This window comes from Burkholderia sp. BE17 (assembly GCF_009362305.1).
Taxonomy (GTDB): domain Bacteria; phylum Pseudomonadota; class Gammaproteobacteria; order Burkholderiales; family Burkholderiaceae; genus Burkholderia; species Burkholderia pyrrocinia_C.
The window spans coordinates 1-55253 of record NZ_WHNU01000039.1; the positions used below are offsets into that span (position 1 = coordinate 1).

At 66.2% G+C, this 55253-nt stretch carries 54 protein-coding genes and 5 pseudogenes (1 of these 59 running past the window's edge); 31 read left to right on the forward strand and 28 right to left on the reverse strand.

Annotation, left to right across the window (positions count from 1 at the left end):
• The 3 genes from GD429_RS29025 to GD429_RS29035 all read left to right on the forward strand — a co-directional run.
• On the forward strand, positions 1–170 hold a 170-nt coding region (locus GD429_RS29025), incomplete at its 5' end, for a 4Fe-4S dicluster domain-containing protein (protein ID WP_176730071.1).
• A 42-nt stretch (positions 171–212) separates the two neighbouring features.
• A complete protein-coding gene (bktB, locus tag GD429_RS29030; RefSeq protein ID WP_152862174.1) occupies positions 213–1406 on the forward strand; it encodes a beta-ketothiolase BktB in 1194 nt (397 codons plus the stop codon).
• 38 nt (positions 1407–1444) lie between these two features.
• Entirely contained in the window at positions 1445–2299 is an 855-nt protein-coding gene (locus GD429_RS29035) for a 3-hydroxybutyryl-CoA dehydrogenase (RefSeq protein ID WP_152862176.1), read from the forward strand.
• A 62-nt stretch (positions 2300–2361) separates the two neighbouring features.
• On the opposite strand, the gene GD429_RS29040 is transcribed toward GD429_RS29035, so the two are convergent.
• The gene (locus GD429_RS29040) at positions 2362–3027 is read right to left on the reverse strand and encodes a TetR/AcrR family transcriptional regulator (protein ID WP_152862178.1); all 666 of its coding nucleotides are present in this window, start codon (positions 3025–3027) and stop codon (positions 2362–2364) included.
• A 96-nt stretch (positions 3028–3123) separates the two neighbouring features.
• Between GD429_RS29040 and GD429_RS29045 the strand changes: the two genes are divergently transcribed.
• A complete protein-coding gene (locus tag GD429_RS29045; protein ID WP_152862180.1) occupies positions 3124–3948 on the forward strand; it encodes an NmrA family transcriptional regulator in 825 nt (274 codons plus the stop codon).
• Positions 3949–3950: 2 nt separating this feature from the next.
• Positions 3951–4436, forward strand: coding sequence for a DUF1772 domain-containing protein (locus GD429_RS29050; RefSeq protein WP_152862182.1), 486 nt, complete (start codon positions 3951–3953; stop codon positions 4434–4436).
• 24 nt (positions 4437–4460) lie between these two features.
• On the opposite strand, the gene GD429_RS29055 is transcribed toward GD429_RS29050, so the two are convergent.
• From GD429_RS29055 to deoC, 3 genes are all read right to left on the reverse strand, one after another.
• Positions 4461–4673 carry a helix-turn-helix domain-containing protein gene (locus GD429_RS29055; RefSeq protein WP_415748960.1) on the reverse strand — a complete coding sequence of 71 codons (213 nt, stop codon included), beginning with the start codon at positions 4671–4673 and terminating at the stop codon, positions 4461–4463.
• Positions 4674–4769: 96 nt separating this feature from the next.
• The gene (locus GD429_RS29060; protein WP_152862328.1) at positions 4770–5633 is read right to left on the reverse strand and encodes a DUF2071 domain-containing protein; all 864 of its coding nucleotides are present in this window, start codon (positions 5631–5633) and stop codon (positions 4770–4772) included.
• 233 nt (positions 5634–5866) lie between these two features.
• A complete protein-coding gene (gene deoC / locus GD429_RS29065; protein ID WP_152862186.1) occupies positions 5867–6547 on the reverse strand; it encodes a deoxyribose-phosphate aldolase in 681 nt (226 codons plus the stop codon).
• Positions 6548–6693: 146 nt separating this feature from the next.
• On the opposite strand from deoC, the gene deoR reads away from it, so the two are divergent.
• Positions 6694–7464: a DNA-binding transcriptional repressor DeoR gene (deoR, locus tag GD429_RS29070; RefSeq protein WP_152862188.1), complete on the forward strand. Its 771-nt coding sequence runs from the start codon at positions 6694–6696 to the stop codon at positions 7462–7464.
• Positions 7465–7486: 22 nt separating this feature from the next.
• Here deoR and GD429_RS29075 read toward each other — a convergent pair whose 3' ends face one another.
• From GD429_RS29075 to rbsK, 3 genes are read right to left on the reverse strand one after another with little or no spacing between them, the layout of a single operon-like run.
• Positions 7487–8539 carry an aldose 1-epimerase family protein gene (locus tag GD429_RS29075; protein WP_152862190.1) on the reverse strand — a complete coding sequence of 351 codons (1053 nt, stop codon included), beginning with the start codon at positions 8537–8539 and terminating at the stop codon, positions 7487–7489.
• A 2-nt stretch (positions 8540–8541) separates the two neighbouring features.
• On the reverse strand, positions 8542–9915 hold the full coding sequence (gene fucP / locus GD429_RS29080) for an L-fucose:H+ symporter permease (RefSeq protein ID WP_152862192.1): 1374 nt from the start codon (positions 9913–9915) through the stop codon (positions 8542–8544).
• 41 nt (positions 9916–9956) lie between these two features.
• The gene (gene rbsK, locus GD429_RS29085; RefSeq protein WP_152862193.1) at positions 9957–10883 is read right to left on the reverse strand and encodes a ribokinase; all 927 of its coding nucleotides are present in this window, start codon (positions 10881–10883) and stop codon (positions 9957–9959) included.
• A 341-nt stretch (positions 10884–11224) separates the two neighbouring features.
• Between rbsK and GD429_RS29095 the strand changes: the two genes are divergently transcribed.
• The 4 genes from GD429_RS29095 to GD429_RS29110 are packed head-to-tail and all read left to right on the forward strand — an operon-like array spanning position 11225 to position 14926.
• Positions 11225–12028 carry a transporter substrate-binding domain-containing protein gene (locus GD429_RS29095; RefSeq protein ID WP_152862195.1) on the forward strand — a complete coding sequence of 268 codons (804 nt, stop codon included), beginning with the start codon at positions 11225–11227 and terminating at the stop codon, positions 12026–12028.
• 4 nt (positions 12029–12032) lie between these two features.
• The gene (locus GD429_RS29100; RefSeq protein ID WP_152862197.1) at positions 12033–12767 is read left to right on the forward strand and encodes an ABC transporter permease subunit; all 735 of its coding nucleotides are present in this window, start codon (positions 12033–12035) and stop codon (positions 12765–12767) included.
• Positions 12764–13531, forward strand: coding sequence for an ABC transporter permease (locus GD429_RS29105; protein ID WP_152862199.1), 768 nt, complete (start codon positions 12764–12766; stop codon positions 13529–13531). Before GD429_RS29100 ends, GD429_RS29105 begins: the two co-directional genes overlap by 4 nt.
• A gap of 27 nt (positions 13532–13558) precedes the next feature.
• The gene (locus tag GD429_RS29110) at positions 13559–14926 is read left to right on the forward strand and encodes an LLM class flavin-dependent oxidoreductase (protein ID WP_152862201.1); all 1368 of its coding nucleotides are present in this window, start codon (positions 13559–13561) and stop codon (positions 14924–14926) included.
• A gap of 571 nt (positions 14927–15497) precedes the next feature.
• Here GD429_RS29110 and GD429_RS29115 read toward each other — a convergent pair.
• Together GD429_RS29115 and GD429_RS29120 are read right to left on the reverse strand one after the other, a co-directional pair.
• A complete protein-coding gene (locus tag GD429_RS29115) occupies positions 15498–17912 on the reverse strand; it encodes a hypothetical protein (protein WP_152862203.1) in 2415 nt (804 codons plus the stop codon).
• Between the two features lie 38 nt (positions 17913–17950).
• Positions 17951–19513: a DASS family sodium-coupled anion symporter gene (locus tag GD429_RS29120; protein WP_321574951.1), complete on the reverse strand. Its 1563-nt coding sequence runs from the start codon at positions 19511–19513 to the stop codon at positions 17951–17953.
• A gap of 157 nt (positions 19514–19670) precedes the next feature.
• Between GD429_RS29120 and GD429_RS29125 the strand changes: the two genes are divergently transcribed.
• The 7 genes from GD429_RS29125 (at position 19671) to GD429_RS29155 (ending at position 26726) form a co-directional block, all read left to right on the forward strand.
• On the forward strand, positions 19671–20411 hold the full coding sequence (locus GD429_RS29125; RefSeq protein ID WP_152862205.1) for a GntR family transcriptional regulator: 741 nt from the start codon (positions 19671–19673) through the stop codon (positions 20409–20411).
• 169 nt (positions 20412–20580) lie between these two features.
• Positions 20581–20721: a pyruvate kinase gene (locus tag GD429_RS29130; protein ID WP_227791782.1), complete on the forward strand. Its 141-nt coding sequence runs from the start codon at positions 20581–20583 to the stop codon at positions 20719–20721.
• A gap of 73 nt (positions 20722–20794) precedes the next feature.
• Complete coding sequence (locus tag GD429_RS29135) at positions 20795–21712, forward strand: AEC family transporter (RefSeq protein WP_152862207.1); 918 nt, start codon at positions 20795–20797, stop codon at positions 21710–21712.
• Between the two features lie 487 nt (positions 21713–22199).
• Complete coding sequence (locus GD429_RS29140; protein ID WP_321574952.1) at positions 22200–23708, forward strand: sugar ABC transporter ATP-binding protein; 1509 nt, start codon at positions 22200–22202, stop codon at positions 23706–23708.
• 15 nt (positions 23709–23723) lie between these two features.
• On the forward strand, positions 23724–24782 hold the full coding sequence (locus tag GD429_RS29145; RefSeq protein WP_152862211.1) for an ABC transporter permease: 1059 nt from the start codon (positions 23724–23726) through the stop codon (positions 24780–24782).
• Between the two features lie 264 nt (positions 24783–25046).
• The gene (locus GD429_RS29150) at positions 25047–26123 is read left to right on the forward strand and encodes a substrate-binding domain-containing protein (RefSeq protein WP_152862213.1); all 1077 of its coding nucleotides are present in this window, start codon (positions 25047–25049) and stop codon (positions 26121–26123) included.
• A gap of 72 nt (positions 26124–26195) precedes the next feature.
• Positions 26196–26726 (forward strand): OsmC family protein, encoded by a 531-nt coding sequence (locus GD429_RS29155; protein WP_152862215.1) that lies wholly within the window; start codon positions 26196–26198, stop codon positions 26724–26726.
• A gap of 49 nt (positions 26727–26775) precedes the next feature.
• Here the strand turns inward: GD429_RS29155 and GD429_RS29160 are convergent, their stop codons facing one another.
• The 3 genes from GD429_RS29160 to GD429_RS29170 are packed head-to-tail and all read right to left on the reverse strand — an operon-like array spanning position 26776 to position 29466.
• Positions 26776–27612 carry an ABC transporter ATP-binding protein gene (locus tag GD429_RS29160; RefSeq protein ID WP_152862217.1) on the reverse strand — a complete coding sequence of 279 codons (837 nt, stop codon included), beginning with the start codon at positions 27610–27612 and terminating at the stop codon, positions 26776–26778.
• Positions 27609–28463, reverse strand: coding sequence for an ABC transporter permease (locus tag GD429_RS29165; protein ID WP_193727229.1), 855 nt, complete (start codon positions 28461–28463; stop codon positions 27609–27611). The genes GD429_RS29160 and GD429_RS29165 overlap by 4 nt, the downstream gene beginning before the upstream one ends.
• Before the next feature lie 10 nt (positions 28464–28473).
• Entirely contained in the window at positions 28474–29466 is a 993-nt protein-coding gene (locus GD429_RS29170; protein WP_152862221.1) for an aliphatic sulfonate ABC transporter substrate-binding protein, read from the reverse strand.
• 343 nt (positions 29467–29809) lie between these two features.
• On the opposite strand from GD429_RS29170, the gene GD429_RS29175 reads away from it, so the two are divergent.
• The gene (locus GD429_RS29175) at positions 29810–31237 is read left to right on the forward strand and encodes an MFS transporter (protein WP_152862223.1); all 1428 of its coding nucleotides are present in this window, start codon (positions 29810–29812) and stop codon (positions 31235–31237) included.
• 123 nt (positions 31238–31360) lie between these two features.
• Here GD429_RS29175 and GD429_RS29180 read toward each other — a convergent pair whose 3' ends face one another.
• Together GD429_RS29180 and GD429_RS29185 are read right to left on the reverse strand one after the other, a co-directional pair.
• The gene (locus tag GD429_RS29180) at positions 31361–32761 is read right to left on the reverse strand and encodes an LLM class flavin-dependent oxidoreductase (RefSeq protein ID WP_152862225.1); all 1401 of its coding nucleotides are present in this window, start codon (positions 32759–32761) and stop codon (positions 31361–31363) included.
• Complete coding sequence (locus GD429_RS29185) at positions 32758–34017, reverse strand: acyl-CoA dehydrogenase family protein (RefSeq protein WP_152862227.1); 1260 nt, start codon at positions 34015–34017, stop codon at positions 32758–32760. Before GD429_RS29185 ends, GD429_RS29180 begins: the two co-directional genes overlap by 4 nt.
• 292 nt (positions 34018–34309) lie before the next feature.
• On the opposite strand from GD429_RS29185, the gene GD429_RS29190 reads away from it, so the two are divergent.
• From GD429_RS29190 to GD429_RS29195, 3 genes and pseudogenes are all read left to right on the forward strand, one after another.
• Complete coding sequence (locus tag GD429_RS29190; protein WP_152862228.1) at positions 34310–35548, forward strand: SfnB family sulfur acquisition oxidoreductase; 1239 nt, start codon at positions 34310–34312, stop codon at positions 35546–35548.
• A 4-nt stretch (positions 35549–35552) separates the two neighbouring features.
• Positions 35553–35687, forward strand: a pseudogene (locus tag GD429_RS40715) (MFS transporter); the annotation flags it as partial.
• 15 nt (positions 35688–35702) lie between these two features.
• A pseudogene (locus GD429_RS29195) lies at positions 35703–35861 on the forward strand (curli production assembly protein CsgG); the annotation flags it as partial.
• On the opposite strand, the pseudogene GD429_RS29200 reads toward GD429_RS29195, so the two are convergent.
• Positions 35833–36120: pseudogene (locus GD429_RS29200) on the reverse strand (2-deoxyribose-5-phosphate aldolase); the annotation flags it as partial. The pseudogenes GD429_RS29195 and GD429_RS29200 overlap by 29 nt on opposite strands.
• Positions 36121–36384: 264 nt before the next feature.
• On the opposite strand from GD429_RS29200, the gene GD429_RS29205 reads away from it, so the two are divergent.
• The 4 genes from GD429_RS29205 to GD429_RS29220 all read left to right on the forward strand — a co-directional run bounded on the left by GD429_RS29205 (position 36385) and on the right by GD429_RS29220 (position 39326).
• Positions 36385–37191: a transporter substrate-binding domain-containing protein gene (locus GD429_RS29205; RefSeq protein WP_321574956.1), complete on the forward strand. Its 807-nt coding sequence runs from the start codon at positions 36385–36387 to the stop codon at positions 37189–37191.
• Between the two features lie 65 nt (positions 37192–37256).
• Complete coding sequence (locus GD429_RS29210; RefSeq protein WP_152862230.1) at positions 37257–37943, forward strand: amino acid ABC transporter permease; 687 nt, start codon at positions 37257–37259, stop codon at positions 37941–37943.
• Positions 37940–38590: an amino acid ABC transporter permease gene (locus tag GD429_RS29215; protein ID WP_152862232.1), complete on the forward strand. Its 651-nt coding sequence runs from the start codon at positions 37940–37942 to the stop codon at positions 38588–38590. The genes GD429_RS29210 and GD429_RS29215 overlap by 4 nt, the downstream gene beginning before the upstream one ends.
• Complete coding sequence (locus tag GD429_RS29220) at positions 38577–39326, forward strand: amino acid ABC transporter ATP-binding protein (protein ID WP_152862234.1); 750 nt, start codon at positions 38577–38579, stop codon at positions 39324–39326. Before GD429_RS29215 ends, GD429_RS29220 begins: the two co-directional genes overlap by 14 nt.
• A gap of 313 nt (positions 39327–39639) precedes the next feature.
• On the opposite strand, the gene GD429_RS29230 is transcribed toward GD429_RS29220, so the two are convergent.
• The 3 genes from GD429_RS29230 to GD429_RS29240 form a co-directional block, all read right to left on the reverse strand.
• A complete protein-coding gene (locus GD429_RS29230) occupies positions 39640–40317 on the reverse strand; it encodes a hypothetical protein (RefSeq protein ID WP_152862235.1) in 678 nt (225 codons plus the stop codon).
• A gap of 63 nt (positions 40318–40380) precedes the next feature.
• Positions 40381–41241 carry a PhzF family phenazine biosynthesis protein gene (locus GD429_RS29235; RefSeq protein ID WP_152862237.1) on the reverse strand — a complete coding sequence of 287 codons (861 nt, stop codon included), beginning with the start codon at positions 41239–41241 and terminating at the stop codon, positions 40381–40383.
• A gap of 124 nt (positions 41242–41365) precedes the next feature.
• Positions 41366–42184 carry a TrmB family transcriptional regulator gene (locus GD429_RS29240; protein ID WP_152862239.1) on the reverse strand — a complete coding sequence of 273 codons (819 nt, stop codon included), beginning with the start codon at positions 42182–42184 and terminating at the stop codon, positions 41366–41368.
• Positions 42185–42323: 139 nt separating this feature from the next.
• Here GD429_RS29240 and GD429_RS29245 point away from each other — a divergent pair, with 139 nt between their 5' ends.
• Entirely contained in the window at positions 42324–42689 is a 366-nt protein-coding gene (locus tag GD429_RS29245) for a RidA family protein (protein WP_152862241.1), read from the forward strand.
• The gene (locus GD429_RS29250) at positions 42686–43891 is read left to right on the forward strand and encodes an MFS transporter (RefSeq protein ID WP_152862243.1); all 1206 of its coding nucleotides are present in this window, start codon (positions 42686–42688) and stop codon (positions 43889–43891) included. Before GD429_RS29245 ends, GD429_RS29250 begins: the two co-directional genes overlap by 4 nt.
• 44 nt (positions 43892–43935) lie before the next feature.
• On the opposite strand, the gene GD429_RS40720 is transcribed toward GD429_RS29250, so the two are convergent.
• The gene (locus tag GD429_RS40720) at positions 43936–44094 is read right to left on the reverse strand and encodes a hypothetical protein (protein ID WP_161785078.1); all 159 of its coding nucleotides are present in this window, start codon (positions 44092–44094) and stop codon (positions 43936–43938) included.
• A gap of 82 nt (positions 44095–44176) precedes the next feature.
• Here GD429_RS40720 and GD429_RS29255 point away from each other — a divergent pair, with 82 nt between their 5' ends.
• Positions 44177–44866 (forward strand): NUDIX hydrolase, encoded by a 690-nt coding sequence (locus tag GD429_RS29255; protein WP_152862245.1) that lies wholly within the window; start codon positions 44177–44179, stop codon positions 44864–44866.
• Between the two features lie 36 nt (positions 44867–44902).
• Here the strand turns inward: GD429_RS29255 and GD429_RS29260 are convergent, their stop codons facing one another.
• The gene (locus tag GD429_RS29260; RefSeq protein WP_152862247.1) at positions 44903–45880 is read right to left on the reverse strand and encodes an AraC family transcriptional regulator; all 978 of its coding nucleotides are present in this window, start codon (positions 45878–45880) and stop codon (positions 44903–44905) included.
• A 94-nt stretch (positions 45881–45974) separates the two neighbouring features.
• On the opposite strand from GD429_RS29260, the gene GD429_RS29265 reads away from it, so the two are divergent.
• Together GD429_RS29265 and GD429_RS29270 are read left to right on the forward strand one after the other, a co-directional pair.
• A complete protein-coding gene (locus GD429_RS29265) occupies positions 45975–46808 on the forward strand; it encodes an oxidoreductase (RefSeq protein ID WP_152862249.1) in 834 nt (277 codons plus the stop codon).
• A gap of 289 nt (positions 46809–47097) precedes the next feature.
• Positions 47098–47934, forward strand: coding sequence for an alpha/beta fold hydrolase (locus GD429_RS29270; RefSeq protein WP_152862251.1), 837 nt, complete (start codon positions 47098–47100; stop codon positions 47932–47934).
• 127 nt (positions 47935–48061) lie between these two features.
• On the opposite strand, the pseudogene GD429_RS29275 reads toward GD429_RS29270, so the two are convergent.
• From GD429_RS29275 to GD429_RS29290, 4 genes and pseudogenes are all read right to left on the reverse strand, one after another.
• Positions 48062–48370, reverse strand: a pseudogene (locus GD429_RS29275) (integrase core domain-containing protein); the annotation flags it as partial.
• A gap of 269 nt (positions 48371–48639) precedes the next feature.
• Positions 48640–48912, reverse strand: coding sequence for a hypothetical protein (locus tag GD429_RS29280; RefSeq protein ID WP_152862253.1), 273 nt, complete (start codon positions 48910–48912; stop codon positions 48640–48642).
• Positions 48913–49631: 719 nt separating this feature from the next.
• Positions 49632–50300, reverse strand: coding sequence for a YitT family protein (locus tag GD429_RS29285; RefSeq protein ID WP_321574958.1), 669 nt, complete (start codon positions 50298–50300; stop codon positions 49632–49634).
• Positions 50301–50423: 123 nt separating this feature from the next.
• A pseudogene (locus GD429_RS29290) lies at positions 50424–50612 on the reverse strand (aminotransferase class IV); the annotation flags it as partial.
• Positions 50613–50803: 191 nt separating this feature from the next.
• On the opposite strand from GD429_RS29290, the gene GD429_RS29295 reads away from it, so the two are divergent.
• Complete coding sequence (locus tag GD429_RS29295; RefSeq protein ID WP_152862255.1) at positions 50804–51952, forward strand: porin; 1149 nt, start codon at positions 50804–50806, stop codon at positions 51950–51952.
• Positions 51953–52044: 92 nt separating this feature from the next.
• Here the strand turns inward: GD429_RS29295 and rfbB are convergent, their stop codons facing one another.
• The 4 genes in view from rfbB to rfbA are tightly spaced (each overlapping or abutting the next) and all read right to left on the reverse strand, a layout consistent with a single transcriptional unit that may run on beyond the window.
• A complete protein-coding gene (gene rfbB, locus GD429_RS29300) occupies positions 52045–53049 on the reverse strand; it encodes a dTDP-glucose 4,6-dehydratase (protein ID WP_152862257.1) in 1005 nt (334 codons plus the stop codon).
• On the reverse strand, positions 53046–53930 hold the full coding sequence (rfbD, locus tag GD429_RS29305) for a dTDP-4-dehydrorhamnose reductase (RefSeq protein ID WP_152862259.1): 885 nt from the start codon (positions 53928–53930) through the stop codon (positions 53046–53048). The genes rfbB and rfbD overlap by 4 nt, the downstream gene beginning before the upstream one ends.
• Positions 53927–54499: a dTDP-4-dehydrorhamnose 3,5-epimerase gene (gene rfbC, locus GD429_RS29310; protein ID WP_152862261.1), complete on the reverse strand. Its 573-nt coding sequence runs from the start codon at positions 54497–54499 to the stop codon at positions 53927–53929. Before rfbC ends, rfbD begins: the two co-directional genes overlap by 4 nt.
• Positions 54496–55253, reverse strand: the 3' portion of a protein-coding gene (gene rfbA, locus GD429_RS29315; RefSeq protein WP_152862263.1) for a glucose-1-phosphate thymidylyltransferase RfbA. 139 nt of this gene lie beyond the right edge of the window; the window shows 758 of its 897 coding nt (coding positions 140–897); the start codon falls outside the window, past its right edge; the stop codon is at positions 54496–54498. The genes rfbC and rfbA overlap by 4 nt, the downstream gene beginning before the upstream one ends.

A 55253-nucleotide genomic window follows, 5' to 3' on the forward strand; every position in this document is an offset into this window, starting at 1 on the left:
GCCCGGCGGCCGTGTACGAGTTCGTGAAGAACGACGACGGCAGCGATCGCCTCGTGATCAACGCGCAGAACTGCGTGCACTGCAAGACCTGCGACATCAAGGACCCGACGCAGAACATCGTGTGGGTCACGCCCGAAGGCGGCGGCGGGCCGAATTACCCGAACATGTAACGCATCAACGCGCATGCGTGCGCGAACGAACCGGAGCAGACGATGAGCAATGCAGCGAAAGAAGTCGTGGTGGTGAGCGGTGTCCGTACCGCGATCGGTGATTTCGGCGGCAGCCTGAAGGATTTCTCGCCGACCGAGCTCGGTGCGAAGGTCGTGCGCGAAGTGCTGGCGCGCGCGAACGTGCCGGGCGATGCGGTCGGGCATGTCGTGTTCGGCCACGTCGTGAACACGGAGCCGAAGGACATGTATCTGTCGCGCGTCGCGGCGATCGACGGCGGCGTCGCACAGCACACGCCCGCGATGAACGTGAACCGGCTGTGCGGCTCGGGCCTGCAGGCGATCGTGTCGGCCGCGCAGACCATCATGCTCGGCGATGCCGACGTCGCGATCGGCGGCGGGGCCGAGAACATGAGCCGCGCGCCGTACACGGTGCCGGCCGCGCGCTTCGGCCAGCGCATGGGCGACGGCAAGCTCGTCGACATGATGCTCGGCGCGCTGCACGACCCGTTCCAGACGATCCACATGGGCGTGACGGCCGAGAACGTCGCACGCAAGTACGGCATCTCGCGCGACGCGCAGGATGCGCTCGCGCTCGAATCGCATCGTCGCGCGGCGCGCGCGATCGCGGAAGGTCGCTTCAAGGACCAGATCCTGCCGATCGCGATCCGCACGAAGAAGGGCGAGGTCGCGTTCGACACCGACGAGCACGTGCGTCACGACGCGAGCGCGGACGATTTCACGAAGCTGCGCCCGGTGTTCGCGAAGGAGAACGGCACCGTGACGGCCGGCAACGCATCGGGCATCAACGATGCGGCCGCGGCCGTGCTGATGATGAGCGCGGACGCCGCGCGCGCGCAGGGCGTGAAGCCGCTCGCACGCCTCGTCGCGTATGCGCACGCGGGCGTCGATCCGGCCTACATGGGCATCGGCCCCGTGCCGGCCACGCAGAAGGCGCTCGAACGCGCGGGCCTGAAGATCACCGATCTCGACGTGATCGAGGCGAACGAGGCGTTCGCCGCGCAGGCCTGCGCGGTCACGCAGGAGCTCGGCCTCGATCCCGCGAAGGTCAACCCGAACGGGTCGGGCATCTCGCTCGGTCACCCGATCGGCGCGACCGGTGCGCTGATCACGGTCAAGGCGCTGTACGAGCTGAAGCGCATCGGCGGGCGTTACGCGCTCGTGACGATGTGTATCGGCGGCGGCCAGGGGATTGCTGCGATCTTCGAGAACATCTGATAATCGACCGCTCAACACCCGAACACACAGGAAATTTCATGGCCATCGAAATCGTCGGCGTCGTGGGCGCCGGAACCATGGGCAACGGCATTGCGCAGACCGCCGCCGTTGCGGGATTCAACGTCGTGATGATCGACGTCAGCGATGCCGCGCTCGACAAGGGCATCGCGACGCTGAAGGGCAGCCTCGAGCGGCTCGTGTCGAAGGACAAGCTCGACGCGGCCGCGCGCGACGCGGCGCTGGCGCGCATCGCGACGTCGACCGACTACGCGAAGCTCGCGTCGGCCGACATCGTGATCGAAGCCGCGACCGAGAACGTCGAGCTGAAGGGCCGCATCCTGAAGCAGATCGAGGCCGTCGCGCGGCCCGACGCGATCGTCGCGACCAACACGTCGTCGATCTCGATCACCGCGCTCGCGGCGCCGCTAGCGGATCCGTCCCGCTTCGTCGGCATGCACTTCTTCAACCCGGTGCCGCTGATGCCGCTCGTCGAGATCATCCGCGGGCTGCAGACGAGCGACGCGACCGCGTCGGCCGTGCGCGCACTGACCGAGCGTTTCGACAAGTCGCCGATCGGCGTGCGCAATTCGCCGGGCTTCGTCGTGAACCGTATCCTCGTGCCGATGATCAACGAAGCATTCTTCGTGCTGGCCGAAGGCATCGCGTCGGCCGAGGAGATCGACGCGGGGATGAAGCTCGGCGCGAACCACCCGATCGGGCCGCTCGCGCTGGCCGACCTCGTCGGCCTCGACGTGTGCCTCGCGGTGATGGACGTGTTCGTGAAGGACTTCGGCGATCCCAAGTATCGTGCGTGCCCGCTGCTGCGCGAGATGGTGTCGGCAGGGCGGCTCGGGCGGAAGGCGGGGCGCGGGGTGTACGACTACAGCAAATAAGCGGCAAACCATGCCACTTCGCGCGGCCGCCTCCGGGCGGCCGCGTGCATTGAGCGGCGAGGTTACGCGTCCAGCACCGCCAGATCCCGCGGCAACGTCCGCTTGAACATCGCGAGGATCTGCCGCGCCGCCTTCGGCGGCAGCGTGATCGCGTGGCGCACGGCCGCCGCGATCTGGATCATCATCAGTCCGGCGAACGCGCTTCGTTGCGCGCATGTCGTGTCGGGCGCCACTTCCGCCAACGCATCCGCGAACAGCGCGGCCAGAAACTCGCCGTCCGCCCGGTCGAGTTCCTGCAGCCCGCGGTCGGCCTGCGTCGCGCGCCAGATGTCGCGCATCAGCGGCTCGTCGACGAACATCCGGTAATAGCTGTCCGTGATGCGGGCAAGCGTGCCGTGCAGGTCGTCGAGCGTCTTCATCGCGGCGAGATCGCGCCGTACGCAGTCGTGCCCGATTGCGTTGTAGCGCTCCGCGAGCGTGCCGATCACGGCCGCCTTGTCCGGAAAGTACTGGTACAGCGAACCGAACGAGATGCCCGTGCGTTCGACGATGTCGCTCATCCGGAACGCGTCGCAGCCTTTCTCGATCATCACTTCCGACGCGCACGCGAGGATGCGCTCGAACCGCTCGCGGCTGCGCTGCTGCGTCGGCACGAGCCGCGCGCGCGCCGGTGCATCCGCTGCCGCCGCTTCTGGCTCGTCGTTCTGCCCCGATTTTTGTCGGCCCATGCCGCCTCCGAAAAACTTGACGTTGCTAATGCGAGAGTCTATCGTGTTTTTAAAACGCGAGATATTCTCGCATTTCAGAGAGAAAAGGAGACGCACATGTCGGCACTTCCCATCCTCATCGTCGGCGGTTCGGGCAAGACGGGCGCCCGCGTCGATGCACGGCTGCGCGCACGCGGCATCGCGACGCGGCCCGTATCGCGCACGTCGGCCGTCCGCTTCGACTGGACGGCGCCCGCGACGTGGCCCGCCGCGCTCGACGGCGTGTCGGCCGCGTACGTGACCTACCAGCCGGATCTGTCAGTCGAAGGCGCGGTGGAATCGATCGCCGCATTCTCGCGGCTCGCACGTGAAAGCGGCGTCGAGCGCGTGGTGCTGCTGTCCGGGCGCGGCGAGCCCGGCGCGCAGGCCGCCGAGGCCGCGCTGCAGGCGTCGGGCCTGGGCTGGGGTGTGGTGCGCGCGAGCTGGTTCAACCAGAACTTCTCCGAGGGCTATCTGCTCGACAGCGTGTTGGCCGGCGAGGTCGCGCTGCCGGCCGGCGCGGTGCGCGAACCGTTCGTCGATGCGGACGACATCGCTGACGTGGCCGTGGCCGCGCTCACCGATGCGCGGTTCGCGAACCGCGTGATCGAGGTCACGGGCCCGCGCGCGCTGACGTTCGCCGAAGCCGTCGGCGAAATCGCGCGGGCCGCCGGCCGCCCGATCGTCTATCGCGAGATTCCGCCCGATGCGTTCGTCGCGGGGCTGCGCGAGGTCGGCGTGCCGGAGCCGGTGGTCGAGTTGCTCGACGAATTGTTCGGCACGGTGCTCGACGGGCGCAACAGCGAGGTGGCGCACGGCATCGCGCACACGCTCGGGCGTCCGGCGCGCGATTTCACCGACTATGCGCGTGCGACGGCCGCCACCGGCGTGTGGAGCGCCTGACCATGATCGCGTTCGTGACTTCCGCGTTGCTGTGGGGTTCGGCGGTCGGCTGCGGGCTGATGGCCGGCGTGTACTTCGCGTTCTCGACGTTCGTGATGACGTCGCTCGGCCGGCTCGCGCCGCCGGCCGGCGCGGCCGCGATGAACGCGATCAACGTCGACATCGTGCGTTCGCCGTTCATGCCGCTGTTCCTCGGCACGACGCTGATGGCGCTCGCGCTCGTCGTGATCGCATTGTTCAATCGCGACCAGCCGGGCGCGATGGCGGCGCTCGCGGGCGGCGCGCTCTACCTGTTCGGCATGTTCGCGGTAACGATGGCCGTCAACGTGCCGCTCAACGACGCGCTTGCCGCGGCCGACCCGGCGGCCGCGCACGGCGCGGCGCTGTGGATGCGTTACGTGCACGACTGGACGATGTGGAATCACGTGCGCACGGTGGCGTCGGCGGCCGCGTGCGTGTTTTTTATCGCGGGGATTGCGGCGCGGTAGCGCTGCCGTCGAGCGGGACACGCGCTACGCATAAAACACCGACGGCGACACGCGGAGATGCCGCTTGAACATCGCGTAGAACGCGCTCTGGCTGCTGTAGCCATGATCCATCGTGATGGTCGGCACCTTCTCGCTATGCGCGAGCCGCCGCCGCGCCTGTTCGCGGCAGCGGCGGAAGCTGAGCGCCGTTTCACGCCGGAATGCGCGATGGCGTGCCCGGGCCGGCAGGCCAAGCACGTCGGCCCATTCGGCAGTCGTGCGCAGGGCGGCTGGCGGAAGACGACGATGCGGATGAATACTCTCGCCCGCACGGCGGACGGGCCGAGCGCCGCGCTACAGCAGCCGCTCGGACAGCACGCGGAACGCGACGTCGGGCACGACGAAGCACATTGGCTCACCGGTGGCGCCGATGCGCGCGAGGAAGTCGCCGCCTGCGGGCCCGACCGTCTTCAGCGGCCGGACCGCGTCGATGTCGATCGGCAGGTCGATCGACGCGTACGCAAGACGGTCGCAGTCCGCGACGTGCGCGATCGCCGCGTGCTGCAGCGACAGCGTCGCGACGGCATCGCGCCAGTCCTTGAAGAACGGCGCGAACGCGTCGGGCAGCGTTCGATCGTCCGATGCTTCAGCCGCGCAGTGGAAGTCGGGCGCGCTGCCGCCTCCGCTCGCGAGCAGCGTGTCGCAGCGTCCGTCGCGCACCGCATGCGTGAAGCGCCGCGCGAGATGCGACGGCAGCGCGTCGCTGAAGAGCCGGCTGCCGAGCGCGTAGAGCGGGTGGTCGAACACGTTCTTCACGAACAGCACCGTGCGCTCGGCCGGCGCTCCGCCCGGCAGCGCATCGACGTAGAGCCGCCAGTTGCTCTGCAGCGGCGACGGAAACACACGTCGCAGCGGGCCGGCGAGCCGCGGGCCGAAGTGCCGGTGCGCATAGGTGAGCGTCGTGAACAGCGTGCGGCCGTCGCGGCTCGCGAGCGTGACGCCGCGCGGCACCAGGTGCGCGACGGCCGCGACGTCGACAACCCACGTGCAATACACGACGTTCTCGACGTCGCTCGCGAGTTGCAGGAACGGCAGCCGCGACAGCAGCGCGCGGCGCGCGCGCAGCAGCGGGCCGCTCGCGACGATCCGGTTGGCGAGCCGGCCGATCAGGCCGGAAGACGGGTAAACGAAGGCGTTGTCGTAGCGCATGAGCGGCATTGTGCCGGGGTTGTCGCGCGGGCGGAAGATGCGCGGCGGCGTCGAACCGCCGAACGCGGCGCGGACGCGCATGGTTGCGGCCGCACCGATCGCGGGTAGAGTTTCCGTCGCCGTGCTTCGGACTTCGTGCTTCGACCATCGGAATCGCAAGGCCGTGCGTCGTCGTCCGAGCGCGTATCCGGGCAACCGGCCTTCGCTTGCAGGTCTCGCATGCGAAAGCCGGCTTGCGCGCGTCAGTACGCCGAATCGCTGCCGCCCTGATCGGTGACGATCGCCACCCCCGAGCTCGTGCCGAGCCGCGTCGCGCCGGCGTCCAGCATCGCGAGCGCGGCCGCGCGGTCGCGCACGCCGCCCGATGCCTTCACGCCGAGGTCCGGCCCGACCGTACGCCGCATCAGCGCGACATCGGCGAGCGTCGCGCCGCCGTGGCCGAACCCGGTCGACGTCTTCACGAACGCGACGCCGAGGTCGCGGCACATCTCGCACACGCGCACCTTCTCGTCGTCGCTCAGCAGCCCCGTCTCGAGGATCACCTTCAGCGGCACCGCGCCGCACGCGTGCTGCACGGCCGCGATGTCGGCCTTCACGTCGTCGGCGCGGCCGCTCTTCAGCGCGCCGAGGTTGATCACCATGTCGATCTCACGGGCGCCCGCCGCGATCGCGGCCGACGCCTCGAATGCCTTCGCGGCCGACAGCCCCGCGCCGAGCGGAAAGCCGACCACCGCGCAGACGAGCACGCCGGTATCGGCCAGCTCGCGGGCGGCCAACGGCACGTTCGCCGAATTCACGCAGACCGAGTAAAAGCGATGCGCGGCCGCCTGGCGGCAGAGTTCGCGGATCTGCGCGTCGCTCGCGTCGGGCGCGAGCAGCGTGTGATCGATGGTTTGGGCGAGTTGGGCGTTGGAAAGCGGCATGTTTCAGGACTCCACGGATCGTGTGCCGGAAAGGCACACGGAAAGTTGATGTTTTCACATCGGTTTGTTACAAATACGACATTCCGGCCGGGCCCGCGCGCCCGGCACGACGAGCGACGAGTGCGACAGGCACGCAGGATACAGGCATGGAAACGAAGAAGGGCGAACGGATCAAGACGCTGATGAACGTGCTGCAAGGGCAGAACGCGATTCATCTGAGGGAAGTCGCCGAGCTGTTCGGCGTGTCCGAGATGACGATCCGCCGCGATCTCGCGGACAATCCGCACGGCCTGAGCCTGATCGGCGGCTACGTGACGCGCCATTTCGCCGCGCAGCGCAGCGACATCGGCGAGTACCTGATCAGCGCGGAGAATAACCGGCAGACCGAGGAAAAGCGCCGCATCGGCAAGCTGGCCGCGCAGTTCGTGACGACCGGCGACACGATCTTCGTCGACTGCGGCTCGACCACGCCGTTCATCGTCGACTTCATTCCGGACGACCTCGAATTCACGGCCGTCTGCAATTCGCTGAACGTATTCGCGAAGCTGCAGCAAAAGCCGCATTGCAGCGTGATCCTGTGCGGCGGCGCGTACCATCGCAAGAACATGGTGTTCGAGTCGGTCGCCGAAACCGGCATCCTCGACACGGTGCGCGTGTCGAAGGCGTTCATCTCCGCGGCCGGCGTGAGCGACCGCTGCGGCGTCACGTGCTTCAACTTCCACGAAGTCGACGCGAAGAAGAAGGTGATGGCGCGCGCGCAGAACCGCTTCCTGATCGTCGACCACACGAAGTTCGACGAAGTGCGCGCGGCTTATTTCGCCGAACTGACCGACTTCAACTACGTGATCTCCGACGGGCAACTGAGCAGTCGCTACGAAACGGCGATTCGCGAACACGGGATCGCGCTCGTGACCTGACGCTACGCGGCCGCGCATCGCTTCACGCATCGCGTGCTTCCGCCGCGCTCAGGTAGCCGGTGACCACATCGAAGCGGCGCGTCGCGCCCGGCGCGAGCACCGCGACATGGCCCTTGCGGCGTTCGGCTTCATACCCCTCCGGCTCGCAGGTCGACGGCAGCGCGAATGCGGCGACCTGCTGGTCCGCGTTGTGCAGGATCCAGCGCGTCGCATGCGGGAACTGCTCGGGGCGGTACGCGGTGTGGAATGCGCCGCCGTCCGGATGCGCGAGCAGGAAATGCGCGACGCCGTCTGCATCCGTTTCCGCACCGTTCATGAAAAACACGATCTCGGGGTCGTACAGCGCGGGCGCATCGAGCGTCGCGAGCCGTTCCGGTTCGCGTGCGAGCGTGGCCGTGTAATCGCGCCACGCGGCGGTCGGCTTCACGTGCGCGGGCACGCTTTCACGCAATCGCAACCCGCCGCGCGGCAGCGACTGCATGAAGCGGCCGCCCGGCACGTACGCATAGTTCAGGTGTGCCATGTACATCAGGTCCATCGGCGCGCCGCCGAGATTCGTAACGTCCATCGCGATCGTCATCTGTGCGTCGTGCTCCGCGAGGCGCACCGACGGACGCGCGACGTAGTGGCTGCCGAAGCCCTGCACGTATTCGTATTCGCCGGTCACTTCGATCGTTGCGCCGCGCGCATCCGTGCCGACGATCAGGCTCGCGCGATCCATCGGCGCGCACGGCATCTCGCCGTGCAGCGCGTGCGTATCTTCCGGGCCCGGGCAGCCGTTGCGCAGCAGCCCGCCGTGGAACATGAAGCAGCCGTAGGTATCGATGATCGACGCCGCGCGCTTCGGCTGCCGGAACATGTGCTTCATCGTCAGGTCGCGGCCGTCGAACGCGGCGGCCCAGATCATCTGGCCGAGATACGGCAGCACGACGAGGTGGCCGCGGCGGTTCTCGAGCTTCAGCGCCTCGACGCCGGACGGATACGCGAACGCGGTGACGGTGATGCCGTCGGTGCGGTACAGCGTGCGCGGCGTGTCGCGGAAGTCGTCGCGCCGCAGTTCGATCTTGCCTCGCATGGTCACGCTCCCGACGTATTGCGCGTCGCGGCGTAGCGCGCGGGCGCGTTGCCGTCGGCTGCCGCGTCGGGTGTGGCTGCCGGCAGGTGGCGCAGGCAGTAGAAGCCGTAGTAGACGATCACGACGAAGCACGCGAGCGGCACGACGAACGCGAGCTGCATGTTGCCGCCGGTGTGATCGGAGATCAGCCCCTGGATCAGCGGCACGACCGCGCCGCCGACGATGCTCATCACGAGGATCGAGCCGCCGTATTCGGTGTCCTTGCCGAGGCCGTCGATCGTGAGGCCGTAGATCGTCGGCCAGCACGGGCCGAGGAACACGCTTACGCACACGGCCGCATAAACGGCGGTGATGTCGTGCACGCTGATCGTGTACGCGAGCAGCGCGATGCACAGCACACCATAGACGATCAGCACCTTGGCCGGGCCGACGCGCTTCATCACGAGCGTCGCAACCAGCTTGCCGACGAAGAACGCGAAGAACGTCGCGAGCAGGTAGCGCGAGGCGCCGCGCTCGGTGAGACCGCCGATCTGCATCGCGAGCCGGATCGTGAAGCTCCACACGCCGACCTGCGCGCCGACATACAGGAACTGCGCGACGATGCCCGCGACGAAGCGCCGGTTGCCGAACAGGCGCGCGAGCGTGCCGCGCGCGTCGATCCGGTGCGTGGTCGCGCTCGGCCCGTTGCCCTTGCATGCCGGGTAGGGCGTGAGCGCAAACACGATGAACACGGCGACGAGCACGACGATCAGCCACTTGTACGGCTCGAGCGTGGCCTGGATCATCGCGAGCTGGTGCACGTGCGCGTCGGCCGCCGACATCGCCGCGAGCTGCGCATGCGACGCATCGCTTTCCTTGAAGATCAGGAAGCTGCCCATGACCACGCCGGCCATCGCGCCGAACGGGTAGAACGTCTGCGAGATGTTCAGCCGCCGCGTGCTGGTATCGCGCGGGCCCATCAGCGTCGAATACGAGTTCGACGCCGTTTCGAGGAACGACAGGCCCGCGGCGATCACGAACAGCGCGACGAGGAACATCCCGTACTTCGCCATCGACGCGGCCGGGAAGAACAGCAGGCAGCCGGTCGTGTAGAGCAGCAGGCCGACGAGGATCGTCGTCTTGTAGCTGAACTTCTTCACGACGGTCGCGGCGGGAATCGCGAGGAAGAAGTAGCCGAGATAGAACGCGGACTGCACGAACGCCGATTCGAAGTCGGACAGGAAGAACGATTTCTTGAACTGCGCGATCAGCACGTCGTTCAGGTTCGCGGCGGTGCCCCACAGCGCGAACAGGCAGCACAGCAGCGTGAATGCGAACAGCGGTGTGCGGGTCAGGTAATAGCCGTCGGGTGTGTGTTCGATTCTGGCTCGGCTCATGGGTGTCTCCTTCCCAATTGTCTCGTCGATGATGGCGCCGTTCAGAAGCCGGCGTCGCGGAGGAAGCGTTCGAACGTCGCGGCGTCGGCGTACGATTTCTGCGTGCCGAGGCCCGTGACCGAATGCGCGGCGTACGCGGATGCGTAGCGCATCGCGTCGAGCGCGTCGCGCGACGAGGCATAGCAGCGCGCGAAGCAGCCGATATACGCGTCGCCGGCGCCCGTCGTATCGCGCGCGTCGACCGGCACGCCCGGCACGTGCTGCACGCCGTCGCGCGACACGAGCAGCGAGCCCTTGTCGCCGAGCGTGACGAGCACGTGTTTCAGGCCGCGCGCGACCAGCGCTTCGGCGGCGCGCGCAGCGGTGGCGCGCGAATCGACCGGCATGCCGGACACGATCGCGAGCTCGGTTTCGTTCGGCACGAAGAATTCGACGGAGCGGATCCGCTCGAAATCGAGGTCGGCCACCGCGGGCGCGGGGTTCAGCAAAACGGGGATGCCGTGGCGCGCGCCGAATGCGATCGCGTGATAGACGGTGTCGAGTTCGATCTCGAGCTGCAGCACGATCAGCGCGCATTCGGCGAGCGTCGGCGCGGCCGCGTCGATGTCGGCCGGCTTCAGATGGCGGTTCGCGCCCTTGACGATCAGGATGCTGTTGCTCGAATCGGGTTCGACGAAGATCGGCGCGACGCCGCTCGGCACGCCGGCGACCTTGCGCACGTGCGTGGTGTCGATTCCTTCGCGCTCGAAGTTGCGGATCGTGTTGTCGGCGAACACGTCGTCGCCGACTTTCGTCACCATCACGACGCGCGCGCCGAGGCGTGCGGCCGCGACCGCCTGGTTCGCGCCCTTGCCGCCGCAGCCGAGCTCGAAGTTCAGTGCTTCGAGCGTTTCGCCCCGGGCGGGCATGCGCGTGACATAGGTCACGAGGTCGACCATGTTGCTGCCGATGACGGCGATTGTCTCCATCTGGGTCTCTTCCTTGGTATGGGGGGCGCCGCATGCGCGGTCGGCGGCGGCCTGCAATGGATGACAATAAAATCACATTAAATGTGAGAATGCGATCTCATTATGTTAGAAGGGTCACTATTTGGGATGCGGAAGGTGCGGTGGTTTCGACGTCTCGTTGCGGCTTCTGATGAATTTTTCTGACTCGGCGTGACGCAATCGATCGACTCGCACCACATATCGCCGGATCAGATATCCATCGCAAAAATAACCATTTGGTACACGCATCGGCAGGCATTACAGTCTCGCCTCCTGCCGGTTGCGACGCCGGTGATTCCGACGTTATTTCAGAAATCAGCCAAATGAATCGTTTGACGCATTCCCGGGCACGCACCGCTGCGGCCGCGCTGTTCATGCTTGGCGCGGCGTCCGCCGCGCTTGCGGCTCAACCGACGCTGCATGTCGGCATCGACGCCGAATCGTATCCGCCGTTCTTCTCGAAGGACGCCACGGGCAAGTGGAAGGGCTGGGAAATCGATGTGCTCGATGCCGCGTGCAGCAAGCTGAACGTGCGCTGCGAACTCACCGACATCGCATGGGACGGCCTGATACCGGCGTTGCAAAACCGCAAGATCGACGTGATCTGGTCGTCGATGACGATTACCGGCGAACGGCAGAAGGCCATCGACTTCAGTCGTGCCTACTACGAATCGCCGACGGTATTCGTCGGCGCAAAGAGCGATCGGCGCCGCGTCGATTGCGCGGTGCCCGCGAGCTTCAAGGGCCGCGTGATCGGTGTCGAGGCCGGCACGAACTTCTCGGCATTCCTCGACGGCCGATTCAAGCAGGACGCACAGATCAAGGCCTTCGACAAGTTCGACAATGCGCTCGCGGATCTGGTCTCCGGCCGGGTCGATTATGTGCAGGAAGCGAAGGGGCTGTTCACGGCGTTCCTGTCGTCGCGCGACGGGAAGGATTACGAGGTCAAGACCGCGTGCGCGGACGATCCGGTGCTGGGTCTCGGCATTGGCGCGGGTGTGCGGCGCGGCGACGCGCTACGCGGCAGGTTGTCGACCGCGATTGCGCAGCTGCAGCAGGACGGCACGTGGGATGCGATCACCGCGCGCTATCCGAACCTGAAGGGCACGATCGAGAAGGGCCGCTGAAGCGATGGCAGCGGACGACTCGCTGCTGGCGCTGCTCGCATTCGGCGGCGGCGGTTACGGGCGCATCTTCGCGGGTGCGTTCGCGTTGACGCTTGGCGTCGCGGCTGCGTCGTTCTGCACCGGCACGCTGCTCGGCATCGCAGGCGCGCTCGGGAAGCTGTCGCGGTATGCGCCGCTCGCCTGGCTCATCCGCCTTTACACGATGCTCGTGCGCGCGCTGCCCGAGCTGTTGTGCCTGCTGCTCGCGTTCTACGCGGTCGCACCGGCTGCCGAGGCGGCCCTGCGCCGAAGCGGCCTGGTGTCCGACGGCTTCGCATTCGATCCGTTCCTCGTCGCTGCGTTGTCGCTCGGTTTTATCCAGGGTGCGTATCTCACCGACATCTTCCGCGCGGCGCTCGTCAATGTTCCGGTCGGTCAGATCGAAGCCGCGCACGCGTACGGGATGACGCCGTGGCAGACGCTGATGCGCATCCGGCTCCCGGCCGCGGCGCGGCTCGCGCTGCCCGGTGTCGGCAACGTGTGGCTGAACGCGACCAAGGATGCGTCGTTCATCAGCGTGCTCGGATCGTTTACGGATCTGCTGAAGGCGAGCCAGCTCGCCGCCGGTGCGACCCGGCACTACGTGTTCTTCTATGCGGTCACGGCGGCATTGTTCCTGCTGCTGAGCATCACGTCGACGGGGCTCTTCGCCGCGCTCGAGCGGTACGCGAACCGCGGCATGCCGAGCGCGAGCACATGATCTTCTCGATGCCGTTCCTGCTCGATACGGTCATGCCGAAGCTGCTCGCCGCGGTGCCGACGACGGTCGCGCTGATGCTGTTGTCCGGCACGGCCAGTGTGCTGCTCGGCGTGCCGCTCGCGCTTGCCGCCGGCGCGAGCGATGCGCCGCTTCGCTGGTTCGCGCGCGGCTGGATCATGCTGATTCGCGGCACGCCGCTGCTGGTGCAGCTTTATCTGCTGTACTACGGATTCGGCCAGATCGTGCCGCGCGAATGGATGCGCGACAGCTGGGCATCGCCTCTGTTGCGCGACGCGTTCTGGTATGCCGTCGTCGCCTTGAGCGTGAACGAGAGTGCGTATGTCGCGACGATCCTGCGCGGCGCGATCGCCGGTGTGCCGGCCGGCGAGATCGAGGCAGGTTACGCGTACGGGATGACGCGCATCGGCGTACTGCGCCGGATCGTCGGCCCGCGCGCGTGGCGGCTCGCGCTGCCCGCGCTCACCGGCGAAGCGATCCTGCTGCTGAAATCGACCGTCCTCGCGTCGACCATCACGGTGTTCGACGTGATGGGGACGGCCAACACGCTGCGCTTCGAGACGTTGCGCGTGTACGAACCGCTGGCCGGCGCGGCGATCATCTATGTCGTGCTGGTCGCGCTGCTGACGATTCCTGCCGCCCGTCTCGAGAGACGCCTCAATCGCTACCTGACGCGCGAGTCGGACGACCGCGCACCCGCGCGCGCACGTCACGCGTCGTCGGGCGTGTGGGCGGCCCCCAACTGATTCTCCTGTCCCGCATTGAGCATGACGATGTCCGATCCTCGCCCCCTGCTGTTTTCCCTCTATGAACAAGCCAGCGTCGGCTGCGGCGGTGCGCCGAGCCTCTGGACCCATCCCGCCGACGAACGGCTGCGCGCCAATACGCTCGCGTACTGGTCGGACCTCGCGCGCAAGGCCGAGCAGGTCGATCTCGACATGCTGTTCTTCGCGGATGTGCTCGGCCTGTACGACGTGTACGGCGGGTCGGCCGACGCCGCACTGCGGTGGGCGGTGGAGTCGCCGGCCAACGATCCGATGATGCTGATCCCGGCGCTCGTCGCGCAGACCGAACGCCTGGCGTTCGGCGTGACCGCGAGCACGACCTACGAACATCCGTTCGCGCTCGCGCGCCGCTTCAGCACGCTCGATCACCTGAGCAACGGCCGGATCGGCTGGAACATCGTGACGTCCTACCTGACGAGCGCGGCGCGCAATTTCGGGCTCGACCGGATGATCGGCCACGACGAACGCTACGCGCGCGCGGAGGAGTTTCTCGATGTCGTCTACAAGCTGTGGGAAGGGAGCTGGGCGGACGACGCAGTCGTCGCCGACAAGCACGCGCCACGCTATGCGCGCGGCGACCGCGTGCGGCCGATCGCGCACGAAGGCACGCACTATCGCGTGCACGGCCCGCACGTGTGCGCGCCGTCGCCGCAGCGCTCGCCCGTACTGATTCAGGCCGGCTGGTCCGGGCGCGGACGCGAATTCGCGGCGAAGCACGCCGAAGTGGTGTTCGTCGCGAAGTCGAATCCGCACGAGATCCGTACCGGTCTCGACGAGATTCGCCGGCTTGCGGTCGAAAACGGCCGTGCGGCGGACGACGTGAAGGCGCTCACGGTGCTGCGGATCGTGACGGCGCGCTCGTCAAGCGACGCGAAGGAGAAATACCATGCGCTGCAGCAGCACTATCACCTGCAGGCACAGCTCGTCAGCTACGCGGGCGACACCGGCATCGACATCGATCGCTATGCGGACGACGAGCCGCTGACCACGCAGACCGAAGGGCTGACGTCCTACGTGATGCGGCCGGACGGCAGCGGCAAGCCGCTGACGGCCGGCGATGTGCGCCGCAAGTTCGCGAGCGTTACGCGCGGCACCGACCTGATTCTCGTCGGTTCGCCGGACGAAGTCGCCGACCAGATCGCCGAGCATGCGCGGCAGTCGACGACGAGCGGCTACATGCTCAATCCGCTGATCAGCCCCGGCACGTTCGACGATTTCGCCGAATTGATCGTGCCGGAATTGAAGAAGCGCGGCCTGTACCGGACGCTGCCGCCGGGCGGGACGTTCCGTTCGCGCCTGGGGGGGGGCGATCGCCTGCCGGACAGTGCTTATGGTGCGTCGTTCCGGCAATCGTGATGTCCGCCGGGACCCAAAGGACGGACGCTTGCCGCTCATCGTAGAGCGTTCTCGACACCGAGCAGCGACCGGCGCACGCGTACGTTATCGTCGGACCTGAACCGATGCATTGGAGTGAGCGGCTCGCGCGCGCCGCTCGCCGTTCTGTTTGCACACGACGCGTCGGTCGTGTCGGATCATGTCGGACGGGCAATGGTCGACCGCTCCGGGAGCGACGCGCGTGTGTAACATGCCGTAATCGCGCGTTGTCGAGCCCGTTTCCACGATCGGTAGCCGGACGGGGCAGACGGCCCGATGCATGCATGAGTCAACGGTCCCTCGGTGCGCTCCTCCACTCCTGCGGTATGCACCGGCACTGTTTCGATCATGCGATCACGAAGCTGCTTTGATTTGCGTAGAGCCATTACGGAACAGCACGGGTGTCGCGACGTCGCCGTGTCTGCCGCGCAATCTGCCGTTACTGTCGAAACCCACCTGGACGCCGGTCCGCGTTGCGTCCCCTGTCGACTGCGACATCAATGTGTCGAATACATCGTTGGCTCGACATTGGTGCACCCATCCTCGCATTCGTTCATGGATAGTCAAACGTGATGAACTGCGCCGACGACCAGACCTTGCTGTCGTTGCGCTGCCGTCCGAAGAAATACACGGGACGACATCCGAACGGCGCATTGCCGGGGGCCACGTCGATGCTGCCTGCGAGATCGACGGGTAGCGGCTGGTCGGTCAGCCGCTCGACCGCGACGAACAGCTCGGTGCCGCCGAGCGCATGCGTTGCCGCGCCGCGCGCGAGCAGTTCCGCGCCGCTGATTTCAAAACGGAACGCAGGCGCATGCACGAACGGATTGCGCTGCAGTGGATCGCCGACCTTCGCGAAGCTGTCGATCGTGCCTTCGATGACGATCGTCGCGCCGGCGAGATTGCCGATGTCGAGCTCGATGCTGTCGGCGTCGCCATAGGTATCGCTGCGGAACTCGACGTCGGTCGCGCCGGTGCGCCATGCCGACTCCTCGACATGCTCGAAGCCGTGCGATCCAAAACGGTGAATCGTGCCGTTGCCGATGCGGATCCGGCCGCGCCACGCGGCCCAGCGGTAACGGTCGCGGATGCGCGCGCCGCCCCAGCGGATACGAATCAGGCGATCGGCGTAGCCGAGTTCCGCATGCAGGTTGCGTTCCCACAGCAACCCTTCGTGATCGTACGCAGCCACGTATTCCCAGCCTGACTGGCCAAGCAGCCGGTAGTCGAGCCGCGCCGGCCCGCGGTGCGTAAACGCGTCGCCTTGCCAGTAATCGCCGCAACGCACGAGCAGCGCGCTGTGCTCGCCGGTGGTCGCCCACGTGCGGCGCGCGCGCAGCGCTTCGCCAACGCTCTTCCGGTCGAGCGCGGGCGCGAGCACGCCGGTCAGCCCGCCGTGCACGCCGAACACCTGCACACCGGGCGCGCCGCCGCCCGGCCGGCCGCGATGTTCGTCGCCGCTGGCCGCTACGCCAAGCCGGTAGCCGCGCGTGATCACGTCCTGGTATAGCCAGCCGAAATGCCCCCATGACGACGCGATCTCGACGAGTCGCTCGAGCTCCGGATGGTGCCAGTCGGGGATGTAGCGGCGGCCACCGACATGCGGCATCACCAGATGCTGAGCGGCATCGTCCGCATACGCGTCCCACAGTTCCTCGACGGGCCAGCGGCCGAGTTCGACCGTATGGCCCTTCATGTCCTCGTTCCAGACCAGCGTACGGTTGTGTTCGCCGCGCGCGTTGTACGGGAAGTCCGGCCGAGCGTCGCCGAGAAACACGACGTTGTGGTCGCCGCCTGCGGTCGAACTTCCGCACCATTCCTGCACGGGATAGACAACGAAGCGGCCCGGCTCGTTGAAGCGCTCGACCGCCTCGACACCAAGCTGCCAGTTTTCGTCGGTGATCTGGAAATCGTTCGCGGTATAACCAAGCACGTCGATGCCGCCGATGTCGCGTGCGTAGCGCGCGTTGTACTCGGGACTGTTGGTGCCGACCGTGTCATGCGCGTGCACATGGAGATCCGCATACAGCGCGCGCGGCGCGGGCAGCGACGCGTCGACCGTGAGCCACGCTTCGGCCGCGCGCACGTCTGGCCGCGCGGGCATGTCGGCCACGATGCGCAGCGTGCCCGCATCGGTCGGCAGGTCGTCGACCGCGCCGCTCGCGAACCCCGCGTCGGGCAGTACGTGCTCGCGCCGGTAGACGGTTTCGCCGCGTGCGTCGTACGCGGTAACGCGTGCCGCGCCGCCGACGTCGCGGCACGCGTTACCCCAGCAGTCCTGCAGCGACAGCCGGAACGGCGCGCGCGTGCCCGGCCGTACGAAGCGCGGGCCGTTCAGCAGCATGTCGGACGGCGCGCCGGCGCGGATGTCGATCGATACGTCGCCGGGCACCGCGACGAAGCGTGACGTGCCGAGCGGATCGACGTAGAGCCGGAACCGGAAGCTGTCCTCGGCGAAGGTCTGCACGCGCGTGCCGGGGCTGCGCCGACGGTCGCCGAGGCGAATCACGATCCGGTCGCCGGCATTCACGTAGCCGTCGACGATGTCGACGATCACGGCCTTCTGGAACGGCCGTTCATGCCCCTTCTGGTCGAAGCGCACGTTCAGCGCCTGCACCGTGGCCGGGCTCTGACCCGGCACGAGCGGTGCCGCATGGTATTCGGCGCTGATGTAGTTCGCGGCGCTCGGGTCGCTCGTCTGGAACAGCGCCCAGTCGGAATAGAACTTGAAGGTGGCCTTCAGCCAGCCGCCGTCGGCGATGCCCGATGAGCCGACTTCATAGTCGAGCACGATTTCGTTCCACTCACCGGCTTCGAGACGCGTGACGTTGCAACGTACGCGTCCTGCAAAGGGCAGACGCTTGTGGCGTTCGTACAGTCCTTCGGGCGCAACATGCGGGCCCAGGCGGTCGCGCAGCGCGGCGGCGCGGGCATCAACGGTATCGAGGATGTCGTGGGATTCGTTCATGGGGAACTCAAAAAGGATGGCGATGGAATGCGGGCGCTTCAATGCGCGAACGGCCAGGGCGCGCTCGCGTCCCAGACGGGGATGCCCATGTACGCGTACCACGGCGCGATCACGCAGAGGCCATAGCCGATCGCGATCAGCACCGACACCACGCCAACCTTCGCGTAGTCGGCCGTCGAGAACGCGCCGCTGCTATACGCGATGACGCCGGCGGTGATCTGCGTGGGCAGCAGGTACGCGAAGCTGTCGGTGTCGCTGACCAGCATCGTGAACGCGACCGGATGCAGACCGAGTCGCGGCGCGAGGGCAAGCGCGATCGGGGCGATCATCGTGACGGCCGCGACGTTGGACAGCATGCCGATGCGGATCACGTGCGTGCCGAGCATCACGATCGCGATGGCCAGCCACCAGCCGTGCCCACGCGCGGCGACGTAGATATGATCGGCGGCCCAGTTCGCGAGCCCGGACGCACTGATCGCCGACGACAGCGACAGCGCGCCGGCCAGCAGGAACAACGTGCCCCAGATCGTGCGCTGCTCGACCTCGGCCCAGCCGAAACGCAGCACGCCGGGTGCGAACAACAGTGCGAGCGCGATCAGCGCGACGATTTCCGATGGCAGATGATGGAACGGTTCGGTTGCCCACAGCACGGCGACGCCCGCGAACAGCGCAAGCACGATCGCGTCGTTGCGCGTGGCTGGCGGTTGCGCGTGACGCATTGCCGCGATCGCGTCGAGACCGCCGGGAATCGCAACCGCGCGCGAGCGGAAATAAAACTGCACCCAGCCCTGTGTGATCGCGAACATCCCGAGGTATGGCCACTGCAGCTTCAGCCACGTCAGATACGAGATCCGGATGCCGAGCTGCTTTTCGAGCAGCCCTGACACGACCATGTTGGGCAGGTGGGCCGTCAGGATACACATGCCGCTGATCATCGCGCCGTATACGAGCGTCTGGATCACGATCGCCTTTCTGGCAGCGCGCTCGCGCGGCGATTCGCCGAACAGCCGGACGATGCCGTTCGTGACCGGCAGCAACGTGGCGGCACGTGCGTTCGCGGCCGGCACGACGAGCGCCATCACGCAGTTCACCGCGAACATCGCCCAGATCACGCCGTTAGCCGTGCGGACCTTCAGGCGATCGAGCAGCAGCAATGCAATGCGTCGGTCGAGCCCGCACGCCTGCATGATCGCGGAGAACAGGAAGGCGGCGAGACACAGAAACACGACGGGCGCGGCGAAGCCGCTTGCCGCTTTCGGAAACGACGGGCTCGCGTGTGACAGCACGAGCAGCATCGGCAGCAGGATGCCGCTTACGCCGACAGGAACCGCGTCGGTGATCCACACGATCGCGACCCATGCGACGACCGCGAGTGTCGCCTTGCCTTCTGCGGAAAGATGCGCGGGCGCGGGCAACCACCATGCGATCGCGAAGAACGCGAGCCACGCGGCGGCAAAGCCGATCGCGCCACGCCACTGCGCGCCACGCGATCGTCCCGTCGCGTGCGGATCGGAGCGCCGCTCCGCTGCCGGTTCGGCCCGCGACGGCCGGCTTGCCTGCGCACCGTCCAGCGACGGCGTGCCGATTGCGTTTTCGGTCACTGGTATGCTCCCCGTGCGTCGGGCGCTGAAATAGCAGACCCGACCGTCTGTCGAGATGTAATAATACGTATTAATACAAGTTGAGCGATCCAATTGCTTTTCATATCGATATCGAAGATCGCGCATAGCGCGAGCCGAGCACGGAGAGGAACGACCGATGACGCTGGTGCGTGACGACACGACGTCGCTCTACGAGCAGATCGCGACGACGCTGCGCGACGAGATCGAACGCGGCGTGTACGAGCCGACCGGCAAGCTGCCGTCAGAGGCCCGGTTGAGCGAGCGTTTTCAAGTGAGCCGCGTGACCGTCAGGCTCGCGCTCGATCGCCTCACCGACGCGCGCATCGTCGAGCGCAAGCAGGGCAAAGGGACCTTCGCCGCGAAGCAGCGGCTGCGGCATCGGCTCGACGTGCTGCGTGGGCTTCACGATTCGATCGCCGGGCAGGGCGCACGGGCACGGATGGAATTGCTGCGCATGGAAGCGTGCGACGTACCGCCGGGCTTGCGGCAGGCATTCGCCGCCGACGTCACGCGCTGTATCTATCTCGAGCGCCGGCACTGGGTCGACGACGAACCTGTCGCGCTCGCGCAGACCTGCCTGCTGCCCGATGCGCGTACCTTCACCTTCGAGCAGGCCGAGAGCATGTCGACCTACGAGGTGTTGGAGACCTTGGTTGGCTGGCGCATCACGGATGCCGAGATGTCGGTGACGGCCGTGGCCGCGCCGGACGATATCGCTGCCCGGCTAAAGACGGGAAAACAAGCGCCGCTGCTCGTGTTGCGGCGGACGTCGCATCTGGCCGACGGCCGTACGTGTGAATCCACGGTGTTTCATATACGGCCCGAGCGCTTTGATCTGGTGGTCCGAAGCGGTGTCGAGGCACGGTTTGTCGGTTGAAGCGTGCTTTCAGTCACGCGACGATGGCCTGAGCGCAGTCAATCGATCGGGCAAGGCGCCCGCGCGTTTTCCAAATCACCTTTCGATCTAGATTTCGCACTTTTTATTCTTTCTCGGAATTTCGCGGTTCTGTCATATTTCTGTGCTCCGAATTCATCGGACCAGAAAAATGTCAAAGACCACCATCATCGCGACGATCGGACCGGCGTCGAATACCGCTGAAACGCTTCTTGCGTTGTACCGTTCGGGCATGACCGTCGCGCGCCTCAACGCACGCGAGCCCGTGCGCCGCTGTACGAACGCGCAATGACCGCATTCATCGGCGTCTATGGCGCGGTCGTGCTCGCGAAGACGCTGGTCTTCGCGTGACGGGAGCGCAACCGATGCAGAATGTCCTGACCGCGCTGGTTCCGATCTTCGTGCTGATCCTGGCGGGATTCGTGCTGCGGCAGCGCCGCCTACTGCCGGACGAATTCTGGCTGCCATGCGAAACGCTGAACTACTACTACATGTTTCCCGCGCTGATGTTCAGCCAGGTCGCGAAAGCCAATTTGACGCAGTTTCCGGTGCGGCCGATCGCGGTCGCGATCCTCGGCGCGGTGGCCGCGAGCGCGGCGCTGCTCTATGCGTGGCGAGCGTGGAGCCGGCAGCCGGGGGCCGTGTTTTCGTCGGTGATCCAGGGGGCGTTACGGCCCAATACGTATGTGGGTGTTGCCGCAGCGGCGGCGCTGTACGGGAGCGTCGGTCTCACGCTCACGTCGATCAGCATCGCGGTCGCGATTCCGCTTCTGAACGTCGCATCGATCATTATCCTGATGCGTCACGGCCGTGGTGGCGCACCGTCGGCATGGCAGATCGGCGGCGCGCTGCTGAGGAACCCGGTCATCATGTCGGTCGTACTCGGCGCCGCGTTCAATCTCGGCGGGCTGGGTTTGCCGGGTGTGGTGTCGAGCGTGCTGTCGATTCTCGGCGCTGCGTCGCTCCCGCTCGGACTGCTCGCGGTGGGAGCGGGCCTTGACGTGAAGGCCGCGAAGGCGGCGCGCGGCCCCGTGTTCCAGTCGTCGGTGATCAAGTTGCTGCTCGTGCCGCTGCTGACCTTCTGGATCGGTTTCAGCCTCGGCATCCGGGGCCCGGCACTCACGACGATCGTGTTGTTCAATTCACTGCCGTGTACACCGTCCGCGTACATCATGGCGAAGCTGCTCGGCGGTGATCACCGATTGTCCGCTGGCATCATTACCGTACAGACGGCGCTTGCGGCCGTCACGATGCCGTTGGTGCTGCTTGTGTTCCACGGCTGAACCGGATTCGCGAGAGGTGGTGTGGCGAAATGCACAAGGCCGGCCAGGTTGCACTGACCGGCCTTTTGCATTTCCGATGGGCGAATCCTGCGATCGGGACCTTCCGGCGCGCATTCCGGCAATCCGCAGCAGCCGGGGGCTGACGGACGGATATCGATTCCCCAAAACATTGGTAGGGCCACGCGATGCCGGGCGGTAGAGTCGACTATCCGGTCGCCGACCGGCCGCATCGGGAGCGGCAGGCGCAGCATGCGTTTGTCCCGGCGGAGCGACGAATCTGGGAGGTGCCCGACATGAGCCGCGATGTGCTGTTTTCGCCGGAGGCAGGATGTGCCGGCTCGAAGCATGACGGCGAACGTTTCGTATCCGCATCCGGGTGCGCGATCGAAGGGTTGTTTGCGAGCGATAACGAGCGCGGCTTCGAATGCGACCGGTCGGTCGGGCGGCACGGTTCGCCTGACCGGCATGGATGCCGATGGATGCGATCGTGAGCGCAGTACTCGCCAATCGACCGCGCCGCTCGCCGGCGCCGCCCGTCCTGAGCGCCGCCGGCATCGCGAAACGGTTCGACGCGACCGTCGCGCTGGCGGCGCTCGACCTGTCGATCGGCGCCGGTGAAGTCGTCGCGCTGATGGGTGCGAACGGCGCCGGCAAATCGACTTTCGTGAAGATCCTGAGCGGCGTGATCCGGCCCGACGGCGGCACGCTGACGCTGCGCGGCGCACCCTATCGGCCGGCGTCGCCGCACGCGGCGAAGCGGCTCGGCGTCGCCACCGTGCACCAGTCGGTCGCCGACGCCGTCGTGCCGACACTGTCGATCGCCGACAACCTGTTGCTCGACCGGCTGTGCGATCCGGCCTCGCCGTGGCGCGTGCCGCCGGCCGCGCGGCGCGCTGCGGCGCGACCGCTCGCCGAGCGCGTCGGGCTCGACGCCGACCTGTCGGCGCCGCTCGCGTCGCTGTCGCTGGCCGATCAGCAGCGTGTGACCCTGGCGCGTGCGCTCGCCGGGCAGCCCGGCCTGCTGATCCTCGACGAGCCGACCGCGAGCCTGTCCGCGCCGGAAGCGGAGCGGCTCTTCGGGCTGCTGGATGCGTTGCGCGACGACGGCGTCGCAATCCTGCTGGTATCGCACCGGCTCGGCGACTTGCGCCGCATTGCCGATCGCGTGGCGATCGTCCGCGACGGCCGGATCGTCGCCGATCTGGCCGCGCCGGTCGATTTCGATGCCGCGGTGGAAACGATGATCGGACGGCCTTTGCCGCAAGCGCGCGCGGCGGACGCGGGCCGCGCCGCGTCGTCGCCCGAAGCGGGCCTCAGCCTGCGAAACCTGCGGCTGTTACCGGCCAGCGCGCCGTTCGATCTCGACGTCCGGCGCGGCGAGATCGTCGCGATCGCGGGCCCGGTCGGCGGCGGCAAGTCGCGCCTCGCCAATGCGATCTTCGGCGCCGTGCGCGCGGCCGCCGGCGAGATGACGCTCGACGGTCGGCCGTGGCGGCCACGCTCGCCGGCCGACGCCATTCGAGCCGGCGTGTTCCTGGCCGGCGAGGACCGCTGGCGCACGTCGCTGTTTCCCGACAGCGTGCCGTTCGCGTCGATCGCCGGCACGATCAGCTTTCCGTTCCTGCCGCGCTGGTTCACGGGCGGCGCGGTGCGGCCGGCTCGCGAACGCGCTGCCGCCGCGGCCGCGATCGCCGCTTTCGGCATCCGCTGCACGGGCCCGGACGACCGGCTCGTGCGCCTGTCCGGCGGCAACCAGCAGAAAGTCGTGCTCGCGCGCTGGCATGCGGAACGCGCGCGGCTGTTGCTGCTCGACGAACCGTTTCAAGGCATCGATGCCGGCGCGCGCGCCGATATCGTCGATACGTTGAGGCGCCACGCGCACGAGCGCGCGACGCTCGTGTTCGTCAGCGATCTCGAAGAAGCGGCCGAAATCGCCGATCGCATCGTGCGGTTCGATCGCGCCACGCTCGACCATCCGCTTCCGTCTTCCTCCTGAGTGACCGCGCCTCCCATGAAACCCGTTTCCTCTTCCCTGGCCCACGACGCATTGCCCGGCGAACGGGCGCGCCACCCCGCGCCGGCCCGCATTCGCGCGGCGCTCGAACGCACGGGCATCCTGCTCGTGCTGGTCGCTCTCGTCGTCGTGTTCACGGTCAGGGAGCCCGCGTTCCTGAACCTCGACAACCTGTTCAGCATTCTTCAGGCGGTGTCGATCGTCGCGCTGCTCGGCATCGGCGTGACGATCACGCTCGCGGCGGGCGGCTTCGACCTGTCGGTGGGCAGCGTGGCCGCGTCCGCGCAGATGGCCGCCAGCTACGTGCTGGTCGTCTGGCACGGCGGCACGCTCGCGGCGGTGGCCGCCTGCATCGCGCTCGGTGTGGCCGCCGGGTTGTTCAACGGCCTGCTGATTACGCGGCTACGCGTGCCCGACCAGCTCGCGACGCTCGGCACGCTGTTCCTGCTGGCGGGCCTGCAACTGATCCCGACCGGCGGCCGGTCGCTCGCGACCGGGTCGGTGCTGCCCGACGGCACGGACGCGACAGGCGTGTTCCCCGCCGCATTTCTCGCGCTCGGGCGCTTGCGCCTGTTCGACGTCGTGCCGTTGCCGGTGCTGCTGCTCGCGGTGGTGACGGTGCTGGCCTGCGTCGCGATGGAGGCGACGCGCTGGGGCCGCGTGATTTACGCGATCGGCGGCAACGAAACGGCCGCGCGGCTCGCCGGCGCGCCGGCCGCGCGCTACCGGGTTGCCGCGTATGTCGTGTCGGGTGCGATCGCGTCGCTGGGCGGCGTGCTGATCGCCGCTCGGGTCGGACGCGGCGACGTGAGCGCCGGGCACTCGCTACTGCTCGACGCGGTGGCCGCCGCGCTGGTGGGTTACGCCGTGTGGGGCGCCAGGCGGCCGAACGTGTTCGGTACGGTCGTGGGCGCGGTATTCGTCGGCGTGCTGCTCAACGGGCTGACGATGCTGAACGCGCCGTACTACATGCAGGACTTCATCAAGGGCGTGTTGCTGGTGCTCGCGCTGGCGTTCACGTTCGGCATCGGTCGCCGTGCGGACACGCGCGCGTGACGGGGTGGGGCGCGCGCCGCCGCATCAGGCGGCGCGGCTGCGCCGTGTCGCGGCGATCGTAGTCAACCGCGGGCGCGGTTCCCAACCATCGATTCCCGAGACGGTTATCACGCGCGCGCTCGATTGCTTATTCCCGAATCGACACGCCGCCGCCGCAATCGGTTTGAAATCCGAAGGAATATCGATTGCCGAATCGCTCGGTTTGAACGCGCGTGTCGCGCTGATAGATTGTGCGGATATCGTCCCCACGGAGACACGAAGACCATGCACTCGCCGCTTCGCCGCAAGTCACGCATCGACCGGAAGGCCGGCGTGCTCACGCTGTTTTTCGCGGCTGCATTGGCCGCGCTCGCACCCGCGGCGCACGCCGGCCCGATCAAGGGCGCGCCCGCGCCGTTCGACAAGGGCGGCGTGAAGATCGCGCTCGTCAACTATCTGTCGACCGGCGACTTCTTCCAGGCCTACGAGGCCGGCGCGCAGAAGCAGGCGAGGGCGCTCGGCGTCGATCTGCGCATCTACGAGGGCCGGCAGGACGCGGCCGAACAGCGCGAGCAGATCCAGCAGGCGATCAGCATCGGCGTGTCCGCGATCATCGTCAACCACGGCTTGCCCGAATCGTTGAAGGACGTCGTTCAGCGCGCGCTGGACAAGGGGATCAAGGTCGTCGCGTTCGATGTCGATCTCGGCAATCTGAAGGTGCCGCAAATCGAGCAGAGCGATCGCGACCTGGCCAACCTGCTGCTCGGTCAGGCGGTCAAGGACAACGGCGACGCATTCGCGGCCGGTTATGTGTATGTCGCCGGCTTTGCGCCGCTCGACCGGCGCGATGCCGCATGGCGCGACTTCAAGCGCGCGCACCCGAAGGTGCAGGAAAAGGCACGCTGGGGCACCGTCGACAATCCGATCGCGCAATCGGTCGCGAATCAGGCGGCAGCGGCCTATCGAGCGAATCCCGACATTCGCGTCGTGTTCGCGCCTTACGACGAGTTCGCGCGCGGTGCGAAGCTCGCCGCGGACGAAGCGAAGGTGTCGTCGAAGATCCGCATCTACAGCGCGGATATCTCGACCGCCGACATCGAGGCCATCCGCGCGCCGAACAGCGCGTGGGTCGCGACGGCCGCGACCAATCCCGCGATCGTCGGCGCCGTGTCGGTGCGGGCCGCCGCGCTGCTCGTCGCCGGCCAGGACCCGGGAGCGCGCATCGTCGTCAAGCCGACGCTGATCACGCGCGACGATCTCGTGAAAAACGACATCCGGACCGTAGCCGAACTCGGCGCGAAGTTCCCGGCGTTCCGCGCGAGCGACGCGGCGACCGCCGCGTGGATTCCGAAGGCGGACTGAGCGCCGCCGACAGCGGGCGGCAGACGCCGCCCCGTACGAAGCACCACCGACTGACGCACCGACGACCCGGCCATGACGACCCTGAACGACTATCTCGCCGAAAAACGCGACGCGTGGCGCGCGAAGCAGGAAGCGGCACGCAACGACCCCGATTTCAAGGCGACGCCGCTGAAGGCGACCGTGCGCGCGCTCGGCCGCAGCGGCGTGCGCGAGATCCGCATTCGCGACTTCCAGGTGATCAGCGACAGTCCGCCCGACTTCGCGGGCTATAACCTCGGGCCCGCGTCGCCGGAGTTGCAGCTCGGCGTGCTGGGCAGCTGCCTCACGCACATCACGCTGATCCAGGCCGCCGAGCGCGGCCTGAAGATCGATTCGATCGAGGTGGAGGTGACCGGCGACCAGCATCCGCTTGCGCAGCAGCCGGGCTTCGAGCATGTGCCCGTGTTCCCGCACAACCTCCGCTATACGCTCGATATCGTGTCGCCGGAGCCACCCGACGCGATTCGCGCGCTGCATCAGGCGGTCGAAGCGGTCTGCCCGATCTTCAACCTGCTGAGGCTGCCGCAGACCATCGACGGCGAACTGCGGCATATCCGTGCATGACGCGTGGGGGCGCATGCTTGCAGGACTTGCCGGCTCATGGCGGGGAATATCAAGACCCTCGGATTCCTGATGCGGATGCCTGATGTCCGTGCGGCTGGCGTCTCGTGCCGTCCGCACGATCGTGAAAGCGCTGGAACGCGTCCAGCAATCGAGCACGCTGCGCGGCCAGCGACGGGTCGCGCCGATCGCGCGGCCGTGCAACCTCGACGTGGATCTCGTCGTCGACGCGGCCCGGGTTCGGCGCGAGCATCAGCACGCGATCGCCAAGATACAGTGCCTCGTCGAGATCGTGCGTAACGACGATCGCGGACATCCGGTGACGGTGAACCACATCGAGCAGCAGCGTCTGCAACCGCATCCGGGTGATCGCGTCGACCGCGCTGAACGGTTCGTCGAGCAGCAGCAGGTCCGGCTCGCCGAACAGCCCGCGCGCGATCGCCGCGCGCTGGGCCATCCCGCCCGACAACGTGGCCGGCAGTTGCCGCGCGACGCCGGCAAGGCCGACTTCGTCGAGCAGCCGTGCGACGGTCGGCTCGCGGCCGCCTCGCGGGCCGGACGCGAAGCCGACGTTGTCCGCGATCGATAGCCACGGCAGCAGCCGCGGTTCCTGAAAAATGACGCCGATGCGAGGGGAGGGCCCGTCGAGCGCGATTCCGTCGAGCTTCACGCTGCCGCGGAAGTCAGCGTCGAGACCGGCGACGATCCGCAGCAGCGTGCTTTTTCCGCAGCCACTCGGGCCGACCATGCAGACGATCTCGCCGCGAGCAACCTGCAGCGGGATGTCGGCGAGGATCGTCCGATCTCCGTAAAGCTTGCGGGCGATCCGCAGGTCGAGCAGAGGCGTATCGGCGCCCGCTGTCGTGTGCGCAGAAGGCAGCGTGCTCATTTCGACGCCTCGCGCGGCGTGTTGTCGAATGCATCGCGCCAGCCGAGCCAGTGCGACTCGATGCGCCGCATCGCACCGTCGGTCAGCTTGCCGAGCAATGCGAGCAGCAGGATCGCGCCGAACACGAGATCGGGGCGCCCGGTTTCCCGGCCGTCGCTCAACAGGAAGCCGAGGCCGCGCGTCGCCGCGATCAGCTCCGCGGCGACCATGAACATCCACGCGAGGCTGAGGCCGGTACGCAGGCCGGTAACGATTTGCGGCAGCGCGGCCGGCAGCAGGATTCGACGGAACAGCGCGACCGGGCCAAGCCGGTATACCTCGCCGAGCTCGACGAGCTTGCGGTCGACGTCGCGAATACCGGCGACCACCGCCAGGTGAACCGGAAAGAACGCGCCGATCGCGATCAGCGTGATTTTCGGCGCTTCGTCGATGCCGAGCCACAGCAGCAGCACGGGTACCCACGCGAGCGACGGAATCGCACGCAGCGCCTGGAACGTCGGCTCCAGCAGCGCGTCGATCCGGCGGCTCAGGCCCATCGCCGCGCCGACGAAGAGTGCGAGCCCGGCGCCAGCCGCGAAACCCGCCGCGACTCTTAGCGTGCTCGCACCGATATGGCGCGCGACACGGGTGATGCCCATCCGGGCGAGCGTATCGAGAATCTCGCTCGGCGCCGGGACGAGATGGTTCGGCAACCAGCCGTGCCGCACGCCGTATTCCAGCAGCGCGAGCGCGGCGAACGGCAGCGCGAGGCCCGCGATGCGCCACGCGCGAAGCGGCTCGCGCCGGCTCGCGCGGGGCGATGCAAGGCGGCGGGGCGCGAGCGCGTCGTCGCGAGTGGCGGTGTCCGTCATCGGCGTCAACTCAGTGCGACGCGGCGGCGAGCGGGCGCGCAAATGCCGGATCGATCAGCGCATCGACGACCTTCGCGGGATCGACGCCGGGCTTGGTCAACTGTTCGGCCGTCAGCACCGGCGCCGCTGCCTTCAGCGCCGCACGTTGAGTATCGCCCGGCACCGGGTCGCTGAAGTCGTTGCGCTGAAGCTGAAGTTTCGCGACCTGCAGCGATACCTTCGATTCGTCGGCGACGATCTGCGCGGTGTCGGCCGGATGCGCGACGATCCATTGGCGTGCGCGATCGTAGACCTTCAGCACGCGCGTGACCGCCTGCGGGTACTGGCTGGCGAATGCGTCGCGGACGTTCAGGAAACCATAGGTGTTGAATGCGACGTTGCGGTATAGCAGGCGCGCACCGTCGTCGAGCTGGGCGGCGGCCATGTGCGGATCGAGACCGGCCCACGCGTCGACCTGACCGTTCGCGAGTGCGGTGCGTCCGTCAGGATGCTGCAGGTTCACGATCTCCACATCGTCGCGCGTCAGGCCGGCCGTGTGCAGCGCGCGCAGCGTGAACAGGAACGGATCGGTGCCGCGCGTCGCGGCGATTTTCTTGCCCTTCAGGTCCGCGAGCGAGCGGATCGGCGAATCCTTGCGGACCACGAGCGCGGTCCATTCAGGGCGCGAGAATACGTAGACGGCGTGGATCGGGTTGCCGTTTGCACGGGCGAGCACCGACGCGAGCCCTGCGGCCGATCCGAAGTCGACCGCGCCGCTGTTCAGGTATTCCAGCGCGCGATTGCTGCCGAGGCTCAGCACCCAGCGAATCGACGTGCGGTCGGCCTTGAACTCGTCGTCGAGCCAGCCGAAGTGGCGGATCACCAGGCTTTCCGGCGAGTAGTACGCATAGTCGACGCGAATCTCCGCGGGTGTCGCCGCATGTGCGTGCATCGATACGAGACCGGCGAGCGCGGCAACCACGAAGGCCGCGGATTGCCACGCGCGGGACCAGGACAGCTTCATCGGGGAATCTCCGGAAGGGCGGCAACGTGCCGCGAACAGGCAGGGTGACCGTCCAATGTACCGAAGCGCCGGCGATCCGGTAACGAAGAAATCCGCGATTGCACATGCGCGCTGCTGCTAAGCACGCGCGACGAGCAACTTTATGACGCACACCGAATAATTTATCGCTTTATATCGCTTGGGATAACCGGATCGCGAGAACAGAATCTCCGCTGCCGGAACCCGACGACAGTACATGCCGACGGTCGAGCGTTCGCTCCACGCGCTGTCGACAGCGAATGCTCGTGCTGTGTTCCTGGCTCCTGTGTATATCGCCGAACATTCGGCGCAACCAAGGAATGCGATGAGTTCGATCGATCTGAATGTTGTCACGCCAGTTTCCGCGCCCATCCGCTCCGCGAGCGACGTGGCGCGCCTGATCAATACGACGGACAGCTCCGTCAGCCATGCGCGGATGATCGTGCTGCTCGCGCTCGGCGGCGTGTTTCTCGATGCGTACGACCTGACGACGTTGTCCTACGGCATCGACGACGTCGCGCGCGAGTTCGGTCTGACGCCGGCACTGACCGGACTGGTCGGTTCGGCGATCATGATCGGCACGATCTTCGGCAGCCTGATCGGCGGGTGGTTGACCGACAGGATCGGTCGTTATCAGGTATTCATGGCCGACATGCTGTTTTTCGTGATTGCGGCGATCGCGGCCGGGCTTGCGCCGAACGTCTGGGTGCTGATCGGCGCACGCTTCGTGATGGGGCTCGGTGTCGGCATCGACCTGCCCGTCGCGATGGCGTTTCTCGCGGAATTCTCCAAGTTCAGCGGCCGCGGCAACAAGGCGTCGCGGCTCGCCGCCTGGTGCCCGATGTGGTACGTGGCGTCGTCGGTCTGTTTCCTGCTGATCTTCGGCCTGTATTTCCTGCTGCCGGCCGAGCATGCGGGATGGCTTTGGCGCGCGTCGCTGATTTTCGGCGCGGTGCCTGCGCTCGTCATCATTCTGGTCAGGAATCGTTTCATGAACGAATCGCCGCTGTGGGCCGCGAACCAGGGCGACCTCGCCAATGCCGCGCGAATCCTTCGCGAGTCGTACGGCATTCACGCACACGAAGCGGAGGATGCATCACGCGAGCCGAGCCAGCCGCACGTGCGGATTCGCGTGCTGTTCCAGCGTCCATATCTCGGGCGCACGATCGTCGCCAGCGTGATGAACCTGTGCATCCCGTTCGAATACACGGCGATAGCGTTCTTCCTGCCGTCGATCCTGTCGCAGTTTCTCGGCGCGGGCGTGTTCGAGACGATCGCGGCGTCGCTCGCGCTGAACGTTCTGTTCGCGTTTACCGGCGGTTTGCTGGGCATGCGCCTCGCGTATCGATATCCGTCGCGTCATGTCGCGATCGCGGGCTTCGCGCTGCAGTTCGTCGCGCTTGTCGCGCTTGCGCTGGCAGGGCATCCGCACGGCGCGCTCGCGGTCGGCATCGTGCTGCTGATGCTCGGCACCTGGCTGTTCGCCGAAGGTTTCGGGCCGGGCGCGCAGATGATGATCTATCCCACCTTGTCTTACCCGGCGTCGATCCGCGGCACCGGTGTCGGCTTCGGGCGTTCGCTGTGCGGCATCGGCCAGGCGCTTGCGCTGTTCGTGCTGCCGATCCTGCAGGCTCGCCTCGGTACGGACATGTTCTGGGTCGTCGCGATCAGTGCGGTCACGCCGATCGTGTTTCTGTTGATCGTGCGTTACGAGCCGACGGCGCGCGACATCGACGACGAAAGCGCCGCGTAAACGCTGGCGGGGGCGCGTTCGCCGCCCCCGGAAAATACCAACGGCTTCGTCGGACCGCACGAAGCCGTCTGCGTTGAAGCCGGTTGCCGCGCGAACGCGGGCAAGCCGGCTTCGACATTGCCGTCACGCACTGACGATCTCCCGCTCGGCATCGCGCTTGACCTGCTCGATATCGCGAAACTGCGCGGCCGGATGCTCATCCGGCAGCCGCGCAGTGCCGCCGAACAGTTTCTCGCGCAGCGTGCCCGGCGCATACTGCGTCGGATAGACGCCGCGCCGTTGCAACTCCGGAACGAGGTAGCGCACGATGTCTTCGAAGGTTTCATGCGCAACCGCATACGCGAGATTGAAGCCATCCACGTCGGTTGCGGCAACCCATTCCTGCAGGATGTCCGCGACGGTCGCCGCCGACCCGACGAACACCGGGCCCATTCCGCCGATACCACCCCAGGCCGCCAGTGCCTCGATTGTCCACGCGGTGTCGCCGCCCGCCAGGTGCTCGACGGCCGAAACGATCGCATTCGTTTCGACGCGCCGGACGGGATCGGTCGGCGCGTACTGGCCGAAGTCGATGCCGGTCCAGCCGGACATGAACACCAGCGAACCGTCGTACGACACGTAGCGACGATACTCGTCGAACTTGGCCTGCGCCTTCTCGTCGGTTTCGTCGACGATCACCGTGACGAGGTTGTAGATCAGCACCTTGCGTGGATCGCGGCCCGCGGCGGCGGCCTGCGCGCGCACATCGGCCACGTAGCGCGCGAGCTGCTCGCGAGTCGGCGCGGCGACGAACACGCATTCGGCGTGTTGCGCGGCGAACGCCTTGCCGGGGCCGGACGCGCCGGCCTGGAACAGCACCGGCGTGCGCTGCGGCGACGGTTCGCACAGGTGATAGCCGGGCACGTCGAAGAAGCGGCCCTTGTGGCCGATCTCGTGCACCTTCTCGGGATGCGTGAACACGCGGCCGTCGCGATCGCGCACCACCGCGCCGTCTTCCCAACTGCCCTCGAACAGCTTGTACAGCACCTCGACGTATTCGGCCGCGACCGCATAACGATCGTCGTGCGTGCGCAAGCCGTGATCGCCGACGTTCTTCGCACCGCTCTCCAGGTAGGACGTGACGATGTTCCACGCGAGCCGGCCCTTGGTGTGATGGTCGGCGGTCGACAGCCGGCGCGCGAACGTGTACGGGTGCTCGAACGTCGTCGACGCGGTGATGCCGATGCCGAGATGCTCGGTCGCCATCGCGATCGGTGCGGCAAGCTGCAGCGGGTCGTTGACCGGGATCTGCGCGGCCTGGTGCAGCGCGTGGTAGTTGCTGCCCTTGTAGACGTCGTAATAGCCGATCACGTCTGCGATGAAGATCGCGTCGAAGATCCCGCGCTCGAGGATGCGGGCGAGGTCGGTCCAGTAGTCGAGATCCTTGTACTGCCACGAACGGTCGCGCGGATGCGCCCACAGGCCGGGCGACTGGTGGCCGACGCAGTTCATCTCGAACGCGTTGAAGCGGATGGTCTTGCTCATTGCGCGGCTCCGGTTTCCGCACTGGCGCCCGTGCCGTTGCCGACGCGCCAGACGAACGGCGGCGTGCGGCCGTTGATGACCCAGTCGCCGACGATCCTGGCCTTGTAGACGAGCGGGTTGTGCGACGACACCGTACGCGCGTTGCGCCAGTGTCGGTCGAGCGCGGTCGTGCTGCGGGTCGCGGACGCACCGAGCGCGTCGAACAGGCGCGTCGCGGCGCGCAGTACGAGTTCGGACACGACGAGCTGGCTCTGCGCGGATTCGATTTCGGCCGCGACGTTTGCGTCGTGTTCGGCCTGTTCGTCACCGCCGAAGCGCGCCTCGTAGGCAAGCTGAAGCGGCTGCGCTGCGCGCAATGCGAGCGCGTCGGCCGCGTACGCCCACGACGCAATCTCGCCGATCACCTGCTGGAGCTGCGCATCGTCGCCCGCGCGTGCGGCGTTGCCGTGGCTGTACACGCGGGTGCGAGTGCGCACGAGCGCGCTCGCGTCGCGCACGATCGCGTGGCCGATGCCGGCCAGCGTCGCGACGTGGAAGAGTTGGTAGAACGCGGTCTGGTACTTGAAGCGGCGTGCGAAGTCGATCACGTCGTGCGCCTCGACCGTCGCATTCTCGAAGCGCGTCGTGCCGCTGCCGGTGGTCGTCTGGCCGAAGCCGTCCCAGTCGTCTTCGCGGATCACGCCGGGCTGCGCGGTCGCGACGGCGACGATCACGTCGCTGCCGTCGTGCGCGCGCTGCGCGAACACGTCGATCCAGTCGGCGAACAGGCTGCCCGTGCTGTAGAACTTGCGCCCGTTCAGCACCAGCCGGCCGTTCTGCTCCGACACCTTCGTGATGGTCTGGCCGAGCGGCACGTCGCCGGCCTCCGACCACGCGTTGCCGATGAGCTGGCCGCTTGCGAACCGGTCGAACCATGTCGTGCGTTGCGGCCCGGGCGGCGCGTTCAGCCAGTCCTCGACGAACGCGAAGTGTCCGCGCAACGCCTGCGGCAGATTGGAATCGGCGGCGGCGAGTTCGATCAGCAGCCGGAACAACTGCGGCAGCGATGCGCCGGCACCGCCGTCGCGTACCGGCAGCCGTACCGCGCCGAAGCCGGCCGCCTTCAGCCAGCCGATCGCTTCGTGCGGCAGTTCGCGGCGGCGTTCGCGTTCGGCAGTGCCTGTTGCGATGCGGTCGAAGATCGGCCGGAACCGGCTCGCGAGTGCGTCGTAGTCGGTGCCGGTGGAAAGGTCGGTGTCTGCGTGCGACGAAGTCATGCGGATTTCCTCGAAGGGCGGGGCCGTTTGCGCCGGGGGGCCAGTATAGGAAGCGCGGGGCGGGCGTTCCAATAACGGATTCGCAGATCGTTATCGTCGATGAGCATTACGCGGACCGGTCGGAAACGCACTGGCGCTCGGGCAGCGATTGCGACGCAGCAGCACGATATTGCGCGCGAGAATCGTCATGTCGTTTGTGATCCGAAGGAATATCGTTCCGAGAATCGCTCGGTTGGCCGACCTGCAACGCGCTGCTAGATTGAACGCTTTCGCGATTCGACAGGAGAGCCCGATGTCAGATACGAGCGCCACGATTCAGGAGCAGTCGGCCGATCGGAAACCGCAAGTGGCCCGCGTGATCGCCGACGACGCGCAGGCGATCGCGGCCGCACATGCGCTGGCGCAGCGGCTTGCGGAAGGTGCTGCCGAGCGGGATCGGGAGCGCCGGTTGCCGCGCGACGAGATCGAATGGTTCTCGCAGTCGGGGCTATGGGCGATCACGGTGCCGAAGGCATACGGCGGAGCGGGTGTATCGCATGTGACGCTCACCGAGGTGATCAAGATTATTGCGGCGGCCGATGCGTCGCTCGGACAGTTGCCGCAGAATCATTTCGGGCTGATCGACGTGATCGCACTGGTCGGCACCGACGCGCAAAAGCGCTATTTTTTTGCGGAAGTGCTGAGCGGCAAGCGGTTCGGCAACGGCTTCTCGGAGAAGGGCACGAAGCACGTGCTCGATCTGAAGACGCGCGTGCGCCGCGACGGCGATGGCTATGTCGTCGACGGCACGAAGTTCTACTCGACGGGTGCGCTGTTCGCGCATTACGTGCCGGTGCTCGGTCTCGACGACGCGCAGCACGCGTGGCTTGCCTACGTGCCGCAGCCGACGCCTGGGCTGACCGTGATCGACGACTGGTCGGGGTTCGGGCAGCGCACGACCGCGAGCGGCACGGTAGTGCTCGACGGCGTGCGCGTACCTGCGTCGCATGTGCTGCCCGCGCAGCGCGTGTCGGACGAGCCGACGCTCAATGGCCCGCTGTCGCAGATCATCCAGGCGGCGATCGATGCCGGCATTGCGAAAGCGGCCATCGACGATACGCTGGCGTTCGTGCGCACCCGCACGCGGCCGTGGGTCGACAGCGGTGTCGAACGGGCGGCAGACGATCCACTGATTCTCCGCGAGATTGGCCGTCTGCACATTCAGCTTCATGCGGCGGAAGCGCTGCTCGAACGTGCGGCGCGCACGCTCGACGAGATCGGCGCGCGCGGCACGGTGACCGACGACGATGTCGCGCGCGCGTCGGTCGCGGTCGGCGAAGCGAAGGTGCTGACGACCGAGATTGCGCTGCTCGCGGGCGAGAAGCTGTTCGAGCTGGCCGGCACGCAGTCGACGCTCGCCGAGCATAACCTCGACCGGCACTGGCGCAATGCGCGCACGCATACGCTGCACGATCCGGTGCGGTGGAAATATCACCTCGTCGGCAACTATTACCTGAACGGCGTGCGTCCGGCGCGCCATGCGTGGAATTGAACCGCTCGCGTTCTTCAGCTTCGGCTACGTGCTGTATTCCTTCCTGTCGTGGCTGCCGAGTTACCTGAGCAACTATCAGCACCTGAATATCAAACAGATGAGCGTCGCCGGCATCTTGCCGTGGCTGGGCGCGACGATCGTCTGCAGCGCGTAGAAGCCATATGCCGGCAAGCCGGTCGCAAGTGCGGTCGGCAAGTTTGATAACCGTTCGAGCAATATGCACGGCATCTTCTCGGACGGAATTGACCGACTCGGCGGCCACCGTCGCCGCACCCCGACGCACCTCAAATCGCGGGCGCAGTCACGCGGTCGCGCACGCCGCCCGATGCCTTCACGCCGAGATACGGGCCCACCGTGCGGCGCGTCAGCGCGACACCCGCGAGCGTCGCGCCGCCGTGGTTGAACCCCGTCGACGTCTTCACGAACGCGACGTCGAGATCGCGGCACATCTCGCACACGCGCACTTTCTCGTCGTCGCTCAGCAGCCCCGTCTCGAGGATCACCTTCAGCGGCACCGCGCCGCATGCGTGCTGCACGGCCGCGATGTCGGCCTTCGCGTCGTCGGCGCGGCCCGGCACGTCCTTCCGCGACCGCCGGCCGATTCGTCTGGTCAGACTGGTCGGATGGTTTGGTGCATGGACGCGCGCCGCGAACGGGCAACCGCGGCGTTCGGCATCGATTCATGCACCGAAATGAGGAATGCATTTCGGCACGCTTGGCCGCTATTGCCGACAACTGAAGCGTCAAGCGGGGGTGGCCCGGTTTTTGCTGAAGAGGGCATGGCCGCGCAACGGTTGCGCGCTGCCCGACGACAGACGAGACAAGGAAGACTCACCGTGAATTCGATCACCCGACCGTTCCCCCGACGCGCATGGCTGGCTGCGCTGATCGCCGCGCCCGTGATGGCGTTGTTTGCCGCCGCGCCTGCGCGTGCCGACGCGCTCGACACCATTGCGAAAAGCGGCGCGCTGCGCGTCGCGGTGCCGGAGGACTATCCGCCGTTCGGCTCGGTTGGTACCGACATGCAGCCGCAGGGCTACGACATCGACATGGCCGAACTGCTTGCGAAATCGCTCGGCGTGAAGCTGAAGCTGGTGCCCGTGAACAGCGCGAACCGGATTCCGTATCTGACGACCAACAAGGTCGACATGGTGATCTCGTCGCTCGGCAAGACGCCGGAGCGCGAGAAGGTGGTCGACTTCTCGACTGCCTACGCACCGTATTTCCAGGGCGTGTTCGGGCCGGCCGACGTGAAAGTGAGCACGCCCGCCGACCTGAATGGCAAGACGGTCGGCGCCACGCGCGGCGCACTCGAGGAGATCGCGCTGTCGCAGCTCGCACCGAACGCGACGATCAAGCGCTTCGAGGACAACAACGCGACGATCCAGGCATTCCTGTCCGGGCAGGTGCAGTTGATCGCGGCAGGCAACATCGTCGCAGCGGCGATTCTCGCGAAGAATCCGCCGCGCCGGCCCGAGGTCAAGTTCGTGATCAAGAATTCGCCGTGCTTCGTCGGCGTGAACAAGAACGAAACACGCCTGCTCGCGAAGATCGACGACGCGATCGCACATGCGAAACAGGACGGCACGCTGAGCGCGATGTCGAAGAAGTGGCTCGGCCAGCCGTTGCCGGCCGGCCTGTGAGCGATCGCCGCCGTGCCTGCGACGGCGCGGCGATCGTCGTCTGAACCCGATCCTTCCCATCTGTCATGAGCTATCAGCTTCGATTCGGCGAGCTCGCCGAATACGCCGGCATGTTCGCGAGCGGCGCGGCGACTACGTTCGCGCTGACCGCCGTCGCGACCGTGCTCGGCGTTTCGATCGGCGTGCTCGGCGCGGCCGCGTACAGCGCCGACGCGCGTGCGGCCGTGCGGCTGCGCCCGTTGGTCGGCGCGTACGTCGAGGCGGTTCGCAATACGCCGTTCGTCGTCCAGCTATTCTTTATCTTCTTCGGATTGCCCGCGCTCGGCGTGCGCATCGACGAATACACGGCCGCGATTCTCGCGATGACGCTGAATCTCGGTGCGTACTCGGTCGAGATCGTGCGCGCGGGCGTCGCCGCCGTGCCGAAGGGGCATCTGGAGGCAGCCGCCGCGCTTGCGATGTCGCGCGCGCAGATGCTGCGCCACGTCGTGTTGCCGCAGGCGCTCGCGAAGGTGTTTCCGGCGCTCGCGAGCCAGATCGTCATCACGATGCTCGGCTCGGCCGTCGTGTCGCAAATCTCGGTGGCCGATCTCACCTATGCGGCGAGTTATATCCAGTCGCGCAATTTCCGCTCGTTCGAAACGTATTTCGTGATCGCGCTCGCGTATCTGGCGATGGCGCTGCTGCTGCGCGCCGCGCTTGGCTCGATGGGGCGCCGCCTGTTTTCCCGCCGTGTGCGAGGTGCGCGATGACCGATTTCACGTTCGGGCAGATTCTTGCAAACCTGCTGCTCGCCGCACGCTGGACGGTCGTGCTCTCGATCGTGTCATTTCTGTCCGGCGGTCTCGTCGGCCTCGGGTTGCTCGTGATGCGCGTGTCGAACTCGCGCGTGCTGCGCAGCTGCGCGAAGCTGTACATCGAGGTGTTCCAGGGCACCCCATTGCTGATGCAGCTGTTCGTCGTGTTCTTCGGCCTGCCGCTCATCGGTCTCGATGTGTCGCCGTGGGTTGCGGCCACGGCCGGCCTCACGTTCTTCACGAGCGCGTATCTCGCGGAAATCTGGCGCGGCTGCGTCGAGGCGGTGCCGAAAGGGCAGTGGGAGGCGTCGGCAAGCCTCGCGATGAGCTACGTCGAGCAGTTGCGTCATGTGATCCTGCCGCAGGCCGCGCGCATCGCGATCGCGCCGACGGTCGGGTTCGGCGTGCAGGCCGTGAAGGACACGGCGCTGGTGTCGATCATCGGCTTCACCGAGCTGACCAAGGTCGGCGTCGCGATCTCGAACGCGACGTTCCGTCCGTTCGTTGTATACGGGCTCGTCGCGCTCATCTATTTCGCACTCTGTTATCCGCTTACCCGTTACGCGCGCACGTTGCAAAGGAGATGGAATGCCGCTCGTTGAAACCCGTGGTCTCGAAAAGAATTTCGGTACCCATCATGTGCTCAAGGGCATCGATTTCTCCGTCGAACGCGGGCAAGTCGTGTCGATCATCGGCCGCAGCGGCTCGGGCAAGAGCACGCTGCTGCGCACGCTCAACGGGCTCGAGAGCATCGACGCGGGTACGATCGCGATCGACGGCGAACGCGTCGACGCGCGACACGCGGACTTGCGTGCACTGCGGCTCAAGGTCGGAATGGTGTTCCAGCAATACAACCTGTTTCCGCATCTGAGCGCCGGGCAAAACGTGATGCTCGCGCAGTCGGTCGTGAAGAAGTCGCATCGCCAGCAGGCGCGCGCGATCGCGGAGCTGATGCTCGAGCGGGTCGGCCTCGGCGACAAATTCGACGCGTTTCCGGAACAGCTGTCCGGCGGTCAGCAGCAGCGCGTCGCGATTGCGCGCGCGCTCGCGATGAAGCCGAGCGTGCTGCTGTGCGACGAAATCACGTCGGCGCTCGATCCGGAACTGGTCGGCGAGGTGCTGGGTGTCGTCGAGCAGCTCGCGCGCGACGACATGACGTTGATCATGGTCACGCACGAGATGAACTTCGCGCGCGCGGTGAGCGACAAGGTGGTGTTCATGCATCAGGGCAGGGTCTGGGAGAGCGGGACGCCGGAGGAGATCTTCGCGCGACCGGGGACGGTGGAGTTGAAGCGGTTCCTTGGAGGGCTTCAGAAGACGGAAGCGTTCGTGAACTGACGCCGCTCCGCTCCGCGGATGTTCGTGATGGTGCTTGATCTGCTCCGAGCCGCGGCGGCGTGTTGCTCGCGTCGCACGTGAGTTCGCTCGGCGCGGCCGTCACGCTGATCGCGATCGCGAACCTGTTCGCGTTCATGGCGCCGCAGGCGTGGTGGTCGCTGCTGCAGGAGATCGTGCCGCGGGATCGAGCTCGTGCTGGCTGGCGCGTCGGCGCTGTCCGGTGCGGTGATTCTCGCGTTCGTGATGCGGTCGCATGCGGTCACGCAGATGCGCGACGCCGTGTGACGAAACCACGCGGCGGTGCGCACGAAGCTCACGCGTATGCGTGGATCAGCGTGTCGAGATTGCGTTGCGCGAGCGGCGTGAGCGGCGCGAATTCCGCCGATTGAAACAGCGGGGCTTGCCCGCGCAGGTGTTCGAGCGCCTGCTTGCGGCCGGCACGGAACGCCGCCGACGGCGCATCCGGATCCTGCGCCCATTCGCGTGCGATCGCACGATCGTATTCGCGCAGCCGGTCGGGCGTGGCTGCGAGGATCGCGAGATCGGCATCGAGAAAAATCCGCCCGGCGCGCTGCAAGTCCGGATCGGCCGCGAACGTATGGGGCAGCCGGTGCGACTTCGTCGCGAGCACGAGAACGTGTGCAGCGGACACATGCGATGCGTGCGCATGCAACCACGGCTCGGTGCAGCGTTCGTTCGTGACCTGCACGAGCCAGTGCGCGCTGCGCGCTTCGTTCTCCGCATAGTCCGGCAGTGTCGTCGCGTAAACGAAATCGTGCGCCCATACGGCGAGCTCGATGGCTGGCCACAGCGGTTCCGTGCGATACGGCGCGAGGTGGGCGAACAATTCCGCCAGGTGTGCGAGCGTGTGGTAGAAACGCTGCGGCTCGCTGTATGCACGCTCGACGAGCGGCCAGACCGCGGCCGTGCCGAAGCAGGCGTCGCAGGATATGCGCAGCGTGCGGGCAAGGTCTGGTGCGAGGGTGTTCATTTCGGAGATCGGCTCGGGCAAGCGATGCGCGCAGCATAACAAACGCGGCGGCGCGTGCCGTTTCTACACGTTGATGGTACCGCGCCCGAGTTCGATCACGCGCCCCCCGACACCGATCTCTCCGTTTGCGCCGACCGACAACCGCAGCCGGCAAGGCCGGCCGACGGTGTCGCCCTGCTCGACCTGAAAGGCCGCAGGCAGATCGTGTTTGGCGGCAAGCAGCCAGCCACCGAGGTTTGCGCAAGCCGATCCGGTGCCCGGGTCTTCCGAAATGCCGCCGCCCTGTTTCACGAAGAAATAGCGGGAGACCACTTTCCCTGGGCGCTCGGCGTCGAACGCGAACACGTAGGCGGTCTTGCGGCCGAGGCTGCTTTTCGGCCAGATGTCGAGGCACGCACTGTCGGGCATCGCGCGGCGCACGGCGTCGGTGTCCTTGAGTGCGACCAGCAGTTGATCGGCGCCTGTATCGACCCAGATCGGCGGCGCGAGCAAGTCGTCTTTCGTCAGCCCGAGCAGTGCCGCCGTTTGGGCATCGGACAACTCGCACGCTGCTGTTTTCGGCATGCCCACGTGCGGCGCGATGAACGTCCACACGTCGTCGTGCGCATTGACGTTGACAACCCCGGCCTTGAATTCGAGCGTGATTGCGTCGCCGGCATTCAGCAGATCTCGCACGACATGCGCTGTGCCGAGCGTCGGATGGCCCGCGAAGGCCATTTCATACCCCGGCGTGAAGATGCGGACCCGTGCATGCGCGCGGACCGACGGCAACACGAAGGTCGTTTCGGACAGGTTGAACTGCACGGCGAGTGCCTGCATGGTCGCGTCGTCCATGCCTCGCGCATCTTCGAATACGCAGAGCGGGTTGCCGCCGAACGTGGCTTCGGCGAATACATTCAGCAGGCGGAAGGCATACGTGGTCATTTGGATCTCGCGTGGAGGTGGCAATCACCGTATCTGGGCAGCATGGATGCGGACTGTACGCGTCGGCGAGCAGCACATCGTGCGCTTCGTTCAATGCGTCGGCAGCCACGCGGCGTTGCGTCGCTCAGCCTTGTTTGTCGAGTGGCGCAAGCATCGCCTGCATGTCGGGATGCTTCAGGACTTTCCTGTACTCCGCCGGACTCAATGCGTCGATCAATACGCGGCCGCTCACGTCCGCCTTGATGTACTCGACCGCGAGCAGCGCAATGACCGGATTGGTCGTCAGCGTCGCCTGATCGGGTGAATGATCGCCGAACTCTGCCGCTACTGCCTCGGTGTTGTCCGCCACCGCGACGGCGAGCCGGCGTCCGGAAAGCCTGAGCCTCGCGCTGGCGCCGCATTTGGCCATATCGTAGTGGCGCGGCCCGTTGAGCGTGCGATTGCCGTAAATCGCCACGTGCGTATCGACGCCCCGCGCCGCGGCGGCCTCGAGCAGCGGCCCCAGGTCGTCGATTTCCTCGTCCCAGACGCCCGCGAATATCTGCGTCTTCGCATTGACGATGACGCGCGCGAAGGCACTGGCGATCGCTTCCCGCCCGCTCAACGACCAGACCAGCCCCGGCTCCTGCTGCACCGGCAGCCGATCGAGCGCGCCCGCAGCGAGTTCAAGATCCGCATTGAAGCGCGTGCGCAATTCTTCGAGCAACGAGCGGTGAGGTACGGCCGCATAGCGGACGGGTTCGGACCGGTTGACGAGCACCGCCCCGCGCGCTTCCAGGCGCGTCAAGGTTTCGTAGATCTTGGAGGGCGGCATGCCGGCGCGCCGGCCGACTTCCGCGCCCGTCAGCGCGGCTTGACCGACGAGTGCCGCGTAGGCCTGCGCCTCGTATTGGGTAAATCCAAGCCGGATCAACGACGTGATCAGCTCCGTGTTTTCGCTCATGTGTATTGGCTCCGGCTCCCACTCTTGCGACGATCTTCATGGGATTCCTTGATTAACTACCGGAGTAGTATACAATCGCCGCAAACTACTACCCAAGTAGTAGGTGATATTCCTGAACCTTATCGGAGGGATCTTCAAGATGCGTCAACGGATCAGCACCGGCTCCCCGTGGGAGCCCAAGGTTGGCTACTCGCGTGCAGTGGTCGTCGACAACACCATCTACATTTCGGGAACGGCGGGCAAGGGAGCAGACGTGTACGCGCAGACACGCGACGCGCTGGAGACGATCGAACGCGTGCTGGCAGACAGCGGGTTCTCGTTGTCGGACGTCGTCCAGAGCCGCCTGGTGGTCGCCGACTTCGACAATTGGGAGGCCGCGGCGCGCGCGCATGGAGAGACCTACGGCGATATCCGGCCGGCGTTTTCGCTGGTGCATGCGCTTCCGTTTGTCGATCCGGAGATCCTGGTCGAAGTCGAGGCGATTGCGGTCAGGACCGGAGCATGACCGTCGCGGGCGAACGCGTGCCGCTGTCGCGTGCTGCGACCGCGGCGCTTGCGCTGGCGGCGGGCGTGGCGATCGCCAACGGCTATGCGTTGCAGCCGTCGCTTTCCGTCATCGCGAGCGGGTTCGGCGTACCCGCGTCGCGCATGGCGGCTCTCGCCTCCGTGACGATGCTCGGTTATCTGGTCGGCCTCGCGTTGCTGGTTCCGTTGGTTGACCGGTTCAGTCCGCGCACGCTCATTCCGGCGCAAATGGGCGCGCTCGCGTTGTTGCTTGCGTGCGCGTCGTGGTCGTCCGGGCCGCTCGCACTCGACGCCGGCTTCTTTCTGGTGGGGGCGGCCACGACGGTCGCCGCGCAATGCAGCGCCGTCGCCGGGAAACATGCGGATCCGCACCGGCGCGGCGGGGCCATGGGCGCCGTGTCCGCGGGGATTTCCGCCGGTATCCTGCTGAGCCGCTTCGTGGGCGGCGTGTTGTCGCAATGGTGCGGGTGGCGCGGAGCATTGCTCGCGCTGGCCGGATGCGTTGCGCTGGCTGCGATCGGCAGCGGTGTGCTGTTGCCCGGCGGCCGACCGGAAGGGCGTCCCGGCCATGCGGCCAGGCTCGGTGCCATTCCGCACTTGTTGCGTGCCAGCGTCCAGCTGAGGCGCCGTACCTGCGCCGGCATGCTGTGGTTCTTCGCATTCAATCTGGTGTGGGTCGGGCTCTCGCTTCGCCTGGCCGAGCCACCCTACAGCATGGGTGCCTCGGCGATCGGTGCGTACAGTCTCGCGGGTGTGCTCGGTCTTGGCGTGACGCGCGTTGCCGGAAAATTCACCGATCGATTCGGCGATCGTGCCGTGATCCGTTGCGGGCTCGTCGTAGCGGCCCTGTCGGCCTTGCTGCTGGGCGTTGCGCTCGGTCGTCCCGGATGGCTGGGTGTCGGGCTGGCCCTGTTCGATGCCGGCTGTTTTGCTGCACAGGTTGCGAACCAGTCGCGTGTCGTCGCGATTCAGCCGGCTCGGGCCGGCGCATTGAGTGCCGCGTATCTGACGCTCTACTACGCGGCCGGCGCCGCCGGTGCCGTGGCGGCGGGGGGGCTCAACGAACGGGTCGGGTGGGGCGCGATGATGATCGTCGCGGCGGCGGCAATCATGGCGGCCGGGTGGGTAGGCACCGCATCCGCGAGGATCGATATGCCAGGAGAGCCGACTTCCGCCGGTTGAGTGCGGATCGGGCCTGCTCTCGCGATCGAACGAAATTTCATTTTTCATGCATGATCGGGGTTCTCCGATTCGTCGATGGCGATCCGCTCCCGGCGTTCAAATTTCCGCAACACCGGCGGATATTTTTTGCGCCGGAGCAGGCAGTCGCGCTTGAGCGTGCGCCATTTGCGATCGCAGGCAAACCTCGATTCACCCGGTTCCACGACAACGACGCCGTGCCCATGCATCACATGTCGGGTTCAGTGTCGCTCAGCGCGTGCAAATTGAAGCATGCAGGAGGAAGACATGGAATCCGACAGAAGGGTCTTGAATACCGACGGCGGGCTTGCAAACACACACACGAATACCGGCTCGCCGCAAGCCGTTCTGGAAACGATCGTACGCGGCGTGGAAGGCTTCCGGATCCCTGCCGAAACGGATTGGCTCGCGGCGAAGCAATATCTGGCCGACAACGATCGACAGTGGAAATTCTCGGCTGTCCTGGTGGCGATCGTCGCGCGGCGCGAGCCGACGATCCTGCTGACCAGGCGTTCGTCGGGGCTAAGCGAATACTCGTCGCATGTGAGTTTCCCGGGCGGACGTCCGGCGGATTCCGACGGCAGCATCGGCGCGACCGCGCTGCGCGAAGCGTTCGAGGAAATCCGCCTCGAGCCCGGCGCGATTCGGGTGGTCGGGTGCCTGCCGATTCATAAAACCAGAAAGCGCAATCACGCGATCTTTCCCGTGATCGGCATCGTGCCGGAATCGGCCGAATGGGAGGCGGCACCGGCCGAAGTCGAGGAGATCTTTGAGTTTCCGTTCTCCACGCTGCTGAATCCGGATCTGCTACGGCAATACACTGACGGCGAACGCGCGGGCGCCTGGTACTGGGCGGATCAGGCGCAGGACATCTGGGGCGTGACCGCGCTCATCCTGAAGTCGCTGGCAAGTCTGATTCTCGATGCTGCGCGCGGCGAGCGTGTGCGCAGCGATTAGCGTCACGCACCGGACCGCCATCCGGCCACGCGCACCTCAATGCGACGACACGAACACCGCATCCTCGAACGCCTCCGGAATCGCGAAGCTGTCGCGCATGCGCTGCGTTTCCTTCGCCGGCGTCAGGCCGAACAGACGCTTGAATTCCCGGCTGAACTGCGACGGGCTCGTATAACCGACCGCGTAGCCGGCCGCTTCGGCCGTCAGGTCCTGGCGCACCATCAGCAGTCGCGCCTGATGCAGGCGCGTCGACTTCAGGTACTGCATCGGCGACACCTGCGTGATCGCCTTGAAGTGGCTGTGAAAGCTCGGCACGCTCATGCCGGCCTCGTCGGCCAGTTGCGACACGTCGAGCGGCTGCGCGTAATCGGCATGGATCACGCGCAGCGACCGGCCGATCCGGCCGAACTGCCCGCGCATCGCGAGCGCGCTGCGCATCGCGCTTCCCTGCGCGCCGGTCAGTGCGCGGAAATACAGCTCGCGAAGCAGCGCCGGACCGAGCACCGCGGCTTCGAGCGGCCGCTGCATCGCCTCGACGAAGCGCAGCACCGACGCGTGCATCGCTTCATCCATCGGCGTCGACATCATGCTCCTGGGCGCCTGCACGTGTTCCGCCACGCCTTCGCGGTCGATCTGCGCCGCGAGTTCGGCGGCCATCGTGAAATCGAGGTGCAGGTACAGCGCGAGAAGCGGGCGCTCGGGCGTCGCGTCGGTTTCCATGCTGAACGGGACGGGCACGGACACGGCGAGGTAGTGGTGCTCGTCGTACAGATAGCGTTCGCCGCCGAAGTAGCCGCGCTTGCAGCCCTGGCACACGATCACGATGCCCGGGTCGTACAGCACCGGCGTGCGCGACAGCGCGCGGTTCGAGCGCAGGATGCGCACGCTCGGCAGCGCCGTCAGGTTGTAGCCTTCGTCGGGCGCCAGCGCGCGCAGCAGCGTGACCAGGCGTTTGCGGTTTCGCGGTGACGACGACAGCGACGGGTGTCGGGCGGAGGAGGGCTCGGCGCTCATAGTTTTGTGCAAGAAATTAAGCGGAATCGCGCTTATTCGACGTTGATCGTCAGACTAGTATGCATGCTTCAATCGACATTCGGGAGAAGCGAACATGGCATCCGGCAACATCATGCTCATCACCGGCGTCAGCAGCGGCTTCGGCCGCGCGCTTGCACGGGAGGCGCTCGCGGCCGGCTACACGGTGGTCGGTACCGTGAGAAGCGCGCAGGCGGCGCGGGAATTCGAAGCGCTGTCCGCGCAGGCGGCTTTCGCGCGTGTGCTCGACGTGACCGATTTCGATCGCATCGACGGCATCGTCGCGGAAATCGAAGCGAATGTCGGGCCCGTCGACGTGCTGGTGAACAACGCCGGCTACGGGCACGAAGGCATCATGGAAGAAGCGCCGCTCGCCGAGATGCGCCGGCAGTTCGACGTGAACGTATTCGGCGCGGTCGCGATGATGAAGGCCGTCGTGCCGTTCATGCGCGCGCGCCGGCGCGGCCGCATCCTGAACATCACGTCGATGGGTGGCCACATCACGATGCCGGGAATCGCCTACTACTGCGGCAGCAAATTCGCGCTGGAAGGCATTTCCGAAACCGTCGGCAAGGAGCTCGAGCCTTTCGGCATTGCGGTGACGGCCGTGGCGCCCGGTTCGTTCCGCACCGACTGGGCAGGCCGCTCGATGGCGCGCACGCTGCGCTCGATCGCCGACTACGACGCGATCTTCGATCCGATCCGCCAGGCGCGCGAGGAGAAGAGCGGCAAGCAGTTGGGCGATCCCGTGAAAGCGGCGCGGGCGATGCTCGCAGTCATCGCGGCGGAACATCCGCCCGCGCACCTGTTGCTCGGCAGCGATGCGCTGCGGCTGGTGCGGAACAAGTTGGCGGCGCTGGAACAGGAAATCCGTGCGTGGGAGGCCGTGACGGTGTCGACGGACGGCTGACGATCGGCCGGGCGGGGCGCGCGAATCCGGGTGCCCCATTGCCGGTGTTTCGCACGGGCATCGTCGACGCGATGCAGCACCGCAGGAAAGCGCGTCGATCGGCAGTCGGTGTGACTTGCCGTGCATCTCGGCCGGACGCACCGGCATCGCTCGCATCGCGGGCGTTTATTTCCCGTCAGTGGATGATCGGCGGTCGCGGCGCACCGTGGCGTCACGGTTTCACGGTAATGGCTGATAATGGCTGCCGGCCGTTACGCCGAGTTCGTCCACCTCACAGGAGTCAATCGAGATGCCATACGTCACTACGAAGGATAACGTCGAGATCTTCTACAAGGACTGGGGCCCGAAGGATGCACAGCCCATCGTCTTCCATCATGGCTGGCCGCTGTCTTCCGACGACTGGGATGCGCAGATGCTCTTCTTCGTTCAGAAGGGCTATCGCGTGATTGCTCACGACCGACGCGGCCACGGCCGGTCGGCGCAGGTGTCGGACGGCCATGACATGGATCATTACGCAGCGGACGCGTTCGCGGTCGTCGAGGCGCTCGACCTGCGCAATGCGGTGCATATCGGTCATTCGACCGGCGGCGGCGAAGTGGCCCGCTACGTCGCGAAGCACGGCCAGCCGGCCGGCCGCGTCGCGAAGGCGGTGCTGGTCAGCGCGGTGCCGCCGCTGATGCTGAAAACCGAATCGAACCCCGAAGGCTTGCCGATCGACGTGTTCGACGGTTTCCGGAAGGCGCTCGCCGACAATCGCGCGCAGTTCTTCCTGGACGTGCCGAGCGGCCCGTTCTACGGTTTCAACCGGGCCGGCGCGACGGTGCATCAGGGCGTGATCCGGAACTGGTGGCGGCAGGGGATGGCGGGTAGCGCGAAGGCCCACTACGACGGCATCAAGGCGTTTTCGGAAACGGATCAGACCGAGGACCTGAAGTCGATCACCGTCCCGACGCTCGTGCTGCATGGCGAAGACGACCAGATCGTGCCGATCGCGGATGCCGCGCTGAAGTCGATCAAGCTGCTGCAGAACGGCACGCTCAAAACCTATCCGGGTTATTCGCACGGCATGCTGACGGTCAATGCGGACGTGCTCAACGCCGACCTGCTGGCGTTCGTGCAGGCGTAACGGCGTCGGCAGGCGATCCGGCCGCGCCGTTGGAAACGGCTGCCGGATCGCCTGCCGCATCCATCAGTCTTGATCGCGTTGAAGCGGATGCCCGGATACGTGACCTGAAGCGGAATCTTGTGACCGATCAGGCAGTGGGTCTCGCGTCGATATTGTCGGAATCCAGCCGGGCTCGACGGACCGTGGCCGGAGGCTGATAGCGAGGCGCGCGATGGGGCCGGCGCTCGATGTGGAACGGCCGCCGGCGCTCGACGAGCACCCTGGCCTCGGCACGGCGGTGGAACCATTTCCGGTTCGGCAATTCGTCACGCAGCCTATCGGTGATGCTCGCGACGAACCCGTTTTGCCACGGACTGTCGGGCACGCTGAAGCCCGGACCGATTACGGCATATCGCAGCCAGCGCATGACCTCGGCAGCGGTAAATTCGACGCCGTTGCGACCTGGCGACTCCGCCCCGGATAGCAACATGCGTTGCATTGCGATAGCCGCCGCCGAGTCTGTTCTCCGATTCCAACTCCTTGAGCCGACGGGCCTCGACCACATCCGTGCCGCCGAACTTATCAATCGAAAGAAGCGCCGCGTTGCGGGCGTGAGTGTGTCATGCCTCATCGTTTTTGGAACTGCAATAAACAACGGGGCTGGATTGAAAAATGAAAATCCAGCCCCCGGCGCCGAATGGCGGTAATTCCAGGATTATTTAAAGTTTATCGAATCGCAAAGCGGGTGGCCGGTGAGCCATTCGCGCAGTTATTGCCGTAGATAAACATATTTCTATTTTCGGAGTATGCCGAGTAAATCAGCGGATAAACTTCCTTGGCGCCGAATGAATAGACGCCATCGGCAATGGTCACCAGCAGGTTGCCGGTGGCGTCGGTTTCGATCTTGTCGATCTTGCCGGCCTTGCAAAGTGCCTGCGCGGAAGCGAACGAGGAGGCGAGCATCAGGGCTGAAAACAGCACGGGCGCAATCTTTTTCATGTCTTTTCCTAGGGTAATAATGAGTGGAGTAACGCGGTTTGGTGTTGCATGGCCATGCCCGGAACGACATGCCTGATTTTCCAGATCGATGATTCTCGAGTGTCGAGAAATCTGCGATGGCCTGGTCAGGCAAAAAACTCAAGACAATTAATTCTTTAAATAATCTTCGGCGCCGCCGTTATCTCGTCGATTTGGAATCTTGATGTTGCGGCGCGGAACACAGACTATTGATTGGAATTGATGGATTCCAATCGAATTAATTTATCGTCAACTCGGTTCGATAATTTTTCGTATTAACTCTGTTTTCGTAAATTTTCCGTGAGGCTGTTTTTATTTATTGATTGCTGTTGAAATTTGAATAATCGAAGGTGAATATTCATTCGATGGTTGATGGTGTGGTGCGGGTGTGGTGCGCTGGTAGGTCGAGCGCACGGGATCGATGCCGGAAATGTTGACGATCAAGTGGCGCGGTACGGGCCGGAATTCATGTCTTGCCGTGTACCGGGGAGCCCCCGACGACATTCGGCGTCGTCTTTTCGGTCGCGAACTTCGAACGCGATCTGCGCCGCGAAGGCGGGCCGCGTCTCGCGAAACCCGGCGAGCGCATCAACTGCACCGGGGACTTGCGTTCGATATGTCCAATGGCTTTCCCTCGCTTCCGCCGGCATGAGGCTGCCGATACCGGCCGGACGAGATGCGCCGGTATGTCGACCGGGCGCTCAGGGCGCGGTACCGGTATAGCGGCCCGGGCGATGCCATGCGACGACCATCGCGCTCATCGCGACGGCGCTGATCGCCGACCAGCCGACGCGATCGGCCTGAATGACCAGCGTGGACGTCAGCAGGATCATCGCGTCGATACACACTTGCGTAATACCGGCGTTAATGCCTCGCACGCGCTGCAGCCACAATGTGACGACGCCGGTGCCGCCGACGCCCGCGCCGTGCCGCGCGAGCGCGAGAATGCCCATGCCGCACAGCGTGCCGCCCACCAATGCCGCGAACAGCGGGTTCACGAAGGCAATTTTCAGCGTCCGGGGCATCGCCGCGAGGGCGAACGTGATGCCGCAGCTCGCGATCGTCGATTTGATTGCGAAACGTGGCCCCATCACGAAGTGCGCGAAGATGAAGAACGGCAGGTTGACCAGCGTGAAGATCGTACCCACCGATAATGGACAGAGGTACGAGACGAGCAGCGCAATGCCGGCGATCCCGCCGGTGACAAGTCCGGCCGCCTTGAGCAGGACGAGCCCGATAACCACAAAGGCCATGCCGACTATCATCCCGTAGATGTCTTCGAGCACGGAGTGCGGCGTTGCGCTTGTGTCGCGTGTCGGAATGGCGCCGGATACGGCGCTTGATTCGTGCTTCATGATGTCTGCAGCCACATCGGGACGGCGAATCGAATCCTCCCAGATCGATCGCGCCGCGGGTTACTGATACGTGCCGATGTCTCCTGGCGGCGCGCGTCAGGCAGCTTACTCAGGCAAAATTATTTGGGCAAATAGCCCGAATGCGTACGGCGACTTATCGACGGCGATACCTTCACGCGTCGCCAATTCGATCATCGAGGCGCGCATGATGCCCGGCAGGATCGTGCCCGACAGCGGTGGGGTGCGCAGCGAGCCGTCGTCCAGAACGAAGAACACGTTCATGCCACCTGGTTCCTCGATCCACTTGTGTTGCGCGGCGTCGAGAAACTGCTACCCGTTTTCCATACCGCCAAACAGCCTTCGTTTCGAGGAGCACCTTTCCACCGCAGGGTGCTAACAGCAGAAAAACGGCTCATTACACTGCGCCCGTCGCATCGCCGAGAGATCTCGACGCGGCACGCATACGCAGCGCGCAAGCGTTGCGACCGGCAAACGAAAGACTTTGGGGGGAAATCGTCATGAACAAGCGTTGGGGGATCATCGCGCCCGCCGCCATGCTTGCTGCCGCCGCGCATGCACAAAGCAGCGTGACACTGTATGGCAAGATCGAGGACGGCATCAACTACACGAGCAACGCACGCGGCCACGGAACCGTGCAACTGCAAAGCGGCTACGACTACGGCAGTCGCTGGGGTATCAAGGGCACCGAGGACCTCGGCGGAGGCTACCAGGCGATTTTCACCCTCGAGAGCGGCTTCGACGTCAACAACGGAAAAATGAGCCAGGGTGGCCGGGAATTCGGCCGTCAGGCCTTCGTCGGTATCGCGTCGGATCGCTACGGCACCGTGACGCTCGGCCGTCAGTACGATCCGAGCGTCGACGTTTTCTCGCCGCTCACCGCAAACGGCAACTGGACTGGCTATCTGTTCTCGCATCCGTACGACAACGACAACACGGACTACTCGTTCCGCGTGAACAACTCGGTCAAGTACGTGTCGCCCGTGTGGCACGGGATTACCGCGGAGGCAATGTATGGATTCAGCAACCAGGCGGGCGGCTTCGCGAACAACCGTCTGTATGGCGCCGCGCTGCAATATCAGCAGGGCGGGCTAACCGTCGGCGCGTCATATTTGAAGATCAACAACGCCCGCAATGCCGATTCGACCGGCGCGATTACCGGCGACAACACGTTCGACGCATCGTCACAGCAGAACATCGGCGTCGGCGTGAATTACGCGTTCTCGAATGCCCTCGTCGGGTTCACGTATTCGCACGTCGACGTCTACGATCCGACGTCGAACGCGTATTTCACCGGTACGACGCAGCCGGCGGGCGGTGCGTGGAAATCGTGGAAATTCGACAACTTCGAGGTGAACGGACTCTATCACTTCACGCCCGCGTTCTACATCGGTGCGGCATACACGTACACGCAGGCTCGTGTCGATTCGACGGTCGGCGCGTTCAATCCGAAGTGGCATCAACTGAGCACGAAGTTCAATTACGACATGTCGAAACGGACCTCGGTGTTCGTGGAAGGCGTCTACCAGCACGCGATGAACGCGCACACCGGAACCGACTTCGACTACGCGTACGTTCCGGGCGCCGCCGATATCTCGTCGGGCCCGAACCAGTACGTCGTGCGGGTCGCGCTGCTGCATCACTTCTGAGACCGACGCCGTTCGCGGATGCCGCACACCGTGCGACGGTCCCCGATCCGCATGACGGACGCGACGGGTAATGTCGAGTGACATCAGGATGCCTACAGATACCAGTCGAGCGTCTTCAGGATGCCCGTCTCGAAGGTTTCCGCCGGCTTCCATCGAAGTTCGCGCTCGAGCTTGCCTGCGTCGATTGCATAGCGGCGATCGTGACCGGGGCGGTCGGCGACGAAGTGCTTGAGGCGCGCGTGCGGCGCGCCCTGCGGCCGGCGCACGTCCAGCAGCGAGCAGATCAGGTCGACGATGTCGGTGTTGCGCCACTCGTTGCATCCTCCGACGTTGTACGTCTCGCCGACCGTGCCGCGCCGGATCACGGCATCGATCGCCCGGCAGTGATCGTCGACGTATAACCAGTCGCGGACGTTCGCGCCGTCGCCGTAGAGCGGAATGGGTACGTCGTTGACGCAGCTGCGGATCACCGTCGGGATGAACTTCTCGGTGTGCTGGCGCGGGCCGTAGTTGTTCGAGCAGTTGGTCGTCGTGACCGGCAGCCCGTACGTGTGGAAGTACGCGCGCACGAGATGGTCGGAGCCGGCTTTGCTGGCGGAATACGGCGAATTCGGCGCGTACGGCGTGGTTTCCGAGAACGGTGGATCGTCCGGCGCGAGCGATCCGTACACCTCGTCGGTGCCGATGTGATGGAAGCGGCGTTGCGCGTGCGCGTCGGCGTCCCGCCCCGTCATCCAGACCGTGCGCGCCGCGTCGAGGAGAGTCCAGGTGCCGACGACGTTCGCGCGCACGAATTCGCCCGGGCCGGTGATCGAGCGGTCGACGTGGCTCTCGGCGGCAAAGTGGACGATCGTGTCGATCGCGTGGTCGCGCAGCAGGCTCTCGACGAGCGGCCGGTCGCAGATGTCGCCGAGCACGAAGCGGTGGCGGCCGGTGTCTTCCGAGCCCGCGAGATGGTCGAGGCTGCCGGCGTAGGTGAGCAGGTCGAGATTGATGATCCGGACCTGCGGATCCGTCGCGAGCAGGTAGTGGACAAAGTTGGCGCCGATAAACCCGGCGCCGCCGGTGACGAGGACATGTTTCGGTCGATGGCTCATGAGGTTCGTTTCCAGGTATCGAGCACGTCGGCGAGCGCCGGGATCCAGCACGGCGCCTCGATGCCGAAATGCTCGCGAATGCGGGTGCAGTCGAGTGCGGAGTTCGCCGGCCGCGGCGCCGGCAGCGGATAGGCGGCCGTGAGGATCGGGCGCACGAGCGGGATGCGATCGATGAGGCCGGCGCGCCGTGCCTGCCCGAAGATCGTCTCGGCGAACCCGTGCCAGGTCGTGACGGGCGTGCCGCACAGGTGGTAGGTGCCCCAGCGCGTCGTGGCACCCGTGCGGTGGCGATCCGCGATCTCAAGCAGCGCGTCGGCGACCGCGCCGGCGTGCGTCGGGCCGCCGTACTGGTCGGCGACGACCGCGAGTTCGTCGCGCTCGCGGCCGACCCGCAGCATCGTGCGCACGAAATTGCCGCCGTGCGCGCCGAACACCCATGCGATCCGGAGGATCAGGTGCGCATCCGGCAGCCGCTGGCGGACCGCTTCCTCGCCTGCCCATTTGGTGTGCCCGTAGACTCCGAGCGGCGCGACGCCCGCCGCTTCGTCGTACGCGCCTTGCGCGCGGCCGTCGAACACGTAGTCGGTCGACAGGTGCAGCAACGGAATGCCGGCCGCGGCGCACGCATCGGCGAGCGTCGCCGGGCCGGCGCAATTCGCGCGCCATGCGGCGTCGGGTTCGGTTTCCGCGCGATCGACGGCCGTCCACGCGGCCGCATTGATCACGAGCGTCGCGCGGTGCGTGGCGAGCGCATCGCGGACGGCCCGCGGATCGGCGATGTCGAGCTGCGCGCGGGACAGCCCGATCGCCGGGCGCGTACCCGCGCGCAGCAGGAGTTCACGACCGACCTGGCCGAGCGCGCCGGTCACGACGATCGTCATCGCAGGGCTCCGTGAAGGTCGGGCGACGCCGGTGCACGGTCGCGCAGGCGCGGCTGTCCGCGATCCTTGTCGGACAGCTCGAACGGCACGTCGAGCGCGGGCCATTCGATGCCGATGTCGGGGTCGTCCCACAGTACGCCCGCGTCCGACGACGGATCGTAGTACGCGGTGCACTTGTACGCGAAGTCGGCCTCGTCGGACAGCACGCAGAAGCCGTGCGCGAAGCCCGGCGGAATCCACAGCTGGCGATGCGACACGTCGTCGAGCACGGTGCCGAACCAGCGCCCGAGATGCGGCGAACCGGGCCGGATGTCGACCGCGACGTCGTACACGGCGCCGCGCGACACCCGCACGAGCTTGCCCTGCGGATGCCGGAACTGATAGTGCAGGCCGCGCAGCACGCCGCGCCGGGAGCGCGAGTGATTGTCCTGCACGAAGCCCGCGTCGACGCCCGCGTCGCGCAGCCAGGACTCGCGATAGCTTTCGACGAAGAAGCCGCGCGCGTCACCGAAGCTCGCCGGTTCGATCAGCAGCACACCCGGCAGCGTCGTCTCGATGACGGACGTCATGCGGCGACCTCCTTGTTCAGCACGTCGAGCAGGTAACGGCCATAACCGCTTTTCGACAACGCGTGCGCGAGCGCTTCGAGCCGTTGCGAGTCGATCCAGCCGAGCCGGTACGCGATCTCCTCGGGGCACGCGATCTGCAGCCCCTGGCGAGCCTGCATCACCTGGATGAAATTCGCCGCATCGAGCAGCGACTCGTGCGTGCCGGTGTCGAGCCACGCGTAGCCGCGGCCGAGGATCTCGACGTTCAGCTTGCCGTTCGCCAGATAGGCGCGGTTCAGGTCCGTGATCTCCAGCTCGCCGCGCGCGGACGGGCGCACTTCCTTCGCGAGCGAGACGACGTCGTTGTCGTAGAAGTAGAGACCCGTCACCGCGTAGTGCGATTTCGGGTCGCGAGGCTTCTCTTCGAGATCGATCGCCCGCCCGTGCTCGTCGAACGAGACGACGCCGTAGCGCTCCGGGTCGCGCACGTAATAGCCGAACACCGTTGCGCCCGTCGTGCGCGCGGCGACGCGCTGCAGCAGCGACGACAGCGCCGGACCGTGATAGATGTTGTCGCCGAGCACGAGCGTCGCCGCGTCGTGCCCGATGAATGGCGCGCCGATCACGAACGCCTGCGCGAGCCCGTCCGGGCTCGGCTGCACCGCGTACGAGAAATTCATGCCCCACTGTTCGCCGTCGCCGAGCAGTTGCCGGAACGCATCGAGATCGCGCGGCGTCGAGATGATCAGGACGTCGCGGATGCCGGCCAGCATGA

Excerpts from the sequence above, each read along its gene's own strand:
- GD429_RS29185 (WP_152862227.1), bottom strand. The coding sequence starts at position 34,017 with ATGACTTCGTCGCACGCAGACACCGACCTTTCCACCGGCACCGACTAC.
- GD429_RS29130 (WP_227791782.1), top strand. The coding sequence starts at position 20,581 with ATGTCAAAGACCACCATCATCGCGACGATCGGACCGGCGTCGAATACC.
- GD429_RS29155 (WP_152862215.1), top strand. The coding sequence starts at position 26,196 with ATGACGACCCTGAACGACTATCTCGCCGAAAAACGCGACGCGTGGCGC.
- GD429_RS29045 (WP_152862180.1), top strand. The coding sequence starts at position 3,124 with ATGTCGGCACTTCCCATCCTCATCGTCGGCGGTTCGGGCAAGACGGGC.
- GD429_RS29265 (WP_152862249.1), top strand. The coding sequence starts at position 45,975 with ATGGCATCCGGCAACATCATGCTCATCACCGGCGTCAGCAGCGGCTTC.
- GD429_RS29280 (WP_152862253.1), bottom strand. The coding sequence starts at position 48,912 with ATGAAAAAGATTGCGCCCGTGCTGTTTTCAGCCCTGATGCTCGCCTCC.
- GD429_RS29125 (WP_152862205.1), top strand. The coding sequence starts at position 19,671 with ATGACGCTGGTGCGTGACGACACGACGTCGCTCTACGAGCAGATCGCG.
- GD429_RS29160 (WP_152862217.1), bottom strand. The coding sequence starts at position 27,612 with ATGAGCACGCTGCCTTCTGCGCACACGACAGCGGGCGCCGATACGCCT.
- GD429_RS29050 (WP_152862182.1), top strand. The coding sequence starts at position 3,951 with ATGATCGCGTTCGTGACTTCCGCGTTGCTGTGGGGTTCGGCGGTCGGC.
- GD429_RS29220 (WP_152862234.1), top strand. The coding sequence starts at position 38,577 with ATGCCGCTCGTTGAAACCCGTGGTCTCGAAAAGAATTTCGGTACCCAT.
- GD429_RS29250 (WP_152862243.1), top strand. The coding sequence starts at position 42,686 with ATGACCGTCGCGGGCGAACGCGTGCCGCTGTCGCGTGCTGCGACCGCG.
- GD429_RS29035 (WP_152862176.1), top strand. The coding sequence starts at position 1,445 with ATGGCCATCGAAATCGTCGGCGTCGTGGGCGCCGGAACCATGGGCAAC.
- GD429_RS29060 (WP_152862328.1), bottom strand. The coding sequence starts at position 5,633 with ATGCCGCTCATGCGCTACGACAACGCCTTCGTTTACCCGTCTTCCGGC.
- deoC (WP_152862186.1), bottom strand. The coding sequence starts at position 6,547 with ATGCCGCTTTCCAACGCCCAACTCGCCCAAACCATCGATCACACGCTG.
- rfbD (WP_152862259.1), bottom strand. The coding sequence starts at position 53,930 with ATGACGATCGTCGTGACCGGCGCGCTCGGCCAGGTCGGTCGTGAACTC.
- GD429_RS29150 (WP_152862213.1), top strand. The coding sequence starts at position 25,047 with ATGCACTCGCCGCTTCGCCGCAAGTCACGCATCGACCGGAAGGCCGGC.
- GD429_RS29075 (WP_152862190.1), bottom strand. The coding sequence starts at position 8,539 with ATGCGAGGCAAGATCGAACTGCGGCGCGACGACTTCCGCGACACGCCG.
- GD429_RS29260 (WP_152862247.1), bottom strand. The coding sequence starts at position 45,880 with ATGAGCGCCGAGCCCTCCTCCGCCCGACACCCGTCGCTGTCGTCGTCA.
- bktB (WP_152862174.1), top strand. The coding sequence starts at position 213 with ATGAGCAATGCAGCGAAAGAAGTCGTGGTGGTGAGCGGTGTCCGTACC.
- GD429_RS29165 (WP_193727229.1), bottom strand. The coding sequence starts at position 28,463 with ATGACGGACACCGCCACTCGCGACGACGCGCTCGCGCCCCGCCGCCTT.
- GD429_RS29105 (WP_152862199.1), top strand. The coding sequence starts at position 12,764 with ATGATCTTCTCGATGCCGTTCCTGCTCGATACGGTCATGCCGAAGCTG.
- GD429_RS29180 (WP_152862225.1), bottom strand. The coding sequence starts at position 32,761 with ATGAGCAAGACCATCCGCTTCAACGCGTTCGAGATGAACTGCGTCGGC.
- fucP (WP_152862192.1), bottom strand. The coding sequence starts at position 9,915 with ATGAGCCGAGCCAGAATCGAACACACACCCGACGGCTATTACCTGACC.
- rfbC (WP_152862261.1), bottom strand. The coding sequence starts at position 54,499 with ATGACGTCCGTCATCGAGACGACGCTGCCGGGTGTGCTGCTGATCGAA.
- deoR (WP_152862188.1), top strand. The coding sequence starts at position 6,694 with ATGGAAACGAAGAAGGGCGAACGGATCAAGACGCTGATGAACGTGCTG.
- GD429_RS29190 (WP_152862228.1), top strand. The coding sequence starts at position 34,310 with ATGTCAGATACGAGCGCCACGATTCAGGAGCAGTCGGCCGATCGGAAA.
- rfbB (WP_152862257.1), bottom strand. The coding sequence starts at position 53,049 with ATGAGCCATCGACCGAAACATGTCCTCGTCACCGGCGGCGCCGGGTTT.
- GD429_RS29270 (WP_152862251.1), top strand. The coding sequence starts at position 47,098 with ATGCCATACGTCACTACGAAGGATAACGTCGAGATCTTCTACAAGGAC.
- rbsK (WP_152862193.1), bottom strand. The coding sequence starts at position 10,883 with ATGGAGACAATCGCCGTCATCGGCAGCAACATGGTCGACCTCGTGACC.
- GD429_RS29135 (WP_152862207.1), top strand. The coding sequence starts at position 20,795 with ATGCAGAATGTCCTGACCGCGCTGGTTCCGATCTTCGTGCTGATCCTG.
- GD429_RS29115 (WP_152862203.1), bottom strand. The coding sequence starts at position 17,912 with ATGAACGAATCCCACGACATCCTCGATACCGTTGATGCCCGCGCCGCC.
- GD429_RS29210 (WP_152862230.1), top strand. The coding sequence starts at position 37,257 with ATGAGCTATCAGCTTCGATTCGGCGAGCTCGCCGAATACGCCGGCATG.
- GD429_RS29240 (WP_152862239.1), bottom strand. The coding sequence starts at position 42,184 with ATGAGCGAAAACACGGAGCTGATCACGTCGTTGATCCGGCTTGGATTT.
- GD429_RS29235 (WP_152862237.1), bottom strand. The coding sequence starts at position 41,241 with ATGACCACGTATGCCTTCCGCCTGCTGAATGTATTCGCCGAAGCCACG.
- GD429_RS29110 (WP_152862201.1), top strand. The coding sequence starts at position 13,559 with ATGTCCGATCCTCGCCCCCTGCTGTTTTCCCTCTATGAACAAGCCAGC.
- GD429_RS29040 (WP_152862178.1), bottom strand. The coding sequence starts at position 3,027 with ATGGGCCGACAAAAATCGGGGCAGAACGACGAGCCAGAAGCGGCGGCA.
- GD429_RS29215 (WP_152862232.1), top strand. The coding sequence starts at position 37,940 with ATGACCGATTTCACGTTCGGGCAGATTCTTGCAAACCTGCTGCTCGCC.
- GD429_RS29145 (WP_152862211.1), top strand. The coding sequence starts at position 23,724 with ATGAAACCCGTTTCCTCTTCCCTGGCCCACGACGCATTGCCCGGCGAA.
- GD429_RS29295 (WP_152862255.1), top strand. The coding sequence starts at position 50,804 with ATGAACAAGCGTTGGGGGATCATCGCGCCCGCCGCCATGCTTGCTGCC.
- GD429_RS29100 (WP_152862197.1), top strand. The coding sequence starts at position 12,033 with ATGGCAGCGGACGACTCGCTGCTGGCGCTGCTCGCATTCGGCGGCGGC.
- GD429_RS29255 (WP_152862245.1), top strand. The coding sequence starts at position 44,177 with ATGGAATCCGACAGAAGGGTCTTGAATACCGACGGCGGGCTTGCAAAC.
- GD429_RS29245 (WP_152862241.1), top strand. The coding sequence starts at position 42,324 with ATGCGTCAACGGATCAGCACCGGCTCCCCGTGGGAGCCCAAGGTTGGC.
- GD429_RS29230 (WP_152862235.1), bottom strand. The coding sequence starts at position 40,317 with ATGAACACCCTCGCACCAGACCTTGCCCGCACGCTGCGCATATCCTGC.
- GD429_RS29170 (WP_152862221.1), bottom strand. The coding sequence starts at position 29,466 with ATGAAGCTGTCCTGGTCCCGCGCGTGGCAATCCGCGGCCTTCGTGGTT.
- GD429_RS29095 (WP_152862195.1), top strand. The coding sequence starts at position 11,225 with ATGAATCGTTTGACGCATTCCCGGGCACGCACCGCTGCGGCCGCGCTG.
- GD429_RS29175 (WP_152862223.1), top strand. The coding sequence starts at position 29,810 with ATGAGTTCGATCGATCTGAATGTTGTCACGCCAGTTTCCGCGCCCATC.